The sequence below is a fragment of the Methanopyrus sp. genome (assembly GCF_053997775.1).
In genome coordinates, this window is the sequence record NZ_JBMXXF010000027.1 from 1 (window position 1) to 54,363 (window position 54,363).

50 protein-coding genes, 1 tRNA gene and 1 pseudogene are annotated in these 54,363 nt (G+C 69.3%); 28 read left to right on the top strand and 24 right to left on the bottom strand.

The annotated features are described in order from the left end of the window. The 19 genes from ACXJJV_RS03925 to ACXJJV_RS04015 all read left to right on the top strand — a co-directional run. A partial coding sequence (locus ACXJJV_RS03925; protein ID WP_456466878.1) for a hypothetical protein occupies positions 1 to 490 on the top strand: 490 nt, incomplete at its 5' end. Beyond that, positions 483 to 1,115 carry a hypothetical protein gene (locus ACXJJV_RS03930; protein ID WP_456466879.1) on the top strand — a complete coding sequence of 211 codons (633 nt, stop codon included), beginning with the start codon at positions 483 to 485 and terminating at the stop codon, positions 1,113 to 1,115. The genes ACXJJV_RS03925 and ACXJJV_RS03930, both read left to right, overlap by 8 nt. A 2-nt stretch (positions 1,116 to 1,117) precedes the next feature. Continuing rightward, positions 1,118 to 1,570 carry a hypothetical protein gene (locus tag ACXJJV_RS03935; RefSeq protein ID WP_456466880.1) on the top strand — a complete coding sequence of 151 codons (453 nt, stop codon included), beginning with the start codon at positions 1,118 to 1,120 and terminating at the stop codon, positions 1,568 to 1,570. Between the two features lie 45 nt (positions 1,571 to 1,615). Next, positions 1,616 to 1,693 (top strand) — tRNA-Asp (locus tag ACXJJV_RS03940). 89 nt (positions 1,694 to 1,782) lie between these two features. Next, a complete protein-coding gene (locus ACXJJV_RS03945) occupies positions 1,783 to 2,937 on the top strand; it encodes a DNA double-strand break repair nuclease NurA (protein ID WP_456466881.1) in 1,155 nt (384 codons plus the stop codon). Further along, complete coding sequence (locus ACXJJV_RS03950; RefSeq protein ID WP_456466882.1) at positions 2,934 to 4,511, top strand: ATP-binding protein; 1,578 nt, start codon at positions 2,934 to 2,936, stop codon at positions 4,509 to 4,511. The genes ACXJJV_RS03945 and ACXJJV_RS03950 overlap by 4 nt, the downstream gene beginning before the upstream one ends. Before the next feature lie 3 nt (positions 4,512 to 4,514). Then, positions 4,515 to 5,888 (top strand): metallophosphoesterase family protein, encoded by a 1,374-nt coding sequence (locus tag ACXJJV_RS03955; RefSeq protein ID WP_456466883.1) that lies wholly within the window; start codon positions 4,515 to 4,517, stop codon positions 5,886 to 5,888. 13 nt (positions 5,889 to 5,901) lie between these two features. Beyond that, positions 5,902 to 8,538: an AAA family ATPase gene (locus ACXJJV_RS03960; RefSeq protein WP_456466884.1), complete on the top strand. Its 2,637-nt coding sequence runs from the start codon at positions 5,902 to 5,904 to the stop codon at positions 8,536 to 8,538. A gap of 21 nt (positions 8,539 to 8,559) precedes the next feature. Then, entirely contained in the window at positions 8,560 to 9,141 is a 582-nt protein-coding gene (locus ACXJJV_RS03965) for a 4Fe-4S binding protein (RefSeq protein WP_456466885.1), read from the top strand. Next, entirely contained in the window at positions 9,068 to 9,346 is a 279-nt protein-coding gene (locus ACXJJV_RS03970; RefSeq protein ID WP_456466886.1) for a DNA-directed RNA polymerase subunit H, read from the top strand. Before ACXJJV_RS03965 ends, ACXJJV_RS03970 begins: the two co-directional genes overlap by 74 nt. A 12-nt stretch (positions 9,347 to 9,358) precedes the next feature. Then, the gene (locus tag ACXJJV_RS03975) at positions 9,359 to 10,960 is read left to right on the top strand and encodes a DNA-directed RNA polymerase subunit B'' (protein ID WP_456466887.1); all 1,602 of its coding nucleotides are present in this window, start codon (positions 9,359 to 9,361) and stop codon (positions 10,958 to 10,960) included. Between the two features lie 18 nt (positions 10,961 to 10,978). Next, entirely contained in the window at positions 10,979 to 12,943 is a 1,965-nt protein-coding gene (gene rpoB / locus ACXJJV_RS03980) for a DNA-directed RNA polymerase subunit B (RefSeq protein WP_456466888.1), read from the top strand. 2 nt (positions 12,944 to 12,945) lie between these two features. Next, entirely contained in the window at positions 12,946 to 15,789 is a 2,844-nt protein-coding gene (locus tag ACXJJV_RS03985; protein WP_456466889.1) for a DNA-directed RNA polymerase subunit A', read from the top strand. A gap of 114 nt (positions 15,790 to 15,903) precedes the next feature. Continuing rightward, a complete protein-coding gene (locus ACXJJV_RS03990; RefSeq protein WP_456466920.1) occupies positions 15,904 to 17,103 on the top strand; it encodes a hypothetical protein in 1,200 nt (399 codons plus the stop codon). Between the two features lie 124 nt (positions 17,104 to 17,227). Continuing rightward, positions 17,228 to 17,554: a 50S ribosomal protein L30e gene (locus tag ACXJJV_RS03995; RefSeq protein WP_456466921.1), complete on the top strand. Its 327-nt coding sequence runs from the start codon at positions 17,228 to 17,230 to the stop codon at positions 17,552 to 17,554. Positions 17,555 to 17,574: 20 nt separating this feature from the next. Then, a complete protein-coding gene (locus tag ACXJJV_RS04000) occupies positions 17,575 to 18,003 on the top strand; it encodes a NusA-like transcription termination signal-binding factor (protein WP_456466890.1) in 429 nt (142 codons plus the stop codon). Between the two features lie 29 nt (positions 18,004 to 18,032). After that, entirely contained in the window at positions 18,033 to 18,476 is a 444-nt protein-coding gene (locus tag ACXJJV_RS04005) for a 30S ribosomal protein S12 (RefSeq protein ID WP_456466891.1), read from the top strand. Positions 18,477 to 18,557: 81 nt separating this feature from the next. Beyond that, positions 18,558 to 19,193, top strand: a complete 636-nt coding sequence (locus ACXJJV_RS04010; RefSeq protein WP_456466922.1) for a 30S ribosomal protein S7 — start codon at positions 18,558 to 18,560, stop codon at positions 19,191 to 19,193. Positions 19,194 to 19,292: 99 nt separating this feature from the next. After that, on the top strand, positions 19,293 to 23,030 hold the full coding sequence (locus tag ACXJJV_RS04015) for an elongation factor EF-2 (RefSeq protein WP_456466923.1): 3,738 nt from the start codon (positions 19,293 to 19,295) through the stop codon (positions 23,028 to 23,030). On the opposite strand, the gene trpD is transcribed toward ACXJJV_RS04015, so the two are convergent. Beyond that, entirely contained in the window at positions 23,027 to 24,052 is a 1,026-nt protein-coding gene (gene trpD, locus ACXJJV_RS04020; protein ID WP_456466892.1) for an anthranilate phosphoribosyltransferase, read from the bottom strand. The two genes, ACXJJV_RS04015 and trpD, sit on opposite strands and share 4 nt — an antisense overlap. Before the next feature lie 61 nt (positions 24,053 to 24,113). Between trpD and ACXJJV_RS04025 the strand changes: the two genes are divergently transcribed. After that, a complete protein-coding gene (locus ACXJJV_RS04025) occupies positions 24,114 to 24,278 on the top strand; it encodes a hypothetical protein (protein WP_456466893.1) in 165 nt (54 codons plus the stop codon). A 59-nt stretch (positions 24,279 to 24,337) separates the two neighbouring features. Here the strand turns inward: ACXJJV_RS04025 and truD are convergent, their stop codons facing one another. Genes truD through ACXJJV_RS04050 form a run of 5 tightly spaced genes read right to left on the bottom strand, consistent with a single transcriptional unit; the run spans position 24,338 to position 28,737 of the window. Beyond that, on the bottom strand, positions 24,338 to 25,627 hold the full coding sequence (truD, locus tag ACXJJV_RS04030) for a tRNA pseudouridine(13) synthase TruD (RefSeq protein ID WP_456466894.1): 1,290 nt from the start codon (positions 25,625 to 25,627) through the stop codon (positions 24,338 to 24,340). Positions 25,628 to 25,670: 43 nt separating this feature from the next. Next, a complete protein-coding gene (larB, locus tag ACXJJV_RS04035) occupies positions 25,671 to 26,351 on the bottom strand; it encodes a nickel pincer cofactor biosynthesis protein LarB (protein ID WP_456466895.1) in 681 nt (226 codons plus the stop codon). Beyond that, positions 26,302 to 27,381 carry an RIO1 family regulatory kinase/ATPase domain-containing protein gene (locus ACXJJV_RS04040; RefSeq protein ID WP_456466896.1) on the bottom strand — a complete coding sequence of 360 codons (1,080 nt, stop codon included), beginning with the start codon at positions 27,379 to 27,381 and terminating at the stop codon, positions 26,302 to 26,304. The genes larB and ACXJJV_RS04040 overlap by 50 nt, the downstream gene beginning before the upstream one ends. A 47-nt stretch (positions 27,382 to 27,428) precedes the next feature. Continuing rightward, positions 27,429 to 28,358, bottom strand: coding sequence for an RsmB/NOP family class I SAM-dependent RNA methyltransferase (locus tag ACXJJV_RS04045; RefSeq protein WP_456466897.1), 930 nt, complete (start codon positions 28,356 to 28,358; stop codon positions 27,429 to 27,431). Between the two features lies 1 nt (position 28,359). After that, entirely contained in the window at positions 28,360 to 28,737 is a 378-nt protein-coding gene (locus tag ACXJJV_RS04050; RefSeq protein ID WP_456466898.1) for a hypothetical protein, read from the bottom strand. On the opposite strand from ACXJJV_RS04050, the gene spcS reads away from it, so the two are divergent. Genes spcS through ACXJJV_RS04070 form a run of 4 tightly spaced genes read left to right on the top strand, consistent with a single transcriptional unit; the run spans position 28,736 to position 31,271 of the window. Beyond that, positions 28,736 to 30,031, top strand: a complete 1,296-nt coding sequence (gene spcS, locus ACXJJV_RS04055; RefSeq protein ID WP_456466924.1) for an O-phosphoseryl-tRNA(Sec) selenium transferase — start codon at positions 28,736 to 28,738, stop codon at positions 30,029 to 30,031. The two genes, ACXJJV_RS04050 and spcS, sit on opposite strands and share 2 nt — an antisense overlap. A 4-nt stretch (positions 30,032 to 30,035) precedes the next feature. Further along, positions 30,036 to 30,284, top strand: a complete 249-nt coding sequence (locus ACXJJV_RS04060) for a hypothetical protein (RefSeq protein ID WP_456466899.1) — start codon at positions 30,036 to 30,038, stop codon at positions 30,282 to 30,284. Continuing rightward, positions 30,281 to 30,694: an EamA family transporter gene (locus tag ACXJJV_RS04065; protein ID WP_456466900.1), complete on the top strand. Its 414-nt coding sequence runs from the start codon at positions 30,281 to 30,283 to the stop codon at positions 30,692 to 30,694. The genes ACXJJV_RS04060 and ACXJJV_RS04065 overlap by 4 nt, the downstream gene beginning before the upstream one ends. Positions 30,695 to 30,701: 7 nt before the next feature. Continuing rightward, positions 30,702 to 31,271: a phosphatase PAP2 family protein gene (locus tag ACXJJV_RS04070; RefSeq protein ID WP_456466901.1), complete on the top strand. Its 570-nt coding sequence runs from the start codon at positions 30,702 to 30,704 to the stop codon at positions 31,269 to 31,271. A gap of 50 nt (positions 31,272 to 31,321) precedes the next feature. Here the strand turns inward: ACXJJV_RS04070 and ACXJJV_RS04075 are convergent, their stop codons facing one another. From ACXJJV_RS04075 to ACXJJV_RS04095, 5 genes are all read right to left on the bottom strand, one after another. After that, positions 31,322 to 31,714 carry a hypothetical protein gene (locus ACXJJV_RS04075; RefSeq protein WP_456466902.1) on the bottom strand — a complete coding sequence of 131 codons (393 nt, stop codon included), beginning with the start codon at positions 31,712 to 31,714 and terminating at the stop codon, positions 31,322 to 31,324. Positions 31,715 to 31,779: 65 nt separating this feature from the next. Continuing rightward, entirely contained in the window at positions 31,780 to 32,697 is a 918-nt protein-coding gene (locus ACXJJV_RS04080; RefSeq protein ID WP_456466903.1) for a methionine synthase, read from the bottom strand. Further along, positions 32,694 to 33,212: a DUF2115 family protein gene (locus tag ACXJJV_RS04085; protein WP_456466925.1), complete on the bottom strand. Its 519-nt coding sequence runs from the start codon at positions 33,210 to 33,212 to the stop codon at positions 32,694 to 32,696. Before ACXJJV_RS04085 ends, ACXJJV_RS04080 begins: the two co-directional genes overlap by 4 nt. Positions 33,213 to 33,240: 28 nt before the next feature. Then, the gene (locus tag ACXJJV_RS04090; RefSeq protein ID WP_456466904.1) at positions 33,241 to 34,683 is read right to left on the bottom strand and encodes a methanogenesis marker 14 protein; all 1,443 of its coding nucleotides are present in this window, start codon (positions 34,681 to 34,683) and stop codon (positions 33,241 to 33,243) included. A gap of 21 nt (positions 34,684 to 34,704) precedes the next feature. Then, complete coding sequence (locus ACXJJV_RS04095) at positions 34,705 to 36,774, bottom strand: cobaltochelatase subunit CobN (RefSeq protein WP_456466905.1); 2,070 nt, start codon at positions 36,772 to 36,774, stop codon at positions 34,705 to 34,707. Here ACXJJV_RS04095 and ACXJJV_RS04100 point away from each other — a divergent pair. After that, positions 36,743 to 38,107, top strand: a complete 1,365-nt coding sequence (locus ACXJJV_RS04100; protein WP_498043500.1) for a cobaltochelatase subunit CobN — start codon at positions 36,743 to 36,745, stop codon at positions 38,105 to 38,107. The genes ACXJJV_RS04095 and ACXJJV_RS04100 overlap by 32 nt on opposite strands. Here the strand turns inward: ACXJJV_RS04100 and mtrH are convergent. From mtrH to mcrB, 12 genes and pseudogenes are all read right to left on the bottom strand, one after another. Further along, positions 38,104 to 39,072: a tetrahydromethanopterin S-methyltransferase subunit H gene (gene mtrH, locus ACXJJV_RS04105; protein ID WP_456466907.1), complete on the bottom strand. Its 969-nt coding sequence runs from the start codon at positions 39,070 to 39,072 to the stop codon at positions 38,104 to 38,106. The two genes, ACXJJV_RS04100 and mtrH, sit on opposite strands and share 4 nt — an antisense overlap. A gap of 25 nt (positions 39,073 to 39,097) precedes the next feature. Further along, on the bottom strand, positions 39,098 to 39,319 hold the full coding sequence (gene mtrG, locus ACXJJV_RS04110) for a tetrahydromethanopterin S-methyltransferase subunit MtrG (RefSeq protein WP_456466908.1): 222 nt from the start codon (positions 39,317 to 39,319) through the stop codon (positions 39,098 to 39,100). A 12-nt stretch (positions 39,320 to 39,331) separates the two neighbouring features. Further along, the gene (mtrA, locus tag ACXJJV_RS04115) at positions 39,332 to 40,078 is read right to left on the bottom strand and encodes a tetrahydromethanopterin S-methyltransferase subunit A (RefSeq protein WP_456466909.1); all 747 of its coding nucleotides are present in this window, start codon (positions 40,076 to 40,078) and stop codon (positions 39,332 to 39,334) included. A gap of 13 nt (positions 40,079 to 40,091) precedes the next feature. Next, entirely contained in the window at positions 40,092 to 40,430 is a 339-nt protein-coding gene (gene mtrB / locus ACXJJV_RS04120) for a tetrahydromethanopterin S-methyltransferase subunit MtrB (RefSeq protein WP_456466910.1), read from the bottom strand. A gap of 13 nt (positions 40,431 to 40,443) precedes the next feature. Continuing rightward, positions 40,444 to 41,259 (bottom strand): tetrahydromethanopterin S-methyltransferase subunit MtrC, encoded by an 816-nt coding sequence (mtrC, locus tag ACXJJV_RS04125; RefSeq protein WP_456466911.1) that lies wholly within the window; start codon positions 41,257 to 41,259, stop codon positions 40,444 to 40,446. Between the two features lie 12 nt (positions 41,260 to 41,271). Continuing rightward, the gene (gene mtrD / locus ACXJJV_RS04130) at positions 41,272 to 41,973 is read right to left on the bottom strand and encodes a tetrahydromethanopterin S-methyltransferase subunit D (protein WP_456466926.1); all 702 of its coding nucleotides are present in this window, start codon (positions 41,971 to 41,973) and stop codon (positions 41,272 to 41,274) included. Between the two features lie 85 nt (positions 41,974 to 42,058). After that, positions 42,059 to 42,955: a tetrahydromethanopterin S-methyltransferase subunit E gene (gene mtrE, locus ACXJJV_RS04135; RefSeq protein ID WP_456466912.1), complete on the bottom strand. Its 897-nt coding sequence runs from the start codon at positions 42,953 to 42,955 to the stop codon at positions 42,059 to 42,061. A 121-nt stretch (positions 42,956 to 43,076) separates the two neighbouring features. After that, a complete protein-coding gene (mcrA, locus tag ACXJJV_RS04140) occupies positions 43,077 to 44,738 on the bottom strand; it encodes a coenzyme-B sulfoethylthiotransferase subunit alpha (RefSeq protein ID WP_456466913.1) in 1,662 nt (553 codons plus the stop codon). A gap of 89 nt (positions 44,739 to 44,827) precedes the next feature. Further along, positions 44,828 to 45,601 carry a coenzyme-B sulfoethylthiotransferase subunit gamma gene (mcrG, locus tag ACXJJV_RS04145; RefSeq protein WP_456466927.1) on the bottom strand — a complete coding sequence of 258 codons (774 nt, stop codon included), beginning with the start codon at positions 45,599 to 45,601 and terminating at the stop codon, positions 44,828 to 44,830. A 145-nt stretch (positions 45,602 to 45,746) separates the two neighbouring features. Next, positions 45,747 to 46,346, bottom strand: a pseudogene (mcrC, locus tag ACXJJV_RS04150) (methyl-coenzyme M reductase I operon protein C); the annotation flags it as partial. A 19-nt stretch (positions 46,347 to 46,365) separates the two neighbouring features. Beyond that, on the bottom strand, positions 46,366 to 46,929 hold the full coding sequence (mcrD, locus tag ACXJJV_RS04155) for a methyl-coenzyme M reductase operon protein D (protein WP_456466914.1): 564 nt from the start codon (positions 46,927 to 46,929) through the stop codon (positions 46,366 to 46,368). 62 nt (positions 46,930 to 46,991) lie between these two features. Further along, positions 46,992 to 48,326, bottom strand: coding sequence for a coenzyme-B sulfoethylthiotransferase subunit beta (gene mcrB / locus ACXJJV_RS04160; protein WP_456466915.1), 1,335 nt, complete (start codon positions 48,324 to 48,326; stop codon positions 46,992 to 46,994). A 151-nt stretch (positions 48,327 to 48,477) separates the two neighbouring features. Between mcrB and mmp10 the strand changes: the two genes are divergently transcribed. From mmp10 to hypF, 3 genes are read left to right on the top strand one after another with little or no spacing between them, the layout of a single operon-like run. Then, positions 48,478 to 49,725 (top strand): methyl coenzyme M reductase-arginine methyltransferase Mmp10, encoded by a 1,248-nt coding sequence (mmp10, locus tag ACXJJV_RS04165; protein ID WP_456466916.1) that lies wholly within the window; start codon positions 48,478 to 48,480, stop codon positions 49,723 to 49,725. 2 nt (positions 49,726 to 49,727) lie between these two features. Continuing rightward, positions 49,728 to 50,852 carry a hypothetical protein gene (locus tag ACXJJV_RS04170; protein ID WP_456466917.1) on the top strand — a complete coding sequence of 375 codons (1,125 nt, stop codon included), beginning with the start codon at positions 49,728 to 49,730 and terminating at the stop codon, positions 50,850 to 50,852. After that, positions 50,849 to 53,143 carry a carbamoyltransferase HypF gene (gene hypF, locus ACXJJV_RS04175; protein ID WP_456466918.1) on the top strand — a complete coding sequence of 765 codons (2,295 nt, stop codon included), beginning with the start codon at positions 50,849 to 50,851 and terminating at the stop codon, positions 53,141 to 53,143. The genes ACXJJV_RS04170 and hypF overlap by 4 nt, the downstream gene beginning before the upstream one ends. Here the strand turns inward: hypF and ACXJJV_RS04180 are convergent. Next, a partial coding sequence (locus ACXJJV_RS04180) for a polysaccharide deacetylase family protein (protein WP_456466919.1) occupies positions 53,126 to 54,363 on the bottom strand: 1,238 nt, incomplete at its 5' end. The two genes, hypF and ACXJJV_RS04180, sit on opposite strands and share 18 nt — an antisense overlap.

Consider the following 54,363-nt stretch of genomic DNA (forward strand, 5'->3'; position numbering starts at 1 on the left):
GGGGAGTACCCCCGCGGGCGGGGGCGCGCTGATGCTTATTAATTCTCCTCGGAGGGGCCAGGTGACGGTCGAGTACGGGCTGATCCTGCTGGTGTGCGTGGGCGTGCTCGGGGCGGTCCTCTCCTACGTGTGGTCGGGCCTGGGGGGCGCGGAGCGGGGCGAGGCGGCCCTGGAAGCCAAGTCGATGGCGGAGCAGCTGGCCGACGTGCTGGAGAAGGCGGCCGAGTGCGACGACGGGACGGTCTTCAAGGTGTACGTCCGGGGGCGGCCCGGCTCCGGGGAGCGGGAGTACCGGGTGCGGGTGGAGGGGCCGACGGTGCAGGACGAGTACGAGGTGGTCGTGTTCGGGCACGGGGTGGAGGGACGGGCCAAGTTCTTCTCGGGCTTTGGCGTCACCTTCGACACGGGCGACGTGAGGGTGCCGGGACGGGTGGTGATCGAGGTCCATGAGCGTAACGGCGTCAAGACCGTGGTCGTGCGTAATGCCTGATCGCGGTCAGGTCACGCTGGAGTTCACCCTGTTACTGCTGGTACTCCTGGTGCTGGGCTCGTACTTCTTCAGTTCTATCCTGAGCACCGTGATCACCGTGGCGGACCTGTCGGAGCTGGCCGAGGCGCACCGGATCGCGAGCTACGTGGCGGGGGCCGTGGCGGGCACGATCAACTGGCTGCCCGACTGGCAGGCCACGGCCAACCGGATCCCGCTGCCGGAAAGGATCGGGGATGACGAGTACTACCTGAAGCTGCGGGTGCGGGAGGTGGCGTCCCTCGGGGACGTGACGATCGGTCGGATCGAGGTGATCCTGCAGCTGGGGGGCCGCTGGCGCCGTCGGGTGTCCGTGGTGGTGAGCGTGCCCGTGGTCGTGGGCCGGTACCAGCCGGGCTACCTGCGGCCGGGCGTGGTGATGATCGACCCGGAGGCCTACCTGCGAGGCGTCATCCGGCCGGTGAGCGAGTGGCCGGAGCGCGGGTGGTGGTGCTCGACCTCGGGCCGGCCGTTCACCTTCGCGTTCTACGTGATCCCGCCGCCCGAGCCGCAGCCGTCGCCGCCGTGGTCGGGCCCGCCCGGGTCGTCCGGTGGTGGAGGAGCCCCAGGACCGCCCGGGGGATGGTGACCGTGAGAGGGCAGGTGTCGACCGAGTTCGCGCTCCTCTCGATCGCGGTGGTGGGGATCGTGGGGGCCGTCGCGGCCGGGTACCTGGGTCCGGAGTACGAGTGGTTCTGCGTGCGGAAGGCCGCGGCGGACGCGGTGGCGAAGACGTGCGACGAGGTGACGGCGGGGATCGAGTACCAGGGGCAGGAGGTCTCCGGGGAGCTGCGAGTGGAGAAGGTCAAGGTGAAGGGGGATCGGGTGGTGTTCCGGCTGGAGTACGAGGGGATTAACGAGGGGGCGGTGGTCGAGCTGCTGCGGCGGAACGTGCTGTTCCACGTGTACGTGGCGGTGCACGGGCGGCCTAGGAGCGAGGAGGAAGTGGAGAATCCGGTGAAGGGGTGGTGGGGAACGTACCGGGTCTCGGTCGAGGGCTCCGGTAGGAAGTTGAAGGTGGTGGTGGAGCGGGAGGGTAGGTAGGGGAAAAGTTTATAATCTGGTTTATGGTGGGTGCGGGACGGGCGCGCCCCGGCGGTGTAGCCCGGTCTATCATCCGGGCCTGTCGAGCCCGGGACCCGGGTTCAAATCCCGGCCGGGGCGCCAGCCAGAATCGTTACGAGGATCGTAACGTTTCGGTTCCCGCAAGGCAGTTATCCGCGGGCGCGGGGGCGGGTCGGGGGAGGCGCCCTTCCTTGGATTTGGAGCGGTTCCTGGAGCGCTTTGAGGTGCGACGCGGGCGCGAGTACGGGCGGATACTGGACGACCTGTCCCGCCGCCGCGGCGAGTTGGCGGAGGAGGTGGTTCGGGTCAGCCGGCGGATCTCGCCCGAGCGGAACTCCCGGCTGCGGCGGGTCCTGGAGTACGTGCGCGAGCGGAAGCGGCGGGTTCGTCCGCGGACGCCGGATCTGAGCGCGACGTTCGGGGTGGACGGCGGGGAGGGGATGCGGGAGTACCAGGGCGTGGTCCTGTACGTGACGCGGGCGGCGGCGTGGTCGGAGGAGGACGTGCTCTCCTCCTGGGACTTCGGGACGCTGTCGCGCACGCGGGCGCCGCAGGTGCGGGTGGCGGCGCGGCGGGTGAAGCTGGAGTCGGACGTGGCGACGCGGGCGGCGGAGCGCGGTGAGGTGGTCATGCTGGACGGGCCGCTCGTGCCGCACCACGATCTGAAGGGGGCGAACGAGGACAGTCCGAACCGTCGGGATTACTGGGGGAAGCTGCTGCGCGCGCGGCGGCGGCTGCTGGAGGTGTGCGAGGGGGAGGGGACGGTGGTGCTTGGGGTGGTGGAGGACTGCAAGGCGCGGCACCTGCTGCGGAGCGTGGAGGGGGAGCTGGGGGAGTCGCTGGACTCGTTGAAGACGCTCAACGACCCGGTGGCGCTCTCGCGGCGGTTGAACGGGGAGCCGGTGCTGCGGGTGGGGGAGCGGACGCACGCGTTCCGGGTGCCGGCCCGGGAGTACCCGGTCGTGCGGGAGTTCGAGCGCGCGACGGGGTACGAGGTGCGCACGTTTTACGTGCGGACGACGGAGTACTCGCCCCCGGTTCGGGTGGAGATCCCGGAGTTCGTGGACCCGGACGAGGCGGCCGCGATCGTCCTGGGCACGTCGGTGGAGTACGGGGGGTACGGGATCCCGCTCCCCCTGGTGATGGCGGACGAGTTCGCCAAGGTGACCCGGTCGCTGATCGACTGGCTGGAGGAGGGGATCCTGGAGGAGCTGGCCGCGCGGGGCGAGTTGGACGTGATCTTCACCGTGTTCCGGCGGCTGCGGCGGGAGTCGCGGCCGCGGTCGGTGTCGAGTGAGGAGGCGCGCCGGGAGATCGAGCGCCGGCACGGGGGTCGAGCGGGTTGAGCGGGCGCGAGGTGGTCGGGTACGTGTACGAGAGCCCGTCCGTGCGGGAGTTCACGTTCGTGATCAGCCGGGACGCGGGCGACGTGGGCGTGGGCGACTACGTGGTCGTGCGGGAGCCGGGCTCGGGCGGTCGGGAGCTGCTGGGTCGGGTGGAGGACGTCGCCCGGGACGTGCACGAGGGGATCAAGGGGGAGATCGCGCGGGCCTCGATGGTGAGCGGGCGGCCCGTGCCGAACCTGGACTGGATGGTGGTGGCCCGGGTGGAGGTCGTGGGGGCGCTCGAGGACGGGCGGCTGCGGGACCCCCGGATGCCCGCGCGCCCCACGGACCCGGTGTACAAGCTCCCGGAGCCGGAGCTGGAGGACCTGTTCTCGAGCGGCGAGCTGTACGTGGGCCGGCTGAAGGACTCGCGGGCGCGCATCTTCCTGCGGCTGAACGAGCTGCTCACGCTGCACTGCGCGGTCCTGGGGATGACGGGCAGCGGTAAGAGCTACACGGTGGGCGTCCTGATCGAGGAGGTGGTGGAGCGGGGCGTCCCCGTGGTCGTCATCGACCCGCACGGGGAGTACACGAGCCTGCGCGAGCCGTCCCCGGACCGGGAGCGGCTGGAGCGGTGGGGGCTGGAGCCGAAGGGGCTGGACGACGTCGTCGTCTTCGCCCCGGAGGGCTCGGACGGGGTCCGGGACTACTCGATCACCATCGACACGACGAAGCTCGGCCAGGAGGACTTCGAGGTGCTGGCCCCTGAGCTCGCCAAGCGCCGGGCCGCCCCTAACGTGCTCGGCCAGGTGCTGAAGGAACTGCGGCGTCGGCGGAACGAGGAGGGCAAGAAGTACTCGCTGGAGGACGTGGTCGAGCTCCTGGAGCGGCACGCCGAGCGGGCTCGCGCGGCGGGCGACATGGCCGAGTACCAGGCCGCCCGGGCGGCGATCCGGGATCTGAAGCCGCTGCTCCGCTACGGGATCTTCAAGACCCAGGAGTCGCCCGACCTGAAGCGACACGTCCGACCGGAACGGGTGCTCGTGCTCAACCTCCGCGGCGTCCCGGACCGCGCCCAGCAGATCGTGGTCACGCACTTCCTCCGCCGACTGTTCGACCTCCGCAGCAAGGACCGGATCCCGCCCGTGTTCGTCGTCCTCGAGGAGGCCCACAACTTCGCGCCCGCGGGCGAGGAGCGCACGACCTCCAAGACCTCCCTCTCCGTCATCCGCGACTTCGCCCGCGAGGGCCGGAAGTTCATGGCCGGCCTCTGCGTGGTGAGCCAGCGCCCCGGCCGCGTGGACACGACCGTCCTCTCCCAGTGCAACACCATGATCATCCTCCGCACCGCGAACCCGGACGACCTCGAGAACATCCGCAAGAGCGGCGAGGGCATCACCAAGGAGGCCCTGGAGCGGATCAAGGGCCTCCCCACGGGCACGGCCTTCATCACCGGCAGCGCGATCAACATCCCCGCCTTCGTCGACATCCGCCCCCGCCGCACCAAGCACGGCGGGGAGACCCCGGACGTGCTCGAGGAGCTGAAGCGCTGGCGGGAGGAACACGCCCAGGAGGACCCCACCCTGGGGCTCTAACCCTTGCGACTCGCCCACCTCGCCGACGTGCACCTCGGGCACGCCCTCATGAACCTCAAGGCCCGCGAGGAGGCCGTGATGAAGACCTTCAAGCGGATGATGGCCCGAGTCCGGGAGTGCTCCGTCGACGCGGTCCTCATCGCCGGCGACCTCTTCGACCACGCCCGACCCAAGACCGAGGCGCTCGACCTCGCCGTCCGAGAGCTCTCCCGACTGCGCGAGGACGGGGTCGAGATCCTCGCCGTCTCCGGCAACCACGAGGTCCGCCGCCGGGCCGGGGCCATCTCCCCCCTCCGCGTCCTCGAGCGCGCCGGCCTCCTCAGGCACCTCTACTACTCGCCCGGGGAACGCACCCACGAACACCGGCTCGAGGCCGACGGCACGACCGCGTGCGTGCACGGCCTCCAGTACCTGCCGAAACGGGACTTCATCCGCGAGTCACCGCGCATCCGACGAACCTTCCGACCCGACCCCGAAGCGGACGTGAACCTCGCCCTGATGCACCTCGCCCTCCCCGACACGATCCCGACCGAGTCCGAGGTGATCGAGGAGACGTACCTGCCCGAAGGGTACGACTACTACGCCCTCGGACACGTGCACACCCCGCGCCTGGAACGCACCCTCCACGACCGACCCGCCTGCTACCCCGGCAGCCCCGAGCCCATCACGTTCACCGAAGCAAGCGAGGACCGGCGCGGCTTCTACCTCCTCGAGGCGCACCCCGACGGCGAGGTGGAGCACGAGTTCATCGAGATCGAGTGGAGTCGCGGCCTCACCACCGTCCGCGTCTCCGGAGACGGCTGGAGGGAGCGCCTGGAACGGGAGGTCCGGCGCGCCCGCCGAAGGACCCGCTACGGCGGCCCCGTCGTGAAGGTCGTCGCCGTGGACGTGGGCGCGAGCCCGGACGAGATCGAGCGGATCGCGGAGCGGGCCGGGGCCGAACGGTGCCTGATCGACGTCCGGGAGCGGGAGGAGGGGGACGCGCCCGAGGGCGAGGACCGACCGGAGGACCTCACCGAGGACCGAATCCTCGAGCGGGCCCTGAGCCGGGCCCGCCGGGCCAGACTCCGGGACTCCGACGTCGACGACGACCTGGTGCTGCAGCTCATGCGCCGGATGCTGCGGGCGGTCCGAGAGGGAGAGCGGCTGGACCCCGGCGACCTGATCCGGGAGTTCAAGCGGGAGCTCCTGGAGGAGGACGAGGGTGAGAAGGACGGGGAGGATGACGTAGAGGGGCCCGAGGAGGACGAGGAGGACACCACCGAGGAGGGTCCGGAGCGGGAGCGCTCCGAGCCCGAGGGCGACCGGCGGGACCGAAGGCCCGAACCCCGGCCGGCCCGCCCCGGTGGCCAGTCCTCCCTCGACCAGTTCCTGTGAGGGGAGCCCGGGCTTGATCGAGCGGGTGGAGATCTTCAACCTCCGCTCCCACGAGCGCACGGAGCTGGAGTTCACCGAGGGCGTCAACGTGCTCATCGGCCCGAACGGAGCCGGGAAGACGTCCGTGCTCGAGGCCATCTGCCTGGCCCTCTTCCCGGAGGCCCGCTCCTTCCGCAGCTACGACGAGCTGATCCGGGAGGGGGAGAAGCGGGCGGAGGTGCGGGTCACCTTCCGCGTGGGCGACCGGAGGTACCGGATCGAGCGCCGGTTCATCCGGGGCGCGGGACAGCGAGACCCGAGGCTGCTGGTGGAGGACGAGGACGGCTGGAGGGTGATCGCGAAGGACCGGGCCCGGGACGTCGACCGGAAGCTCGCGGAGATCCTGGGCGGCGTGGACCGGGACGTCTTCCGCGAGGCGGTGTACATACGGCAGGGCGAGATCGCCCGGCTGGTGGAGGAGAGCCCGGAGGAGCGGAAGCGGCTCATCGACCGGACCCTGGGGCTGACCGACTACCGGAAAGCCCGCGAGCAGGCCCACGAGCTGGCCCGACTCGTGGAGGTCAAGCTGGAGCACGCTCGGGACCGCGTGAAGGAGCTGCGAGGGTCCCGGCGGCGGCTTGAGCAGGTCGAGTCCGAGATAGACGATCTGGAGCGGCGGGTCAAGGAGCTCAGACCCCGGGTGGACGAGCTTCGGAGGGAGAAGGAGCGGCTGGAGCGGGCGTACGAGCGGCTGAGCGAGATCGAGCGGGAAATCGAGTCGGTAAAGGGGGAACTGAGGCACTACCGGGAGCGCATTCGCGACCTGGAGGAGCGGCTGAAGGAGCTGAAGGAGAAGCGGCGCCGGATGAGGGAGCTCAAGGGGTCCGTGGAGCGGGAGCGGAAGCTGAGGGAGCGGTTAGAGGGGCTGAGGGAGCGGCTCGACCGGGCCGAGGACCTTCGAGACGAGCTGCAGGAGGTTACCACTCGCATCGAGTCGTTGAAGGGGGACCTGAAGCGGCTGCGGGAGGATCTGGACGGGATCCGTAGGGAGCTGGGCGTCGATCCTCGGCGACTGCTGGAGCTGCGCGACGAGCTGAGGGAGCTCGATCAAGGGCTCCGGGAGCTCGAGCGGGAGGAGGAGCTCCGCGAGCGGCGGGAGGAGTTGGTGGAGGAGTTAAGGAAGTTGGAGGAGAGGATTCGACGGTTGGAGAACAGGCAGGGTGAGTTGCGGGACGCGCTTGAGGAGGTTCGGGAGGAGCGGGCCAGGCTCCGCTCCAAGCGTCGGGAGCTGGAGGAGCGGTTGGAGAAGCTGCGTGAGGCGGAGAGTAGGTGCCCGGTCTGCCTGCGGAGGCTGACGCCCGAGCGGGCGGAGCGGCTGCGTGACGAGGCCGAGGAGGAGCTCCGGCGCGTCGAGAAGGAGCTGGAGCGGTTGAGGGAGCGGGAGCGGGAGCTGAAGGAGGAGCGGGACCGGGTGGAGGCTGAGCTCGAGCGGGCTCGGGATCGGCGGGGGGAGTTGAGGCAGGGGGTTCGCGAGTTGGAGGAGCGGCTGGAGGAGGTGAAGCGGCTCAAGGGGCTGGAGGCCTATTCGCTGCTGGACGGTGACCTGGATCGGATCAGGAAGGCGTGCGAGGTCGTCGGGGCCGTTGAGGGCTGGCTTCGGGAGCTGGATCGGCTCGAGGAGGAGCTGGAGAGGAAGCGTGAGGAGAGGGAGGAGCTGCTTCGCCGCCTGGGCGAGGTGTTGGGTGAGCGCCCGGGGGACGTGGACGAGGCGGGGCGGATGGTCAAGGAGCTGAGGGAGCGGCGCGATCGGTTGGAGGAGGAGCTGAGGAAGGTTCGGGAGGACGTCCGGGAGTACGAGCGGCTGAGGGAGGAGGTGAAGCGGGAGAAGGAGCTCCGGGACAAGCTCCGCGAGCTGCGCGAGAGGCGGTCGGAGTTGGAGGAGAGGTTGAGGGAGCTGGAGGAGGAGCGGGATGAGTTGGTGAGTAAGTGGGGGTCGTTGGAGGATCTCGAGGAGCGGATGGAGCGGGTCAGGGAGGATTACGAGCGGGCTCGGGACGAGCTTCGGCGGTGCGAGGGGCGGCTGGAGGGGCTGCGTAAGGAGCGTGAGGGGTTGGAGAGGGAGGTGAGGAGGCTTCGGAGGGCGGAGCGGGAGTGTCGCGCGCTCGAGTCGTTGAAGGGGGCGTTGGAGCTGGCGAAGGAGGGGTTCAAGTACTCGCGGGACGTGGCGAGGGAGGCGTTGTTGCCGGTGGTGGAGCGGGAGGCGTCCCGGTTGTTGGAGGCGCTGTCGGATCGGTACGGGTCGTTGAGGATTGAGGGTGATGGGGAGCGGATTCGGGCGTTGGCGCCGGGTGGGTACCTGATCGATGCGGATCGGATGAGCGGTGGGGAAAAAGTTATAATTGGGTTGGCGTTGAGGCTGGCGCTCGCCATGGTGGGCTCGAACTTCGCGCCTTTTATAATGCTGGACGAGCCGACGGAGCACCTGGACTCTGAGCACCGGGAGCGGTTGGCGCAGGCGCTCAGGGAGCTGCGGTTGGGGGAGGAGGGGAGGATTCGGCAGGCGATCGTCGTGACGCACGATGAGGAGCTGGAGGAGGCCGCGGACACGCTGTGGCGCATTGAGAACGTGGGCGGGAGGTCGGAGGTGAGCCGGGAGACGCCGGCCCGATAGTGGGTTCCGGGTCGGGGACCTTTGTATCGGGATTTCAGGAGGTTCCGGCCGGCGCTGGAGTTCCGGGCCTGCGTGGCCTGCGGTCGGTGCGCCGAGGTCTGCCCCACTGGTTCGCTGAGGGTGCGGGAGCGGGTCAGGGAGGCCTTCTGCGAGGTCTGCGGGCTCTGCGAGCGGCTCGAGGTGGAGCGGCTGCCCCCGGGGCTCGCGGGCCTGGTGTGTCCGGTGGCTTGGGTGCAGCGTCGGGCGGAGTGGTTGCTCCCGCACCCGTGGGTGCGGGTGGATCGGTGCTCGGGGTGCGGGCTCTGCGCGGAGGCGTGTGAGGAGGGGGTCATCGAGGTTCGGGAGGGGCGGGCGGTGGTCTCGGGTCCGTGCCGGCGGTGCGGCGCGTGCTGGGAGCTCTGCCCCCGGGTGGACTGCCTCCTGCCCCCCGTGGTGGCCGTGCGGGAGGTGTTCCTGTCCTTTCGGGAGGGTGCGTGCGTGGACTGCGGACTGTGCATCGAGGCGTGCCCGATGGGGTGGGGGAAGGGGTATGTCCGAGCGGTTGGATCCGGACGTGGTGCTGAACCACGAGCTCGTTCCGAAGCACGAGGTGATCGAGGATGAGGAGGAGATCGAGCGGATCCTGGAGGAGCTCGGGGTGAGCAAGGACGACCTGCCCCGGATCCACACGAACGATCCGGTGATCGTCGCCCTGAGTGAGAAGCTCGGTCGGAAGATCCGTCCGGGGGCGCTCGTGCGGATCGAGCGGGAGAGTCCTACCGCGGGGAAGGTGGTCGTGTACCGGGTCGTGACGAGCCCGCCCGAGTAGGGGGTGTGGCCCTTGTCGAAGCCGGTTCGGTCCCTGTCGGAGGAGGATTACTACGCCCTGCTCGAGGGGTACCTTCGGCGGAACGATGAGCGGGTGGGCGACGTTAGAACGCATCCGCTCATCGTTCACCACTTCCTGTCTTACCACTGGTTGATCGACGAGGGTCTGCAGCGGTTGGTCGAGAGCCTGGAGCCGATCGAGCCGGACGTGGAGGGCGCGAGCTACCGGATCGAGTTCGAGAAGATCGAGTACGGGGAGCCGTCGTCCATCGAGCCGGACGGGGCGCGGCGGCGGATCTACCCGATGGAGGCGCGGCTGCGGAACATGATGTACTCCGCGCCGATGTACGCGGAGATCGTGATGTACGAGGACGGGGAGGAGGTGGAGCGGGAGACGGTGTACGTGGGCGAGCTCCCGGTGATGGTGCGGTCGAAGCTGTGCAACACGTACGGGATGTCCGAGGAGGAGCTGATCGAGGTGGGGGAGGACCCGAGGGACCCGGGCGGGTACTTCATCATCAACGGGTCGGAGCGCGTGCTGATGTCGCTGGAGGATATCGCGCCGAACCGGCGGGTGAACGAGAAGATCCGGGAGCGGGGCGTGCTGGACGAGATCCGGTCCCGGGTGTACTCGCGGGGTGAGCGGTACCGCGGTCCGGTGGACGTGATCGATCGGAAGGGTCGGCTCGTGGTCGACATGCCGGCCGTGCACCGGCGGTACCCGGTGGTCATCCTGCTGCGGGCGCTGGGGCTGAGCGAGGAGGAGATCCTGGACGGGGTGGGGCGCGAGTTCGCGACGGTGATGGCCGAGCAGCTGCGGATCCTGGTGCGGGAGGAGATCGCGACGCAGGAGGACGCGCTGGAGTACATCGGGCGGCTGGCCGGGGCGGAGGACTCGCGGGAGGACCGGATCCGGCGCGGGAAGGAGGTGCTGGCGAAGTACTTCCTCCCGCACATCGCGGAGGTGGACGACCTGGACGACGAGGAGCGGTTGGAGCGGGTGTTCCGGCGGAAGGCGGAGGAGATCCTGCGGATGGTGCGGGAGGTGCTGGAGCTGAAGTACAAGCGGGTGAAGGTGAAGAGCATCCGGGACCGGGATCACTACGCGAACAAGCGGGTCAAGCTGGCGGGCGACCTGCTGTACGAGGCGTACGAGTACGCGTTCCAGCAGCTGGCGCGGGAGATGCGGTACCAGTTCGAGCGCGCGTACTCCCGGGGCCGGGAGCCGACGATCCGGTACATCGTCCGGCCGGACAAGGTCACGGACCACATCCGGAGCTGCATGGCGACGGGCACGTGGCGGACGGGTCACTACCGGCCGCGCACGGGCGTCTCGCAGATCCTGGAGCGGCACACGTGGATGTCCACGATGTCGCACCTGCGTCGGATCCGGGCCGCCACGGAGCTGGGCGTGGGCAAGTGGTCGATCCCGAAGGAGGCGCGGTACCTGCACCCGACGCACCTGGGCCGGCTGTGCCCGAACGAGACGCCGGAGGGCGCGAACTGCGGTGCGATTAAGAACCTGGCCCTGTACGCGGAGGTCGTGCACGACGACGCGGACGAGGAGGAGGTGCTCGAGGTGCTCGAGGACCTGGGGCTGATCCGGGCCGACTGATCGCGGGGGGCGTGCGAGATGGCCGAGTCGCGCGATCCGGACGCGGAGGCTGGTGACATCGAGAGCCGGGTGGACCGCGCGGTCGAGCGGGCGCTGGCGGGCGCGGAGGAGGAAGAGGAGCTCACCCCGGTGTACGTGAACGGGCGCCTGGTCGGGTACGTGGAGGATCCGGAGGCGTTCGTGGAGGAGGCGCGGCGGCTGCGGCGCGAGGGCGTGCTGGACCGGCGCGTCAACATCGCGTACCACGAGGACCTCAACGAGGTGCACGTGAACTGCGATCGAGGCCGGGTCGTCCGGCCGCTGCTGGTCGTGGAGGACGGGGAGGTCAAGCTCACGGAGGAGCACCTGGAGAAGCTGAGGAAGGGAGAGATCTCGTGGAAGGAGCTGGAGGAGGAGGGCGTCATCGAGTTCCTGGACGCCGAGGAGGAGGAGAACGCGCTCATCGCCGAGTCGCTGGAGGAGTTCTACTCGATGCCGAAGGAGGAGCGGAGGAAGTACACGCACGTGGAGCTGGACCCGGCCGCGATCTTCGGCACGTGCTGCAGCTGCATCCCGTGGCCGGAGTCGAACTCGGCGCCGCGTAACACGATGGGTACGAACATGACCCGGCAGGCCCTGGGCTTCTACGCCGCGAATCACCCGCTCCGCATGGAGTCGCGGGGTCACCTGCTGTTCTACCCGCACCGACCCCTGGTGAAGACGCGGGGCACGGAGGCGTTCGACTACGACGAGCGGCCCGCCGGCCAGAACATGATCGTGGCGGTGCTCACGTACGAGGGATACAACATGGAGGACGCGATCATCATGAACGAGTCCGCGATCGAGCGGGGCCTCGCCCGGTCGTACTTCTTCAAGACGTTCGAGGACGAGCTCCGCACGTACCCGGGCGGGATGAAGGACAAGTTCTGCATCCCGGAGAAGGGCGTGCGCGGGTACCGGTCGAAGGAGGCGTACAAGCACCTGGGCGAGGACGGGCTGGCCGAGGTGGGTGAGAAGGTCGAGGGTAAGGCGGTGATCATCGGCAAGACGAGCCCGCCCCGCTTCCTGGAGGAGATGCGGCCGGAGGAGCTGCCGGCGGAGGAGCGGCGGGAGTCCTCGACGGCGATCCGGCACACGGACTCGGGCGTCGTGGACGCCGTGATCATCACGGAGACGAGCGACGGGCACAAGCTGGTGAAGGTGCGGATCCGGGACGAGCGGGTGCCGGAGCTGGGGGACAAGTTCTCGTCGCGGCACGGTCAGAAGGGCGTCATCGGGATGGTCGTCCCGGAGGAGGACATGCCGTTCACGGAGGACGGGATCACGCCGGACCTGATCCTGAACCCGCACGCGCTGCCCTCGCGAGAGACGGTCGCGCACATCCTGGAGATGCTGGCGGGCAAGGCGGCGGCGCTGGCCGGGAAGCGCATCGACGGCTCGGCGTTCACGTCCCGGCCGAAGGACAAGTACAAGGAGATCAAGCGGATGCTGAGGGAGCTGGGCTTCGAGCCGACGGGCAAGGAGGTCATGTACGACGGGCGCACGGGCCGGAAGCTCGAGGCCGAGATCTTCGTGGGCGTGTGCCTGTACCGGAAGCTGTACCACCTGGTCAAGGACAAGTGCCACGCGCGGTCGCGCGGCCCGGTCCAGGTGCTCACGCGGCAGCCGACGGAGGGTCGGGCGCGGGAGGGCGGCCTGCGGTTCGGCGAGATGGAGCGGGACGACCTGGTGGCCTGGGGCGCGTCCATGTTCCTCAAGGAGCGGCTGCTGGACGAGTCCGACCGGTACGAGGCGTACGTGTGCCCGAACTGCGGCGAGCTGTGCTACGTGCACGCGGCCACGGGCAAGACGATCTGCCCGGTCTGCGGCGAGGTGCGGGCGGACAAGGTGGAGATGTCCTACGCGTTCAAGATCCTCCTGGACGAGCTCAAGTCCTTCGGCATGGACACGATCCTCGAGGTCGGCCCCCTGTCCCGGGAGGAGGAGCGGGAGGAGGGTGAGTAGGCATGGTCGCCGAGGAGCCGCACGTTCAAGATCCACCCAAGTACGTGCGGCGGATCCTGTTCGGCATCCTCCCGCCCGAGAAGATCCGGAAGATGTCCAAGGTGGAGGTGACCACGCCGGAGACGTACGACGAGGACGGGTACCCCATCGAGGGCGGCGTGATGGACACGCGGATGGGCGTGATCGACCCGGGCCTGCGGTGTCGAACGTGCGGCCAGCCGGCGGGCAAGTGCCCCGGGCACTTCGGACACATCGAGCTGGCCCGCCCGGTCCTCCACCCGCGCTTCGCCGAGCGGATCAAGGACGTGCTCCGGGCCACGTGCCCGGAGTGCGGCCGGGTCCGGCTGCCGGAGGACGACATCGAGGAGTACCGGCGCGAGGTGCGCGAGGGCATCCGCCCCATCAAGTCGATCGCGGCGGAGGTGGTCGAGCGGGCGGAGGATCGAGAATCCTGCCCGCACTGCGGCGCCGAGGCGCCGAAGATCACGTACCAGAAGCCGACGACGATCCTGATGGACGACGAGCGGCTGTGGCCGGTGGACGTCCGCTCCTGGCTGGAGAAGATCCCGGACGGGGACGTGGAGATCCTCGGCTTCCACCCGGAGCGGGCCCGACCGGAGTGGGCGGTGCTCACGGTCCTCCCCGTGCCCCCCGTGACCATGCGCCCGTCGATCATCCTGGAGACGGGCGAGCGGGCGGAGGACGACCTCACGCACAAGCTGGTGGACATCGTCAGGGTCAACCTGCGGTTGAAGGAGTCGCTCGAGTCGGGCGCGCCGGAGCCCATCATCGAGGACCAGTGGGACCTGCTGCAGTACCACGTGACCACGTACATCGACAACGAGATCGGCGGCGTGCCCGTCGCCCGGCACCGGACGGGCGGCAAGCCGCTGAAGGGCATCGTGCAGCGGCTGAAGGGGAAGGAGGGACGGTTCCGGCAGAACCTGGCGGGCAAGCGCGTGAACTTCTCGGCGCGCTCCGTGATCACGCCCGACCCGGAGCTGGACCCGTTCACGCTCGGCGTGCCGAAGATGGTGGCCAAGGAGCTCACGGTGCCCGAGCGAGTCACCGAGTGGAACCTGGAGCGGCTGCGTAAGCTGGTGCTGAACGGCCCGGACAAGTACCCCGGCGCGAACTACGTGATCAAGCGGGATGGGAGCCGGATCCGGATCACGGAGGAGAACAAGGAGCAGGTGGCGGAGAACCTCGAGCCGGGCGACATCGTCGAGCGGCACCTCATGGACGGCGACCCGGTCATGTTCAACCGGCAGCCCACGCTGCACGTGCAGTCCGAGCTGGGCTTCCGGACGAAGGTCATGCCGGGCAAGACGTTCCGGCTGCCGGCCGCGTGCTACATGGGCGTGGGCTTCAACGCGGACTTCGACGGGGACGAGATGAACCTGCACGTGCCGCAGTCCGAGGAGGCCCGGGCCGAGGTGCACGAGCTGATGGGCGCGTACGTGTACCACCTGTGGCCGCCGAAGGACGGGCACCAGGACGTGCGCAACAGCCCCATCCACGAGGCGATCGTGGGCCTCCACCTGCTCTCGCGGGCGTGGATCCCGCTGGAGGAGGCGTACCAGCTCCTGGAGGAGGTGAAGAAGGAGGGCGACTGGTTCGACCCGTCCGAGGTGGAGCTCGAGCCGGAGGCGGAGTACTCGCGGGACTTCGAGCGGAAGATCCACCGGCTGGAGTTCGTGTGCGGGCACCCCAGCCCGGGCGAGCCGCTGGTCACGGGTCGACAGCTGCTGAGCGTGTTCCTACCGGAGTGGCTGGACGGGGTGAAGATCCGGAACCAGGTGTGCCCGGAGGACGAGGAGCACGGCACGGTGGTCATCAAGCGGGGGCGGATCGTGCGCGGGTTCCTCGACGAGAAGGTCGTGCACGGGATCATGGGCGAGCTCGTGCACCGGTACGCGGCGCGGAAGGTCTCGAAGGGCGAGGGGTACCCGTGGTTCGAGGCGGCGGAGCTCGCGCTCAAGGTGATGGACAAGGTCGGGCGGCTGGGCCTGCGGTTCGTCACGCGGTACGGGTTCACGCTGGGCATGGACGAGCTGGAGGAGATCTACCGGCGGTTCCGGGAGGAGGCGGAGAAAATCTGCCGGCGGGCGATCAAGCGGGCGCGGAAGCTCATCCGGGAGGGCGAGCGGCGGCTCCGGGAGGTCGAGGAGGAGGACGTGTGCAACCGGAGCCGAGTGGAGCGGGGCGAGATGATCGAGCGGAACATCGAGAGCGAGGTGATGGCCACCCTGGACCGCCCGCGGGCCGAGGTCGAGCGGCTGCTGGAGGAGAACCGGGACCTCTTCAACCCGGCGTACATCATGCCGGAGTCGGGCGCGCGGGGCAGCATCACGAACATCGCGCGCATGGCGCTGATCGGCGGGCAGCAGGCGATCATGGGCGAGCGACCGCACCGGGCCAAGCACAACACGGAGCACATCATGGAGAAGATCGTGAACTACTCATACACGGATCGCGTGACGCCGCACTTCGAGAAGAGCCTGATCCCGGGCATCAAGGAGGGCGGCTTCGTCCGACACGGCTTCTTCGAGGGCCTGGACATGGTCGAGTACTTCCTGCACGCGATGAGCGGTCGGGAGGGCCTGATCGACAAGGGCTTCCGCACGGCGGACTCGGGCTACCTGCACCGGCGGTACGTGACCACGGCGCTGGACCTCATCGTGGACGAGGACGGGCGCGTGCGTGACAGCGCGAACAACATCATCCAGCTGGCGTACGGCGAGGACCGGGTCGACCCGGCGAAGAAGTGGGGCGACGGCATGGACGTGGACCGCGTGCTGGACGTGGTCAAGGAGGTCGTGCTGGAGGAGGAAGAGGAGGAGTAGGGGGCCGCCCCGGTGAGCGGGCTTGAGGACCGGATCGAGGGGCTGCTCCGGGAGGTCTGCGAGGAGGAGGACGTGGAGCTGCCGGTTGCGCTCGAGCGGGAGATCGTGGAGCGGGTGGCCGAGGATGAGGACCTGAAGGAGGCGGACGAGGAGACCCTGCGCCGGGTCCTCCGCGCCCTCGTCCGGAACTACAAGGTCCGGATGATCGAGCCCGGCGACGCCGTGGGCGTGCTCGCCGCCCAGTCCATGTGCGAGCCGGCCACGCAGATGACGATGCGGACCTTCCACCTGGCCGGCGTGGCGGAGATCGACGTCACCACGGGAATCCCCGCCCTGGAGCGCGTCCTCTCCCTCCCCTACCAAGGACCCCCCACCTGGGTGATCTACCTGCGGTTGAAGGAGCCCTACAACCGGGACGAGGAGAAGGCGGAGGCCGTCGCCCGGAAGATCCGGGAGACCCGCTTCGAGGACCTGGTGCGCGAGATCGAGGTGAACCCGGAGGAGCGGGTGATCGAGGCGACCCTCGACCGGGAGGAGATGGAGCGCCTCGGGGTGGACGAGGACGAGCTGACCGAGTTCGTCCGGGAGTTCACCGGAGGGGCCTGCCAGGTGGAGGGGGACACCCTGCGCGTCGTCCTGACGGACGTGGAGTCGATCTCGGAGCTCGCGGAGCTGGCCAACGAGCTCCGGGAGGCGGTGGTCAAGGGGATCGAGGGCGTGCTGCACGCCTCGGTCCAGTACGACGAGGAGGAGGAAGAGTACTACATCCTGGTGCGCGGGAGCCCGGACGGCACCTCCGGCCGGCCGCCGAAGTGGATCTCGCGGCGGGCCCGGAACAGCAAGGTGGCCAAGCGCGCCTACCTCATGCTGAAGCTCATGCAGCTGGACGAGGTGGACGCGACGCGGGTGAACACGAACGACCCGAAGGTCATCGACGTGCTGCTCGGGATCGAGGCGGGCCGGAACGCGGTCATCGAGCAGCTGGAGGACGTGTACGAGAGCCAGGGTATCTCCGTCGACCGGCGGCACTTCATGCTGATCAGCGACATGATGGCCTTCTGGGGTGAGCTGCGGAGCGTGCGGTCGATGGGCGGGTACTCGATCATGGAGCTGAAGGGCAGCCCGCTGACCAAGGCGGCCTTCGAGTACGTGTCCCGGGTCCTGACGGAGACGGCCACGTCGGGCGACGTGGAGGAGCTGCGCGGCATCCTGGAGAACATCATCGTGGGCCGACCGGTCCCCGTGGGCACGGGCACGGTGGAGGTCACGGTCGACTACTCGCGGTTCCGGGAGGCGGAGGAGGAAGAGGAGTAGTATGCGGCCCTCGCGCCCGCGTTTCCGATCCGCGCCCCCGGCGGACCAAAACTTTTTATGCCCGGGCCCGCGCGCACGGGCCGAGACTACTTCTGCACCCTCGGGGTGCTGAGGGTTGGTCGACCTGCAGGAGATCGAGCGGCAGATTCGGATGGCGATCGAGACGGGAGAGGTGGTGCTCGGCTCGAACCAGACCATCAAGCTGCTGAAGCTCGGGAGGCCCCAGCTGGTGATCATGGCCGCGAACTGCCCCGCAGAGATCCGGGAGGACATCGAGTACTACGCGGAGCTGGCGGAGATCCCGGTCTTCGTGTACCCGGGCACGAGCCGGGAGCTGGGCGACGTCTGCGGCCGGCCGCACGTGGTCGCTTCCCTCGCCGTCCTGGACGAGGGCGAGTCCGAGCTGCTGTCCACGATCGAGGAGGCACTGGAGGAGGGCGTCTCCGAGTAGCGGGGAGGGGGTGAGAAACCGTGGCGTACAAGCTGGAAACCGAGCAGATTCGAATGATCGCCCTCTTCGAGAGCCTGACGGGCGCCCACGCCATCGACTGCGTGATCGACGACGAGCACGACCGCGTGATCTTCGTCGTCAAGGAGGGCCAGATCGGCCTGGCGATCGGCCGGCGCGGTCAGAACGTCAAGCGGGTGCAGGAGCAGCTCGGCATGGAGGTGGAGGTGGTCGAGTACTCGGACGACCCGGAGAAGTTCATCAAGAACGCCCTCTTCCCCGCCCGCGTGAAGAGCGTCCGCGTCACCGAGCGCGACAACAAGAAGATCGCGATCGTGGACGTGCCCGAATCCGAACGGGGCCGCGCCATCGGCAAGGGCGGCAGGAACATAAAGAAGGCCCGGATCCTCGCCGAGCGACTGCACGACATCGACGACATCGTGGTCACGTAACGAGACGACGCGCCGCGGGGTGAGCGCCCGTGCCCGGCAAGAAGAGCCCACAGGGTGAGTTCGCGGCGCGCAAGCTCCGGGAGAAGCGGAAGAAGTTCCGGTGGAAGGACGAGCGGTACAAGCGCCGCATGCTGCGACTCGACGAGAAGGCGGACCCGCTGGAGGGCGCGCCCCAGGCCCGAGGCATCGTCCTCGAGAAGGTGGGAGTCGAGGCCAAGCAGCCCAACTCCGCCATCCGAAAGTGCGTCCGCGTCCAGCTGATCAAGAACGGCAAGCAGGTCACCGCCTTCTGCCCGGGAGACGGCGCGATCGACTACATCGACGAGCACGACGAGGTCGTCATCGAGGGCATCGGCGGCCCCAAGGGCCGCGCCAAGGGCGACATCCCGGGCGTGCGATACAAGGTCGTCAAGGTGAACGACGTGGCGCTCTCCGAGCTGCTGAAGGGTAAGATCGAGAAGCCCATGCGCTGAGGGGTGCCACGCATGGCGGAGGAGCCGGAGGCCGAGACCGAGGCCACCGAGGAGGAGGCCACCGAGACCGAGGAACCCGGAATGGAGGCCAGCGCCCGCCGCTGGAAGGTCGTCTACTCCGACCTGGAGGGCAACCCGTACCTGGAGAACCTCAACCGGATGAAGGTCTTCGGCAAGTGGGACCCCACCGAGGTGGAGGTCCGGGACCCGGGCCTCCGGGACTACATCTGCCTCAAGCCCACGTACCTACCGCACACCGGCGGCCGTCACGCCAAGAAGCGGTTCGCGAAGTCCGAGGTCCCCATCGTCGAGCGACTCATGAACAAGCTGATGCGCACGCAGAAGAACACGGGCAAGAAGCACCTGGCGTATAAGATCGTGAAGAAGGCGTTCGACATCATCCACGAGCGCACGGGCGAGAACCCCATCCAGGTCCTCGTCCAGGCCGTGGAGAACGCGGCCCCGCGCGAGGAGACCACGCGCATCATCTACGGAGGTATCACGTACCACGAGGCCGTGGACTGCTCCCCACAGCGCCGCGTCGACCTCGCCCTACGATTCATCGCGGAGGGCACCCAGCAGCGCGCCTTCCGAAACCCCAAGCCCGTGGAGGAGTGCCTGGCCGAGGAGATCATCGCGGCCGCGAAGTACGACACCGACTGCTACTCGATCCAGAAGAAGGAGGAGATCGAGCGCATCGCCGAGGCCTCGCGGTAAGCCACTATTTTTTTATCCATTTCGACTACGGCCGGCCCGAAGCCGGGGGTGTCCCCCGTGGGCCGTAAGGAGAAGATGGCCCAGAAGTGCCGCGAGCTGATGACCGAGCCGGAGAAGATCCGAAACATCGGCATCATCGCGCACATCGACCACGGCAAGTGCGTGGCCCCGGAGACCAAGATCTGCCTGGCGGACGGCCGGTTCGTCCGGGCCGACGAGCTGTTCGAGGAGCTGAAGGAGCGCGGCAGGCTCGTGAAGCGTGACGAGAACGAGGAGGTTTACGAGCTGGAGAAGCCCGTCGAGGTCTCCTCCCTGGACAAGGACTCCGTGGAGATCGTGAAGGGCGAGATCACGCACGTGTGGCGCCTGAAGGCGGACAAGCTCGTGGAGGTCGAGGTGAAGAACGGTAGGAGCATCCGCACGACCCCGGAGCACAAGTTCCTCGTCCTGGATCCCTCGGGCGAGATCGTCGAGAAGAGGGCCGACGAGCTGGAGGTCGGAGATTACATCGTGTGCACCCAGAAGCTGGTCCACGAAGGGATGAGCGAGGAGGAGCTCAAGCGCGAGGTGTTCCGCAGACTCGGAAGGAACTTCTTCGTCCACCTACCGGAAGAGGAGGCGGAGAGCGTTCTCGAGCTGGCCAAGGAGCGCGGCATTAAGGCGCTGTGGGAAGAGCTGGAGGTGGACATCAAAGAGAACTCCTTCTACTACCAGTTGCGGAAGGGTCGGATCCGGGCCGACATCCTCGTCGACCTGGCGGAAGAGTTGAGCATCGATCTAGCGGATCTCTACGACGCTGTCGAGGTCTCCTACCGGTCGAACACCAAGTCGACGAAGCCCATCCGGCTGCCCGAGCCGGAGGACCTGTTTTACCTGGCGGGTCTCATGTTCGGTGACGGGTGCTGGAACCAGCTCACCAACGGATCCGAGGCCATCCTGGAGGAAGTGAAGAGGATCGCGAGGGACATGGGACTAGAGGTCAAGGTCAGGGAGTACGAGGACGCGACCGAGAGGATCGACTTCCCGGAGACCGTTCCGAGGATCCTGGAGGCACTCTTCGACTACCCGAGGAGGAAGAAGGCCCACAGGATCCGGGTCAACGACTTCCTGGCCAGGGCGCCGCTGGACTGCATCGCCGAGTTCATCCGCGGGTACTTCGACGCGGACGGCGCCGTGGAGGAGGGCCGGAGCGCGGTCTCGGTGACCTCCGTGAGCCGGGAGTTCCTGGAGGACCTCCAGCTCCTCCTGCAGAAGTTCGACGTGGCCAGCTACCTCAGGGAGGGAGACGGTGCCTACACCCTGTACGTGTCGGGCGCCCGGTCGCTCGAGAGGTTCCCGGGCTTCCGGGAGCCCGAGAAGGCGAAGAAGCTGAAGAAACTGATGGAGAAGGCGTCGTCCTCGGAGCTCGAGCGGGTGCCGATCAGCGGTGAGGTCCTCCGGGAGGTTCGCGGTGACGTTCCAACCACGAGGATGTTCAACGGTTACTCGAACTACGAGGGCGACCAGGTGGGCCTGACTAAGTCGAGCCTCGAGAAGGTGATCAGCACCCTGGAGGAGGCCGGGGTCGAGGGTGAGGCGCTCGAGAGGCTGAGGGCGCTGGCCAAGGACGACGTCTGTTTCCTGGAGGTGGTGCGCGTCGAGGAGGTCGAGTACGAGGGTTACGTGTACGACTTCACGGTCGAAGAGTATCACAACTTCGCCGCGGACGGGTTCGTGGTGCACAACACGACGCTGTCCGATCAGCTGCTGGCCGGTGCGGGGATGATCTCGGAGGAGCTGGCGGGCGATCAGCTCGTCCTGGACTTCGACGAGATGGAGCAGGAGCGGGGCATCACCATCGACGCGGCGAACGTGAGCATGGTGCACGAGTACGAGGGTGAGGAGTACCTGATCAACCTGATCGACACGCCGGGTCACGTGGATTTCTCGGGCGACGTGACGCGGGCGATGCGGGCCGTGGACGGTGCGATCGTGGTCGTCTGCGCGGTCGAGGGTGTGATGCCGCAGACGGAGACCGTGCTTCGGCAGGCGCTGCGGGAGCGCGTGAAGCCGGTCCTGTACATCAACAAGGTGGACCGGTTGATCACGGAGCTTAAGCTGAGCCCGGAGGAGATGCAGCAGCGGTTCATGGAGATCATCACCGAGGTGAACAAGATGATCGAGCAGATGGCGCCGAAGGAGTTCCGGGACGAGTGGAAGGTGAGCGTGGAGGACGGTTCGGTCGCGTTCGGTAGCGCGTACTACGGTTGGGGGATCAGCTACCCGTTCATGGAGAAGACGGGGATCACGTTCAAGGACATCATCGAGGCGTGTCAGGAGGGTCCGGACGCGCAGAAGGAGCTGGCGCAGGAGGCCCCGGTGTACCAGGTCGTGCTGGACATGGTCGTGAAGCACCTGCCGGACCCGGTCACGGCGCAGGAGTACCGTATCGAGCAGATCTGGCCGGGTGATCCGGAGAGTGAGGACGGGAAGATGCTGCGGAAGTGCGACCCGGACGGGAAGCTGGCGATGGTCGTGACGGACGTGCGCATCGACGAGCACGCGGGTGAGGTGGCGACGGGCCGCGTGTACTCGGGCACGATCCGGGAGGGTCAGGAGGTCTACCTGGCGAGCGCGCAGCGGGAGGACCGGGTGCAGCAGGTGGGCATCTACATGGGTCCGGACCGGATCCGGACGGACGAGGTGCCGGCGGGTAACATCGCGGCGGTGACGGGTCTGCGGGACGTGTGGGCGGGCGAGACGGTCACGGATCCGGAGGACCCGATCGAGCCGTTCGAGGAGCTGAAGCACTTCGCGGAGCCGGTGGTGACGGTCGCGGTGGAGGCCAAGAACACGAAGGATCTGCCCAAGCTGATCGAGATCCTGCACCAGATCGCGAAGGAGGATCCGACGGTCGAGGTGAAGATCGACGAGGAGACGGGGCAGCACCTGGTCTCGGGCATGGGCGAGCTGCACCTGGAGATCATCGCGCACCGGATCAAGGAGCGCGGCGTGGACATCAAGGTGTCCGAGCCGATCGTGGTGTATCGGGAGGGCGTGTTCGGCGTCTGCGATGACGAGGTGGAGGGCAAGTCCCCGAACAAGCACAACCGGTTCTACGTGACGATCGAGCCCGTGGAGGAGGAGATCATCGAGGCCATCGAGGAGGGTCAAATCAACCCGGAGGAGATGAAGCGGAAGGAGCTGGAGGAGGCGCTGATCGAGCACGGGATGGACCGGGACGACGCGAAGGCCGTGGAGGCGGTGAAGGGCACGAACTTCTTCCTGGACAAGACGGTGGGCGTGCAGTACCTGAACGAGGTCATGGAGCTGCTGGTGGAGGGCTTCGAGGAGGCGATGGAGGAGGGTCCGCTGGCCAAGGAGCCGTGCCGCGGCGTGAAGGTCATCCTGACGGACGCGGAGATCCACGAGGACCCGGTGCACCGCGGCCCGGCCCAGGTGATCCCGGCGATCAAGAAGGCGATCTACGGGGGCATGCTCCTGGCGGACACGCACCTGCTGGAGCCCATCCAGTACGTGTACGTGACCGTCCCGCAGGACTACATGGGCGCGGTCACGAAGGAGATCCAGAACCGGCGCGGTACGATCGAGGACATCCAGCAGGAGGGTGACACGGTCATCATCAAGGCCAAGGCGCCGGTCGCCGAGATGTTCGGCTTCGCGAACGACATCCGGTCCGCGACGGAGGGCCGCGCGATCTGGACCACGGAGCACGCCGGGTACGAGCGCGTCCCGGAGGACATGGAGGAGGACATCATCCGGGAGATCCGGGAGCGGAAGGGGCTGAAGCCGGAGCCGCCGAAGCCGGAGGACTACATCGAGGAGTACGGCGGCTAGCCCCGGGACAGCTCCACCACCCGCTCCAGCACGCGCCCCGGCTCCCCCTCCTCGATCGCCTCCAACGCCCGGTCCACGCCCTCCTCGATCGAGTCCACCGCGCCCCCCACGAAGAGCGCCGCCCCCGCGTTGAATGCCGTCATCTGCACCTTCGGGTGATCCTGCGGCAGGTTACCGCTCAGCAATTCCCGCGCCTCCTCCGCCGCCTCCCGCGGGCCCGAACCGGCCACGTCCTCCGGTTCCGCCCGGTCCAGCCCCACGTCCTCCGGGGCGATCGTGTCCGGCCCCTCCACCTCCCCGTCCTCCACGTACACGACCTTGTTCTCGCACGTCACGCTGAGCTCGTCCACCCCGTCCACCCCGTACACCACCACGGCCCGCTCGACGTCGAGCTCCGCTAGGGCGCCCGCCACCAGCCCCAGCAGTCGCTCCGAGTACACCCCCACCACCTGACCCGTGAGCGCCTCCCGGGCCGGGTTGGTCAGCGGTCCGAGCACGTTGAACACCGTCCGCACGCCCAGCTCCCGGCGCACGGGCATGACGTTCCGCATCGCCGGGTGGTACCGCGGGGCGAACATGAACCCGAACCCCGCCTCCTCGATGCACCGCTCCACCACCTCGGGCCCCGCGTCCAGGTTCACGCCCAGCTCCTCCATCAGGTCCGCGCTCCCGCACGAGCTCGTCACGCTCCGATTCCCGTGCTTCGCCACCGGCACGCCGGCGGCCGCGGCCGTGAGCCCCGCCAGCGTGCTGGCGTTGAACGTGTCCAGCCGGTCACCACCGGTCCCCGCCGTGTCCACGAGCGCGTCCACGCTGGGCCGCACGCGGACGGCGTGCTCCATCATCCCCTCCACGAACCCGGCCAGCTCCTCGGGCGCGTACCCCTTGCAGCGCAGCGCGACCAGGATGCCGGCCACCTGCACCTCGGACAGCTCCCCACCCACGATCCGGCTCATCAGCTCCCGCGCCTCCCGCCGGGAGAGGTCCTCCCCGCGGATGAGCCGCTCCAGCACCTCGCTCACGCCCGGGACCCCCGTGCCGCTTTTTACCGGCCGGCGCGCCGGTCGGTCGGGGGTGAGGATCATGGTAAAGAGCTCGCACGTGCCTATAGTCTCACCGAACGACCCGGCGATCGTCTGCCCGAACTGCACGAAGGAGGAGTACAAGAAGGCGGTGAAGAGGCGGCGGAAGCTGGAGTTCGCGGGGCTGTGCGAGGAGTGCGGTAGTGCCGCCTTCTACGAGTACTAGCGCCGCACGCCCCGGCCCAATCGTTACGAGTATCGTAACGAACCTCCCAGGGCGCCCCGCTAGTCGGCGTAGACCCCGCCCGAGCCCATCAGCTCCCGCAGCACCGTGGTCGCGTACCCGCCCCGGGGCAGCGAGAACCGGAACCGGACGACGTCCCCCCGGAGCACCTCGGCCCTCAACCGGTAGACCCGCAGCAGGGCGGGCTTCCGATCGCCCCCGGCGGACAGCTCCGGCATGGACGGGACCCGGAAGTCCTCCGGTGAGATCCCCTCCCGCTCCAGCACCTCCCGCTCGATCTCCCCCGGCTCCCCCTCGCTGAGCCGCGTCCGGTAGCCGGGGAGCGGCACGGTGGGCAGGCCGTCCCGGACGATGTCCCCCTCCACGGGCCGATCCAGCGGCAGGCCGCGGGCGAGCCGCTCCGAGAGGATCAGGTTGTACAGGTAGGACTGGTACGCGTGCACGAACATCCTCCGGATCCACATCGGCAGGCGGCGGAAGGCGTTGATGTAGTCGTCCGGGTGCCGGGCCAGGTGCCGCAGGATCTGGCGCTCGTAGTCCAGGAAGCGGGGGAAGCGCCGGAGCGCCTCCCGGAACTCCCCCCAGTGCTCCCTGAGCCACCGGCGGGCCTCGATCGCCTCCTCGGACTCGCGGGGGTACTCCAGGGTGAGGAAGACCTTCACGGCCCGCTCCCAATCCTCCCGGATCACGTACCGCCCGACGACGTGGGTCACGGGCCTCCGGCTGCCGAACCGCTGCAGGCCGAAGTAGTTGGGCACACCCCCCAGCTCCCGCACGCGCGCGAGGGGCCCGTCCACGCGGCGGGCGTCGGCCCCGCGCACGGTGATCACGAACCGGTTGCCCCAGAGGTCGCCCGGGCGCAGCTTGCGCCGGGCCCCGCCGACGGGGATGATCCGGAGGTCCCGGACCCGAACTCGGAGGAGGGAGTCCGGCGGGACCCCGCGGGCGCTCACGCGCTGGGCGGTCACGGCCCGCTTGTCCTTCATCCCGGCGATCCCGAAGTGGCGGTGGGGCCGGTGGAGGGCCCGGGCGATGCGGCGAACGGCCTTGAGCGTGTCCCAGTCGTACTTCTCCAGGTGGAAGACGGTGTGCGGGCGCCGGACCGTGAGCTGGGGGTGGAGTCGGGGGCGCCTCAGGCGGGCCCCGCAGTCGGGGCAGGTGCGGCCCCGGTGGTACTCCCGGCACTCGGGGCACTCGCCGACGAGGGTGAGGGGCACGTAGGTGTGCTCGGTGGGCTTCTCCATGACCAGGAAGTCCTCGACGCGCTCGCGGCAGGTGCCGCCGACTCCCCGCTTGATGAGGCGGGCCCGGATCCCGACGTACCGCTCCACGTCCTCGATCGTGCGCAGCCGGGCGGCCTCGCGCTCCAGCCCGCTAATCGTTCCCTCCCTCCCGGAGGACCGTGCGCACGATCTTGGCCGCGGCCGCGGCGGCGCCGACCCCGTTCCCGACGTTCACGACCGTGAGGCCGGGGGAGCAGGTCTGGAGCATGCTGAGCAGGGCGGCCTCGCCGGAGCCGCCGGCCCCGTAGCCCGAGGGCGTGGGGAGGCCGATCACGGGGACGTCCACGAGGGCGTTCACCGCGATCGGTAGGTGCCCGTCCATGCCGGCGGCGACGATGACCGCGTGCGGTCGGAACTCCCGGAGCTCGCGCAGGGCGGTGAAGAACCGGTGGGGTCCGGCGAGCCCCACGTCCACCCACTCCCGGGTTTTAACGCCCATCGCCTCCAGGATGAGGGTGGCCTCGCGGAGGTAGGGCAGGTCGGACGTGCCGGCGGCGAGCGCGGCGACGCGGCCGCCCCGGTACGGTGGATCGTAACCGGGGGCGCGCGCGATCAGGAGCCGGGCCCGCCCGTCGTACTCAACCTCGACCTCGTCCGGCAGTTCGAGGCGCTCCCGACGGTCCGGGTCGAGCCGGGACACGATGGCGAGCCCGTCCGCTCGGAGGAGGCGCCGGAGGGCGCGCTCGATCTCCTCGATCGACTTCCCCTCGGCCAGGACGACCTCAGGAAACCCGGTCCTCCTCCACCTCGCGACGTCCGGCCTTACGCTCACGGTCACCCTCCACCCTCTCCACGCTCTCCTCCAATCGCTCCAGGGTCTTCTCGGCCGCCTCCTTATGCTCCTCGTACTCCTCCCGCTTCTCCTCCATCAGCGCCTGCAGGTCGTCCGCGATCTCGTTGTACACCTCCTTGGGATCCGGGGCGTCGATCCGGTACTTGCGCCGGAAGTGCTGGATGACGTTCCGGATGTCCCGGTAGCACAGCTTGGGCGCGGACGGGTGCTCGACGGGCACGGCCTGCGGCCAGTCCACGTAGTACAGCTCCCCGTCCGGCGTGACGAGGATGTTGTGCTCGCTGAGATCCCCGTGCACGTAGTGACCCTCGAGCACCATCTCCTTGTAGTCCTCCAGGATCACCTCGAGCGCGTCCTCCGGGTTCTTCACCTTCACCTTGGCCAGCAGCGGGGCGGGGATGCCCGGCGCGTTGCCCTCGATCATGTCCATGGCGACCGCGTGCCGGTTGATGGAGCGGGGCTCGGGGACGGGGAAGCCCTTGGAGTTGAGGACCTGCAGCACCCTCATCTCCACCTGCGCCTTGGCCCGGGGCACGTCGAGCCGGTGATCCTCCACCTGCAGCTCCTCGCCGCGGACCTTCACCGCGGCGTACGCGAGCGTCTTCTTGATCCGCCGGAACTCGGGCGCGTGGTACCGGTGCAGCTTGATCACGATGAACTCGTCGTCCGGGTCCTTAGCGTTCAGGATCGTCGCCTCCTTGCCCTCGCCGATCACCGTGCCCAGCCGCTCGTACACGTCGTGCTTCTTCATGTCCCAGAGGGCGAGCGTGTCGTAGGCCCGCTCCTTCATCCGGGCCGCGTAGGTCTGGTACAGGTCGATGTACCGGTACTCGATCAGCCCCAACCGGTCCAGCTTCTCCAACCGGGACGCCAGCTCCGCGTAGTCCATCGGCAGGCGCTCCAGTAGCTTGTCCTCCGGGATCCACTCGAACGCCCGGCTGAGCCCCTCCATCGCCCGGAGGATAGCAACGTCCCGCTTGTCGACCGCGTCGCCCCCGTCCTCGACCAAGGCGCTCCCCGCCGTGGGCCGCGCGCCCCCGGTAGTTAAACTTGAGGTCACGGGACGCGCTCGATCACCGCGATGAAGAACCCGTCCGAGCGCAGGCTGGCCGGGTCCACGCGGAAGGCGTTGCGGAGGTCGCGCCGCAGTTCCCTCCCCTCCCACTCGGTCAGGCCGGGGACCGTGTGGGGCCGCAGCCACCGGGGGCGCGCGTCGACGATCCGGAACCGCTCGTCCTCCCCGAGCACCCGGTGAATCACGAGCTCGTTCTCCTCGGGGGACAGGGTGCAGGTGGAGTAGACCAGCCGGCCGCCCGGCGGCAGGAGCCGGACGACCGCCCGCAGCAGCCGCTCCTGCTTCCGCGCGAACCGACGCACCTTCCGCGGCGTCCACGTCTCCCGGGCGTGCGGGTCCCGGTGGAACGTGCCCTCCCCCGTGCACGGGGGATCGAGGAGCACGTACGGGGCGCCCACGCGGAGCCGGGTCACGTCCCCCCGGGCGACGATCACGTTGACCGCGCCCATCCGCTCCACGTTGTGCGCCAGCGACCGTACGCGCCGCGGGTCCACGTCCACGGCGAGGATGACGCCCCGGCCCTCCATCAACTGCGCCAGTTGCGTGGTCTTGCTCCCGGGGGCCGCGCACGCGTCGATCACCGGGCCCGGCGGCTCCGGGGACAGCAGCTCCGGCGGCAGCATCGAGGCCAGATCCTGCACGTAAATCAGCCCGGCCACGTGCTCCAGGGAGGACCCCAGCGGGCCCGGGGCCTCGAGCACTCGGAAGGCGTAGGGGAGCGGCGTCTCCTCCAGCCGCGCGCCCGCGCGCTCGAGGGACTCGACCACCGACTCGACGTCGGCCTTCAGCGTGTTCACGCGCACGTAGGTGGGGGGCCGACCCTCCAGCAGGTACCGGAACGCGTCCTCGGCCCGGTCCCCGAGGACGAGCTCGAGGCGCTCCCGGAACGCCCGCAGGAGCCCGGGCTTCATCCTACCACAGCCGGAGCCGGGCGTACTTCCGGGGAAGCCGGACGCGCAGGATCCCGTCCTCGCCCACCCGACCGGCCCCCATGACGACGCCGCGCACCGAGAGCTTATAGGCGCCCGGGGCGGCGCGGACCCGGGTCCCGCCCCGGATGGCCTCCGCGAGCTCCTCCCGCTCGAGTTCGAGGGTGGGCAGGTCCAGGAACGGGGCGGCGTAGAAGCCGGGCCGGTCCTCGGGGTCGATCCGCACCCCGGCGCTCACGACGCTGACCCCGGCCCCCTCCAGGTCGCGGAGCGCGGCGGCGACCTCCCGGGAGACCGCCCGACGCTCCCCCTCGAGCCTCACGACGGTGGGGGCGTCCCGCTTGCTGGACCCGGAGGACATGGAGGGTCTCATCCCCGAGCACATGCTGGAGCGCGGTCGGGTGGTCCTGGAGGCGTACCGGGAGCCGGTGGAGCGGTTGCTGCGGGAGCGACGGGTGCCGGACGAGGGGTGGCCGGAGGACCTGATTTGGAGCTTTCTGTGGGAGCTCTCGCGCATGGACACGGACAAGGATCCGAGGGCCGCGCGGATCGGGGAGCGGGAGGCCCGGGTGGCGTCCCGGCTCGCGGAGGCGTCGGTCTTCGGGTTCTGCCACGGGGTGGGTCGCAGCGGCACGCTGGTGGACCCGCAGCCGAAGGCCCCGGGCGCCTCGATCATGTACGGGCTGACGAACCGGCTGGTGGAGGACTTCCTGCGCCGGCTGGGCTACAGCATCGAGGGCGCGTTCGTCGTCCCGGGAGCGACGGGACTCTGCCTCACCCTGTGCCTGTCGGCCCTGGCGGAGGGGGAGGAGGTAATCTACCCGTACGCGGCGCACAAGAGCCCGATCAAGGCGGTGCGGCTCGCGGGACTGGGCATGCGGGTGGTGGACACGGAGATCGAGGGCGACGAGATCGTCACCCGGCCCGAGGACGTGGAGGAGGCGCTGGAGCGGTCCGACTCGCCCGCGGCCGTGCTGAGCACGGCGACGTTCTTCCCGCCGCGGCGGAGCGACCCGCTCCCGGAGATCGCGGAGCTGTGCGAGGAGTACGACGTCCCGCACGTCGTGAACGCGGCCTACGGGATCCAGCACGAGTACTACCGGGACCTGATCAACCGGGCCATCAAGCGGGGGCGCGTGGACGCGATCGTGAGCTCCACGGACAAGAACCTGCTGACCCCGGTGGGCGGCGGGATCATCTACTCGCCGGACCGAGGGGTCCTCGAGGAGATCTCCCGGGCGTACCCGGGCCGGGCCAGCGCGGCACCGGTCGCGCACGCGCTCGTCTCCCTGCTGTCCCTCGGCATGAAAGGATACCGGCGCCTGATGGAGAGGCAGAAGGAGTGCAAAGCGCTTTTGGATGAACTGCTGGAGGAGCTCGAGGGCCGGCGGGACGACGTGCGCGTCCTGGACGTGGAGAACCCCATCGCCGCCGCGATCGCCGTGGAGGGTCACGACCCGGTGGACCTCGCCGCCCGGTTGTACGTGCGTCGGGTGACGGGTCCCCGCGGGGTCCGAGCCGACGACCCGTTCGGAACCAGCCGGCTGCGAGGGTACCACTCCGACTACGTGACCATCAACGCGGCGATCGGTGTCCGGAAGGAGGACATCCGGCTGGCGGTTGAGCGGTTGGAGCGCGAGCTGGAGGGTGGTTAGCGCGGTGCAGTTCAACCGGGTGCGCGTCGAGGGCCCGGTCCGGGAGCTCGAGGTGCGGATCGGGAGCGTGGAGGTGGAGCGGAAGTTCGCAATGCTCCTCCGGGAGGGGGACCTGATCCTGGAGGAGTGCGGCCGGGAGTTCGAGCCGCACGAGGAGGTGAAGGTGGTCTCCGGGTACCGGGAGCCCGAGGAGAACGCGCCGACGGAGCGGGTCAGGGTGATCAGGGTGGAAAGGGTGGAGTTCCTGGGATGAAGGCCGAGGCCTACGCCCTCCTGACCGCCGTCGTCTGGGGACTGGCCCCGGTCGTGGAGAAGTACGGGTTGCGCGGGGTGGACCCGTTCACGGCGACGGTCGTGCGCAGCTGCGCGGCGCTCGCGTTCATCCTGACCGTGTACGCGCTCGTCGGGCACGCCCGCGTCAGCGGCACCCGGTACCTCCTGTACATGATCCTGGGAGGGATCCTGGGCGGCGGGGTCGGGATGTACCTATACTACCTGGCGCTCAGCGCCGGGAGCGCCTCCCGGGTCGTGCCCCTGTCCAGCACGTATCCGCTCTTCGCCACCCTGTTCTCGATCCTCGCCCTCGGAGAGCGGCCCAGCGTGACCACGCTGATCGGGTGTGCGCTCATTGTCGTGGGAGCGGTGCTCGTGGGCCGGGAGTGAGGTAAAGGTGAGACGCGAACCGACCGACCGGCTGGCCTACGGCCTGTCCCTGATTCTGAACCCGATCACGACGGAGGGCCTCGTCGCGCTGTGGCTCTGGACCCACGGGGACGCCCTGGGCTCGGTGCTGACGCTCTTCACCGCGGGCTCGATCCTCGCGATCGTGGTCTCCTACATCCGGACCCGAGGAACGGACGTGTTCCTGGAGAGGGTGGAGGACCGGCTGCCCCCGATCGCGGCCGGGTGCGCGTGCAACGGGCTCGGGGCCCTGGCGGCCCGACTCCTGGGCTCACCGCTCGCGTCCGAGATCCTGGCCGCGTACGCGCTCGCGAGCCTGATCGTGTACCTGATCACCCGACACTGGAAAATCAGCCTCCACGCCGCCTCCATGGGAGCGGTGGCCGGACTGCTGTGCTGGGCGGGGGACTGGGCGCCGCTCCTCGCCTGGCTGCCCATCACCGGGGCCGTCTGCTGGGCCAGGTTGCGGATGAACGCGCACACGCCCAGCCAGGTCACCCTCGGGGCGCTGGGCGGCGCCCTCTTCCTGTACGGCTTCCTAACCCTGACCGCCCGATGACGAGCCGTAGAGTGGCGGAGCGCGTGAAGAGGGGCATACGGGCCGAGGGCTCAGGACAGCGCCCGCGCCACCCGGAGCAGCGTCCGGTACCCCAGATCCACCGGATGTCTCCCCTCGAGCTCCTCCCGCAGCTCCTCCGGCAGTTCCCACCTCACCTCGTCCCACTCGTACTCCAGCCGGAACCGGGCCCTGCCCACCTCAACCAGCTCCTCCGGGTCGAGCCCCCGCTCCTCGATCCACCGCGCGATCTTCCGGACCAGCCCCGGGTGGGGGACCCGGCCGAACCCCTCGATTTCGATCGTCGCGAGCGCCTCCACCGGCACGTTAAGCGCCCTCGCGAGCGAGCGCAGTCCCATCCCGTGCGCCTGCACCATCCCCACGATCAGGTACCTACCCTCGCCGCGCTCCAGGACCTCGGCGACCCGATCCTCCAGACCCGACATCTCGCAGCCCTTCATACGAGTCGAGGCGAGGAAATTAAGGGTTGTTATTCTAACCGTGTCGAGTGTTATGAAAACACACGATCCCTGGCCTTGCGGACCACCCGGAGCTTCTCCCGGGCCACCCGGCGGGGCAGCCGGCGCAGGCCGCAGTCCGGGTCCACGAACTCGATCCGCTCCCCCAACTCCTCCCGGGCCCGCTCCAGGAGCCTCACCGCCTCGCGCACCCGCTCCACCCGATCCTCGTCGGAGCGCACCACCCCCACGCCGACGGGACGGGAGCCGGCGGCCACCGCCTCCAGGTTCTCCGGGTGGCCCGCGAACTCGTGGTCCATGACGTCCGCCTTGATCCTCCCCTCCAGCTCCTCGTACACGTCGACGACCCGACCGCAGACGTGGAGCACCCGGGTCCCGCCGCGGAAGGCGCGCAGCACGCGGTTGACGTACCGGGCCACCTTCCCCACCCTGACGGCGCCCGTGGACAGGATGGGCTCGTCCACCTGCAGCACCTCCGCGCCCGCCTCCCTGAGCCGGCGGGCCTCGACCGCCAGGGCGCGGGCCAGGTCCTTCAGCAGGCTGGGGTGGTCGTTGGACGGATACAGGTCGGTTTCCACCCTGAGGGAGTGAGCGAGCGTGACCGGCCCGGTGAGGATGGCCTTCACCTCCGCCCGCCCGTCCGCCGCCCTCACGGCCTCCCGGTAGTCCAGCACCACCGGGGAGGAGCGGGGTGGCTCCACCCGGCCGACCACCGCCGGCTCGCCCTCCGCGGTGAGTCCGGGGATGTACGAGGCGAAGATCTCGATCATGTCGCCCCGCACCTGACCGTCCGAGATCAGCTCCACCCCGGCCTCCAGCTGGTCCCGGACGGCCTCCCGGATGGCGGGGGCGTACGCGGACCGCCTCCTCAGCCGCTCCAGGAGCCGATCCTTGAGCCCCGGGTCGTAGTCGATCGGGTGGCTGCCGACGACCGTGACCGTCGGCCTCATGGTTCCACCTCCGGGTCCTGCTCGGCCGGGCAGATCGAGCAGAACGATCCGGGCTGATCCTCGCGCAGGCGCTTGAGCGGGCAGTAATAGGTGCCGTTCTCCTCCCGCACGCTCCCGAGGCCCGGGAAGGTCGTGCCCGGTGGGTGCACGGGCTCCTCCTCGATGAACACGGCGTAGGCGGCCAGCAGGCCCTCGTACAGCAGGAGCAGCGGGGAGTCGTAGTCCGGGTCCTCGGAGTACTCGCGGACCACGCGGAGGAACTCATCGTACCCCTCGATGGGCTCGTCGGGGAGGTCCTCGGGCCGAAGCTCCCGCGCCCGGCGGAGCCGCTCGACGATCACCCGCTGCAGGGTCTCCAGGATGCTCTCCCGGTAGCGCTTCGGGTGGATGTACCGGGCCTGGCGCCACAGGTCGCGCCGGAGGAGTCCCAGCACCGTGAAGTCGGTCCGCTCGGCGAGCTCCCGGGTCGCGGCCGCCAGGTCCCGGTAGGTGCGCAGTCCCTCGAAGGCGGACAGGACCTCCTCGAAGGAGTCGGGCGGGAGCTCAGGAAGCCTTCTCCTTCCGCTGGTGCTTGATCCGGAGGCCGAGAATGCACCCGCCCCCGCGGTTCCCTCCCAGGGGGTTCTTGGGCGTGCCGAGGCAGTTCATGCACCGGGCCATGGTCGCGGCCCCGCGGGCGAGCCCGTCGTCGACGAAGACCAGGTCCTCCTCCGGGTCCCAGTAGTCCCCGAACTCCTCCTGGACCATCCGGCAGATGAGCTCGGGCTTCTTGCCCGTGATCCCCGCCCGGCCGGTGATGCCGATGGCCGTGTTCTCGTCGATCAGGTCGAGGTCCAGGGCCGTCTCGATGAGGCGCTTGGCCATGATCGTGGCGGTCCAGTCCAGCACCCCGAACAGCAGCTCGTACCCGCCCTCCTCGTAGGCCTCCCGACCGATCTCGGTCAGCCGGGGCAGGTCGCTGCCGTTCTCCCCCACGTCGCACCCGATGAGCTTGAGCCCGGCCTTCTCCGCCCGCTTCGGGTTCACGGGCACCGTCCCGAAGCGCTTCGCGGTGCGCGGGACCTCCCGGATGTCGATGTACTCGTGCGCCTCCTCCGCCAGCTCCCGGGCCTTCTCCCCCGTGTCCGGCTCCACGTCCCTAGGCAGGTCCAGCGCGCAGCCCGTCTCCTCGTCGATCTCCCCGCACCCGCGCGAGATCGCGTCCATGATCGCGCCCGCCAGCCCGCAGAGGTTACCGATCGTGTCCGCGTACGGGAGCTCGTCGTTCGTGATCCGGCCCGCCAGCGTGGTCCCGTAGTCGATCGCCATGCACGGGTTCCGGAAGTCCACCTTGGTGGCCTTCGCCCCCGCCTTGATCCCCGCCATCACCAGCTCGCCCTCCATCTCGTTCGCCACGATCTCCTTGCCCGCCGGCGGCTTCACCCCCGTGACCGCCCCGTCGAAGTAGACCTTGTCGATCAGCGAGTACTCCCGGAACGGCTCCGGGATGTTCTCCTTGCTCATCGCCGCCGTCATCCGGTTGGGCGGCACGCCCGCCTTCAGGCACCCGTCCGCCAGCGCCTTGATCATCTCACCCACCTCCTCGGGCGAGGCGAACCCGGCCGTGACCCCGGTGGACCGAACCACGAAGTGCACGTCCTCGATCCGGATGTTCGCGCTCCTCACCGCGGACTTGAGCGTGTCCGCCACCATCTCCGCCACCGACTCGCGCGTGAGCTGGACCCCCCAGACCGTCTCCCCGAACACCTCCTCCCCCGTCCGCGGCGGGCGCACGTCCCGCGTCATCCGCACCTCCTTGTGGATCAGGTAGGTCATCCCCTCCTCCAGGTCCGTCGCCGTCAGAATGCACTTCGTCGTCGTGTTACCCAGCTCCACCGACGCCACGATGAAGTAGTTCCGACTGACCGCCATCGGACCCGTGACCCGCTCGCTCTCGGCCACCTGCGGCTCCGGACCGCGGCGAAACAGCCGAGAGAATAGCCCCATTGAACGGCCCCGGTGCGGGGCTCACCCGACCGGATTATCCCTTTCGGACCCGAGCTCCTCCTCCACCACCCCTTCACACACCTCCCGGACCACCTCATCGATCGCCCGAACGAGCTCCCGGTTCGTGACCCCCAGCTCCTCGTTCTCCTCCCCGGGGCGCTCGAGCGCCTTCCCCAGGTCCACCCCCAGCTCCCGGGCGATCAGCTCCCGCAGCCGGTTCCGGCAGAGCGCGTACAGGAACTCCGAGAGCAGCCCGGGATCCCGCGGCGGCTCCCCGATCACGTGCAGTCCCCTCTCGATGAACGCGCCCGCCCGCGCCTCCCACTCCTCGAACAACCGCGGGTCCACCTCTCCCGACCGCTCCGCCTCCTCCAGCCGCTCCTCCAGCTCCCTCACCCCCGCCTCCGCCTCCCCCAGCGGCGGCGGGCAGTGATCCACGAGCGTCGAGTACCCGCGCCGCTTCGCCTGCGTGCCCTCGGACGGGTTGCTCACGACGTACCAGTACACGACCGGCAGGTCCCCGACGCAGACCTCCGGCCAGCACGCCTCGGACAGCCCCACCGACTTCCCCGGCAGCCACTCCACCGTCCCGTGCGTCCCCGCGTGCAGGAGCACGTCCGCCCGGAACTCGTCCCGGATCCACCGGTAGAAGGCGTAGTAATGGTGCGTCGGCGGACAGTGCGGATCGTGCAGGATCCTGCAGACCTCCCCGCTGCACTCCGTCCCGGCGCACCCCCGCTTCGGCTGCACCCCGAGGAACACGTTCCCCGTCCGGATCCCCGCGATCACGATGCAGTCGTCCACCACCATCGCGTCCCCGGGCGGCTCACCCCACTCCTCCACCATCCGCTCCCGCAGCTCCTCCGGCAACTCCTCGAACCACTCCAGGTACCGGTCCAGCGGGACCAGATCCACCGCGCCGCCCGCGGCCAGGATGTCCTCCACGGTCGTGCCCTTGAACTCGTTGAACGCCCGCCGCCGGAAGAACTCCCGCTCCAGCTCCCGACCGTCCTCCGGCACCCAGTCCAGCCGGTATCCCTCCTCCCGCAGCCGCCGCAGCAACCGGGCCAGGCTCTCGAACGTGTCCAACCCCATCGCCGACCCGATCCCGGCCTCCCCCTGCGAGCAGATCCCGTTGTTCAGGACGACCGCCACGCGGCGCTCCCCCGGCGGCTTCCGACGCAACCGGGCCCAGCGCAGCGCCCGCCGGGCCGCCAGCCGGCACCGCCCGGGCTCCGGCTCGTAGCCGTCCTCGGCCTTGAACCCGACCGGAATCGGATCGACCCGACCCTGCAGCTCGCCCATCGCGACCCCGTACGCCAGGTCGCCCGGGCCCAGCCCCTGCTCCGACTCGCGCCACTCCCCCCGGGACCGGTACCAGGAGATCACCGCGTTGATCACGGGCACACCGAGCCGGCGGAGCGCCTCGAAGCCCCGCTCGTACCCTCGCCTGAAGGAGGGCTTCTTGACGACCAGCAGCGCGTCCACGACCGGCTCTCCGTCCACCGTGAGGAGCTCGTCCAGCGGGCGCCCGCGGCCCGGCCTGGTGAACACGCCCAGGGCCCGACCGCCCGCGCGCTCGACCTCCCGGATCAGCCGGTCCGGGACGTCGGTGCAGCCCCAGACCCACATCTCCCGGCTCAGGTAGACCCCGACCGTCTCCCGGTCGGAGGGCCCGGGCGGCCCCTCCAGCGGGCCGCGATCCGGGTGGTACAGGCCGTCCCACGGTCGCTCCTCCGGGGGCTCGTACCCCAGGTCCAGCCCGAGCACCTCGCTCGCCAGGTAGCGGAGGGCGTGCTCCAGGTTCCGCTCCCCGCCGTACTCCACGTACTCCCGCACGCGGTCGACGACCCGGTCGGGCACGGTGTTCAGGGACTGAACCCCGGTGGAGCCGTCGACGGGCACGGCCACGATCTCCGCGCTCTCGTCCGGGACGACGGGCCGGGTGACGCGGAGCAGGACGATCAGGTCGTAGTCCCCGGACTCGGGCGCGTCGTCCTGGGTCGCCACCTCGAGGTCGAAGGGGAGTCGCTCGGCCACGCGCCGGGCGGCCCGGAGCATGACGCGGGAGCACACGCAGAGGGCTCGCACGATAACCCCCTCAAGGCTTATTCGGTGTTACCTTAGTAACGTTTCGTGGTACGGCGTGCGGGCGGGGTCCGGTTTGGATCTTAAGGAGCGCGTGCGGGAGGCGGTCCCGGAGGAGGCCCGGGAGTTCGCGCGCTCGGTGCTCCGCCGGCTGCTCGCGTGCGAGCGGGAGCTGGAGGTCACGGTGAGGGCGCTCGAGGGGCGGTTCGTCGAGCCGGGTCCCTCGGGCAACCCCACGCGGGGCGACGTGGACGTCCTGCCCACGGGCAAGAACTTCTACTCGGTGGACCCGCGGAAGGTGCCGACCCGGCGGGCCTGGCGGGTGGGCCGGCGGCTCGCGGAGAGGACGCTGGAGCGGTACCGGGAGGACCGGGGCGGGTACCCGCGCGCGGTGGGGATCGTGCTCTGGGCGTCGGACGTGATGCGGACGGGCGGTGAGGTGCTGGCGCAGGTCCTGTGGTTGCTGGGCGTGCGGCCCCGGTGGGATGGAGCGGGCGTGGTTCGGGGGCTGGAGGTGGTCCCGGTCGAGGAACTGGGCCGACCGAGGGTGGACGTGGTGGTCCGGATCAGCGGGATGTTCCGGGACGCGTTCCCGAACCTGATCGAGCTCCTCGACGAGGCGTTCGAGCTGGTTCGGAACCGGGACGAGTCGGAGGAGGAGAACTTCGTGAGGCGGCACGGGGGCGGTCACCGCGTCTTCGGAGACCCGCCGGGGGCGTACGGGGCGGGCGTGAACTACGCCGTGCACGCGTCCGCGTGGGAGGATCGGTCGGACCTGGCGCGGGTGTACGTGCGGTGGGGTGGGTACGCCTACGGTCGGGACGCGTTCGGCGAGGAGGCCTTCAAGGAGTTCGAGCGGGCGCTGTCCAACGTGCGGGCGGTGTCGGTCGCGCAGTCCTCGCACGAGTGGGATCTCCTCGGTTGCTGCTGCCACTTCGCGTTCCACGGGGGGATGGTCGCGGCGGCGGAGGAGCTCTCGGGGGAGCGGGTGGAGTGTTACCATCACGACGTGACGGACCCGAACCGGGTGCTCACGCGGTCGATCGAGGAGGAGCTGCGGCGGTTGGTGGATCAGAAGCTGGCGAACGAGGAGTGGATCGAGGCGATGCTGAGGCACGGGGCGAAGGGCGCGTCGGAGTGGTTGAAGCGGGTGAAGAACCTGCTGGGGTGGGACGCAACGACGGGTCGGGTGCCGGACGAGTGCTGGGAACGGATCGAGGAGACGCTGCGGCGGTACGAGGGGCGCTTCTCGGACGAGAATCCGTACGTGGTGCGGTACGCGCGGGAGGTGCTGGGGGAGGTGAAGAAAAGGGGACTGTGGGGACGTGGGGACTAGCGGACGATGTTGGCCGGGTGGTCCTCGACCTGCGGCTCGATGCCGATGTCCTCGTTGGCCTCGGCGATCAGCGCGTCGATCATCGCCGCTGCCGCCCAGATGGCCGGCGCGTTCTCGATGGGTCCGAAGAGCAGGTAGTCGGCCCCTAGGATGTTCTCGAGGATGTTGGAGCCCCAGTCCACGGACTCCCACATCATCTTGGCCCAGTCCTCCCTGCCCTCCTCGCGGAGCTTCTTCCTCAGCTCCCGCATCCAGTCCCAGGCGGACGGGATGTTGTGCGGCGCTCCGCCGACGGGCAGGCCTAGCTTGGCCTTGACCGCGATCACGGCCTTCACGGACTGGCCCGCACCCGAGCCGAACGGCGTGGCGGCGGTGTCGATCAGCGGGTTCTCGATGCCGCACTCGTCGGCGATCTCCAGCATGCCCTGCTCGGAGACGCCCTCCTCGCCCTCCGTGAGGATCTTCAGGCGCCCCTCGATGGACGAGTCCATCGGGTTGAAGGCCAGGACGATGGCGGAGTTGCAGTCGGACTCCTTGATCGCCTGGATCTCCTCGTCCTCGGCGGACGCGTTGATCGAGTTGTACACGATCCGCTCGGCCAGGCCGACCTCCTGCGCGTGCTTGACCGCGGCGATCTTCACGTTGGCCTCGGTGGAGTCCACGATGATGGGCGCGTCGGTCACGTCGGCGACCCAGTCCAGGTACCGGATCATGGCCTCCTCCGACTCGGCCATGATGTGCGCCATCATCGGGTTACCGGTCTCGTCGGCCAGCTCCTCCTCCATCTTGATGAGCTCCTCGGCCTTCTCCTCGTCGAACTCGCCCTTCTCCTCGTCCTTCACGATCTTGTGCCCGGCGTAGAACATCGTGCCGGCGAGCACCGTCGGGTACTCTCCGGGCTGACCCCCGATCTTCACCCCGCAGATGTCCACCACCTTCTGCTCCTTACCCGGGAAGTAGAACAACGGACATCACCCCCAAGGTTGCACCCTATCGGAAGGCTGCCCCCAGCAGCAGGTACAGCATGCACAGGTACAGACCGATCACGAGCCCGTACAGTATCCCGATGTCCCGGCCGATGCGCTTGCCGAAGCGCTGGTAGACCTCACCCCACACGAAGTCCAGACGCCGCTCGATCTCGTCCAGGCGCGAGTGGATCTCCCGAATGTCGTCCTCGGGCGCGATCATCTTGGGGACCTCTTCCTCGGCCACGGGTGCTCCCCCCTACGCTCCCAGCAGGACGAGGGGGACGAACAGGAACACCAGCCCGGAGACCAGGCCGAACAGCAGGCCCATGGTGCGTCCGGACAGGTAGCCGGCCATGTAGCGCTGCATCGCGCCCACGCTCTTGACGCCCAGCCGCACGTCGTTCACCCGGTACTCGACCGTGACCGTCTCCGCGGACACCGGCATGCCGGCGACCTCGGCGAGCTCCTCCTCTTCCTCCTCCTCGAGCGAGACCGTCATCGGCCCCTCCTCGTAGGCCCCCGGGTCCTTCTCCACGCACTCCTCGATCGCCTTCACGATCTCGTCAACGTCCTCCACGTCGATCAGGTCCACGAGCTCCACGATCTGGTCCCGGTACCGCTCGATCGCCTCCTCCGGCAGGTTCTCCAAGTACGGGATGGCCCCCTCCGCCCCGATGATCTCACCGGAGTCCGGGTCGACCCCGTTCTCGTACATCGCCTTGAACGACTGGCCCGTGAGGTGCCCCGTCACCTCCGCGCCGCAGAGCACGCAGAACCGGATGTTCGGGTTGGCGATCACGTTGGCGATTACCTTCTCGATACCGATGTTCTCCGTCTTGCACGGGCCGGCGATGGCCACCTTGTCCTCCCCGGCCGCCTTCAGGATGTCCTCCTCGATGTGCGAACCGAGCGTGACCACGTGCACGGGCGCCTCCGGGTCCCCGACGACGTAGTCCCCCTCCACGACGGGCCAGCCTTCCGCCGGCTCCTTCTTCTCGGGCACGGAACCTCACCCCCTAGATGCCCATCATGCGAAGCAGGTGCATCTTGTACACCGCGGCGAGCGTGAACGCCACGAGCGCGACCAGGATCACCCCGATCGCGAAGCCGTGGGTGAAGTTGGTGAGGAAGGCGGCCGTGCCGTGCACGCCCTCTCGACCCGGCAGCGTGCCCCACGTGGTCGTGGACGGGTCCAGCGCGCGCATCATGTCGGTGACGTACTCGTCGAGCCGCTCCACCTCCTCGTACAGGGGCATCACGTCCAGCGTCACCACGTCCTCCCGCCACTCCGCGACCGCGCCCGTGACCGCGTCCATCGCGATCTGGGCGTCCTGATCCACGATCGCGATCGCCACGGGACGCTACCCCCTACTCACCCTTCGGGACGACGCCCGTCCAGACGACGTCCGCCGCGTCCCGCTTCGTGTAACCCCAGAACTTCCAGAACGAGATCAGCCACGCGATCCCGCCGGCGATCAGCACGATCGGGTTCGCGGACGCCAGCCCGGCCACGATCGCGCTGATCGACCCGCACTCCGCGGCCAGGGACAGCGTCCGCTCCTGCGTCTCGCTGGGCCCCAGGCACGCGTTGTACGGGTGCAGCAGCGACAGCGCGCACGCCACCCACAGCACGGCGATGATCCCCGTCCGAATCACCCGGGAGTACACGGCCGACCACGTGAAGTCCCCGGCGACGGCCGCCATCAGGCACATGAGGGCCAGCGTGCCCGCCGCCACGATCTCCGTGCTGCACCGCTCCATCACCGGGATCTTCATCTTGATCACGCGCCGGTCCAGCACGCCCAGCAGCGCGCCGATCGCGGCCCCCAGGATCGTGCCGACCGCCGCCGCGATCGGCGCGTACGTGACGTTGGTCATCGCCACGGCCAGTAGCGCGGCCACCGAGCCGCCGCCCAGTCCCATGTACCCGATGGACGGGACGCCCGTACCCAGACCGTACCCGGCCACGCGGCGCACCGCGTCCGCGCCCCACATGATCACCGGGATCGCCGCGATCGCCGGGATCACCGGGTGCACCCAGGCGAGTGAGATCCCCACGATCCCAGAGACCACGCCCGCGAGGATCAGCTTCCACGGCGGGATCGCGACGGCCACCTCCACCTCCTCTTCCTCCTCCTCACCGCCGGGGGCCACCGCCGACAGGAGCAGGGTTCGGGCGAGCAAGGGGGACTCCCCCTACACGTACGTGCTCATCACGTAGGCGATGATGGACGCGACGATCCCGAACGCGATCGAGCACGCCGCGGCCCGGGGCACCCGCGTGAACTTGGGGTCGTGGTACCCCTCGATCGTGCCGCCGATGTTGTAGGAGGCCAGCACGGCGTTCGCGTAGAAGAACCCCATGGCCAGGACCCCGGCGAGCGCCGCGCTCATGCCGAGCACCTTGTACAGGGCGAAGTACGTCATCGCGCCGCCCGTCCCGCCGAGCAGGCCCCCGAAGATCCCGCTCACGAAGCTGACCGTGGGGATCCCGTGACCCTCCGTACCCGGGGTCACGTAGGGCTCCTGGTCCCAGCCCGTGAGCGGGTCCCGGTCCACCTTGGCCGAGCACGGCGGGCAGCCGACGCCGTACACGTAGATCAGGTTACCCACGAGCATCGTGATCGCCATCATCACCGCCGCGCCGGCGGCCCCGTTCGCCAGGATGACCGCGAAGGGCTTGTCGCTCATGGCGGCGGCCGTGATGAGTCCCGTCAGTCCGGAGCCCGCGGCGAGCTGGGTCGTACCCGTACCCACGCCCGTCGCCGTCGCCATGGCCGCCGGCGCGCCGCCCACGGGCACGTAGTGCACGCCCACGTTCACGAGGATGCTGCCGTAGGTGATCAGGATCAGCGTCGCCCACAGCTTGCTCACCGCGGTCCAGTTGACGGCGGCCATCGCGAAGGCGACGGCGAGGAGGGGGATGGCCAGGCCGAGGCCGCGCGCGTTCAGCTTGGCGCCCTCACCCACGGTCGGGTCCCCCCTACACCGCGTCGCAGATCTCGTCCAGCTCCACGTCCTCGTACGTGCCGTAGTTCTCCCGCGCCCGCTTCTCGATCCGGTTGCTCACGATCAGGCAGCCGAGCGTGACCAGGAGCATCGCGATCACCGCGCCCCACTGGCCGAACAGGCCGGCCCACGTGCTGAAGAACACGACCAGGCCGAAGCAGAGCCCCGTGAGCGGGCACCCGTACTTCGCGCAGAAGTACACGCTGTCCATGGAGTTCCGGATGCCCGTCTCCGCCTTCCGCGTGATGTTACCGTGCGCGGCCACCGGGACACCGCCGCCGAACGGGTAGTGCTGGTACAGTCGCTCGGCACCGTAGTGCACGTCGCCCGTCGAGGAGCCGATCGCGCCCACCGTCACGCCCCAGAGCGCGGCCAGCAGGGGCAGCGGGAACGGGTGCTTAAGGGCGGACCACTGCAGGTACGCGAGGGAGATGATCGCGAAGGTCGCGATCCCTCCGAACCCCGCGATCGGGCCCAGGTGCGACAGGACCACGTCCAGGTAGATCGGGTGCCCGAACTCCGCCGCGCTGGCGATCCTGCCCAGGTGGGCGGTCGTCGCGAAGGCCATGTGGATGAGCGCGTTCACGCCCACGCCGATCGCGGCCGCGGCGAGGAACGGGAGGCCGAACTTCGTCATCATGACCCAGGTGACCGTGCCGGCCACCGCGCCGTACATCATGTAGGAGACCGGCTCGCCGGAGATGGCCTTGTTGAAGTACCGGTGGAAGTTCATCATCTGGGGCGCCAGCTGGACCTGCGAGTTCGGGTTGGACTGCGAGCCCACGTCGGACTCGGCGTCCTCGAACGCGCCCGCGATGGTGGCCAGCGCGCCCATGGCCGCGGTCAGCCCGATCTCCGTGAGGCCGACCAAGGGGATGATCCCCCTGAACGTAGGTTGAACGGGGGTAAACGGAGGTTACGTTACGCCCCACGAAACGATCCGCGGTTCCGGCGTTTAAAAAGGTTGTGTGGGGGTCGGGGGCGTTCCCGGCCTACTCGGCCGGGATGATGATGTCCCGCTCGCCGGCCGGCTCGAACTCCCGCAGCGCGCCCTTGGCGAACTCCTTGCGCGGCTCCGTGAAGTCGAAGACCAGGTCCGGGTCGGCGAACGCCACCTTCACCAGTGGGTTGACGCAGAACGCGTCGCCGCGCGCCGCGTGCGCGGCCTGCACGATGCCCGCGTACTCGCCGAGGTGACCCACGTTCATCGCGTAGTTCGGGTAGTTGGGTCCTCGGAGCTCCAGTGGCAGGCCCTCGTCGCTCCGCACGCTCAGCGAGTTGGCCGCGCCGCACTGGTCCTGCAGGTCGTAGCCGTAGAAGCCCAGTCGACCGTGACCCTCCTTGTGCAGGAGCTGCGACAGGTACCAGCCGTTCACGCCGGCCTGCGAGTGACCGGTCGCGAACGCCACGCTGCAGCCGGACGCGGCCGCGACCACGGCGGCTCGCTGGGAGCCGCCGAAGTGCGTCTCCATCGCGGCCGGGTACCGCTCGTACTGCTCGAGGCCGTACAGGGTCACCTCGGTGGCCACGTCCTTGACGACCTCCATGTCCGGGTCGGCCTCGGCCAGGCCGTACTTGTCCTCGACGTAGTCGAGGCCGTAGTACACGTAGTCGTCCAGGATGTTGTCCGTGTACACCGCGGTCGCGTACTGGGTGAAGCCCACGCCGCCGGACATGTAGGAGCCCAGCCAGATCTGGTCGTACAGCATCGCGCCGGCGCCGATGACCTCCAGCGCGACCTTGGCCGGGTCGTCCGGGTATTTCCGCATCGTCTGGACGCAGTCGGCCAGGATGCCGAACGGGACGCCGCCCGGCTCGTTCTCACCGCGGGCGCGCCGGGCGGGCAGCATCTCACCCATGTTGATGACCTCGGCGTGCTTGCTCGCGTAGGCGAAGTCGGACACGGCCGCCTCTCCGGCCGCGATCTTGTACGCGCAGATGAAGGACATCGCGATCTGCATGGCGGCCCAGCGGTACATGGTCGCGCCGTCGCAGATGTGGCCGACGATGGTCGGCATCCGCAGGACCTGGTACACGCGGTCTCCGATGGCCTTGATCAGCTGCTCGGCCTGCTCCTCCGGGAAGAGCTTCTCGATGTCGATCAGGAAGCGGTCGTCGATCTCGTCGGCCAGCTCCAGGTCGCCGGTGATGATCTTCGCGTAGCAGTCCCAGGTGAGGCCCGGGTGGATCTCCACCATGTGCTCCTGCACGACCGCGCCGCCGGGCAGCGCGTGGTTCAGGGTCTCCATGTACTCGTTGATCGTCTCGGGCGTGACCTCCTTACCCAGTCGGCGCTCCAGCACGCGGTGGGCCGTGTCCATTCCGACGATGACGGTGCGGCGGATGTCGTCCCACATCTGCTGCATGGCGGCGTTGTTCACGAAGTGCAGGTCGTCGCCCTCGACGAACACGTCCGTGCCGGAGACCTGGTACGGCATCAGCTTGCGCTGGCCGAGCGGGACGCCGATGTCCGGGTTGTAGTGCGGGATGCCACGCTCCTCGGCGATCTTGTCCGCCCACTCCTTGAACTCCTTCTTGCGCTCGGACTGCTTCCAGCCGCCGTAGTCGTAGAAGTGGGTGGTGACGTCCTCCGGATCCTCCTCGAACTTCTCCTTCAGGGCCTTCATGAAGAGCTTCTCTTCCTTCTCGGCCATGCGGCCACACCCCATTCGGCGGGTCTCATCCGGATTCTTAAGTGTTTCCAAATATTCGGAGGGGTGGAGCGTGTGAGGGGGGTGTGAGGTTACTTGCCCTCGGCCTCATCCGGCCGGTAGCCGGCGAGGGTGCGGAGCTCGTGGATGCGCTGGACGACCTGGATGAGCTCCTCGTCCTCCCGGTACGGGACGCCGTCGATCCGGTAGATGGTCGTGCGCTCCTTCAGCTCGTCCTCGTCCGCGGGCTTGCCCACGGGGATGGGCTCGTCCAGCTCGACGCCCACCTGGTCCTTGACGTACTCAACCTCGCCCGTCTCCTCGTTCAGGCGGTAGCGCCGGAGCGCGTCGAACATCAGGCCGTTCTCGTCGAGTCGCAGGGAGTGACCGTGCACGGTCGCGCCGCGGACGCCGGTCCGGGCCGGGTCGAAGATCTCGGTCTCGAGCAGCTCCTTGGAGATCTTCTCCAGGTCGCGCTCGCGCACCTCGATGATCTGTCGCCCGGACAGGGTGCCCGTGTCCACGCCGCGGTAGCGCCACATGTACATGCGGGCGCGGATGTACGGGTGGATCGGGGCGAAGTATACGGAGTCGGTGAACTGGATGTACCGGATCCGGTCGCCCGCCTTGGCCCCCTCGGTGGGCTCGACCAGCTCGCGGATCGGGCACTCCGGCTCCTCCATCTCCTCCAGCGGCGGGTGCACGCTCGGGTACTCCTCACCCGGCTCGCGGTGGCCGAGCAGGCGGACGATGTCCTCGTCGGGGATCTCGCGCAGGCGCTTCAGCTCCTGGGTCGGGTCCATGTACTTGCGCCGGTTTTCGGCGATCTTGGTCTCGCCCGGGTAGAACTGGGCCTTCTCGGCCATCTCGTCGCGCACGTTCTCGGCCATCCGGGAGTCCCCCGGTGGGGCGGTCCCCGCCTAATTTTAAAGGGGTTTCGACAAGGGGGGCGGGGTTACGCTGGGGAACGGCGCGTGGTACCGCGGTGTTTAGACCGCCCGGTCGCGGTAATCACGCCCGGGCGCGGCGCAGGGCGCGCCGGACCTTCCCGACGATCTCCTCGATCTTGTAGGCGGGGACGGTCTCGCCGCGGATGACCCCGGTGACGATCTCGTCCACGATCCCTCGGGTCTCGGGCTCGGGCGGGGCGACGAGGCGGGTGCGGCAGCCGACCTTGGCGAAGTCCTCGAAGTCGACGGGCGTCTGGCAGACGATCACGGCGCGGACGTCGCAGTGCTTGAGGATGAGGCGGGCCTTCCAGACGATGTGCTGCTTGACGTTGCCGAGGTGGATGACGGCGACCTCGTGCCGGTTGATGTACTCGGCCTCCCGGGGCTCGATGCCCATGGTGGAGCCCGTCTGGACGGGAGCCTCCTCGGGCACGCCGGAGCCCGCGTTGAGTACGAGGACGCTGGTGTGGATCCCGGCCTCGCGGAGCGCGTAGGTGATCTCGCACACGGGCTTGGTGATGTGCCGGGCGCCGGGGGACATGGCGACGGCGATGACCTCGTTCCGCTCCGCCTCGGCGATGGTGCCCCGCTGGGCGAGGCTGCCGCCCTTGCCCATACCCATGGCCTCGCGGCAGGCGACCACGTAGGTCTCCCGGCCGACGCGCGTGGTGGTGACCCCCTTACTCCTCGTCCTCTTCCTCCCCGCTCCTCCTCGCCTTTAGGATCGACACCCGGTCCGACAGTCGGGCGCGGGGTTCCACGAGGCCCAGGAGTCGGTCGTCCAGCTCCTCCACGCCCTTCTCCCCGAACTTGAGGTAGTCGGTCACCGTGGGGCGGTGTCGGGTGAAGCGCCCGGTCTGGACCTGGAAGTCGCAGGGGAGGATCTCCCGGCAGATCTCCTCGATCTGCGCGGTGATCTCGTCGAGGCGCTCCTCGTCCTCCACCTCGATGATGATCTGCCCGGTCTGCACCTTCATGGGGACCTCTTCGTCCTGGATCCGGATGGGACGTCGCTCGGGGTGCTTGACGGGCTCGCCGCGGGCGGGGCCGAAGGGGACGACCTTGGGGAGGCCGGGCCCGTGGAGGACGATGCGGCCGATGCCGTCGACGCGCTCGACGATCGCGTTGAGCAGCCGCTCCACGGTCTTGGCGCTGAGGAGGCGCTCCGGGAAGATCTGGATCTCGGGCTTGGCGCCCTTGGGCACCCGGCGCTCGAGCAGGCGGGGGCGCTCGCGCTCGGGCACGGGGTCGACCCCCTCGTTACGAGTTTCGTAACGATTGGTCCGGGGCGTGCGGGGCGGGACCCTTAGCGCTTCGCCTCCTCGGCGGCGGCCTCCATGATGTACTTCATCGGCTCGCGGAACTCGTCGATCTCGCCGAACACGTCGCCGATCAGCTTGCTAGTGACCTCCGGGCTGAACATCTGGGTGCCGGCGTCCAGGGCCATCGCCGCGGCCACGGGCGGGATCGCGAAGCCCTTCGAGTGCCGCGTCACGATGTGGTTGCCGTTGAAGATACCCGGGCCGCCGCCCCCGTAGATCGAGTGGCTGAAGAAGCTGAAGCCGACCGCGGTACCCTGGGCGCGGCCGAAGTCGACGCCCGGGAGCCCGGTCTCGTACTCGAGCAGGTCGTTGTAGTACAGGATCGTCGCGCTGACGCCCTGGGCGGCGCGGGCCGCACCCTGGTTGACCATGACCGCGGCGACGAGTCCGGCCGCGGCGTACGCGTTCCAGAGGTCCATGTCGTTGGCCTTGTAGACCTTGAAGCCGGACGGCAGCTCCTCCTTAACCTCGATCACGCCGTCCTCGAGCGCGCGCTCCACGACCTCGCGAACGACGGAGCCGACGGTGCCCTCCTTGCCGTGCTTCTTTACGATCTCGTAGACCATGTTGTCCGCGTTCAGGCCCTGGTACGCGTAGCCCAGCAGGTGCAGGCGCTCGAACGGGCCCAGCGCGTCGCCCATCTCGAACATGGCGGTCTGCTCCAGGGTCGCGGCCAGGCACACGGCCTGCATCGCGTTCTTCCGCGTGGCGGCCACGATGTGGTTGACCATGACGTTCCGCAGCGCGTAGCCAACGCCCTCCTGCTTCATCGAGACGTCCAGCATGGAGGAGACGTTACCGCCGTGGTAGTCGATCGTCTGCGGGTACCGGCCGAAGACGGCCGCCTTGACCATGTTCGCGTCCCACATGTCCACCTCGCACACGTCGATGATCGCGTGCACGACGGCCATGCCGGCCTGCATGGTGCCGGCGTACGGGTCCGCCATCACCTCCACGCGCTCGGTCGGGAGCTGGACCAGGAGTCGCTTGCCGTCGTACATGGGCTCGACGTTCGTGTCGTCGTCCTCGTGGACGCGGATCATCTCCTCGACCTTGTCCGCGATCGCCTCGGCGTTGTCCACCACGTCCACGTCCAGCTCGCGGCCCGGGATCTTCATCATCTTGCCGCCGACCGCGGCGTTCCGGAGCGCGTTCTCGATCCCCTCCAGGTCGACCGCCACGGTGCGCTTGATGTCCCGGACGATGCTCTGGATCGCCTCGTTCCGCATCGGGGAGAGCACCTCGATGGGCACGTCCTCGGCGACGCAGTTACCCCGGTCGTCGTACAGGTCGACCGTGTCCTCGAACCTGCGGGCCATGGGGCGGGACCCCCGGGGTTCGGCGGGTCGGCCCGCGTTTAAAGGGTTTCCATATTTACCGGTCGGCGGTTCCGTGTTATCATGTAGGAGGGTAAACCATGTGACGGCCCGGCCGGGCGCCTCGGTCCGAGGAGCCGCCCGGGGTGGTAGGGTGCCCGTACTGGCGGACGTGGGGGGTCGGCCCGGGGTCGACTGCGGCGGGTTCTGCCGGTACTGCTACTTCCGGGGCGTGGACTGGCGGCGCAAGCGGGCGTTCGGGTGCCGGCACTGCCCGCCGGGGACCGTGGGGTGCGAGTACTGCCGGGATCGCGTGTGGGAGGATCACGGGCCCTTCCGGCCCCCGCAGGCGGTGCTGCAGGCGGTGCACATGACGGTGGCCATGCAGGGCCCGCCGGAGGACGGGCTGGTGGAGGTGAGCGGGGGCGGGGACGTGAGCAACTACCCGTGGTTGCCGGAGCTACTGGGGCTGCTCCGGGACGCGCTGGGGCTGCGGAGGTTCAAGCTGGGGTACACGAGCGGGAAGGGGTTCGAGGACCCGGAGGAGGCGGAGGAGCTGTGCCGGTTGGGCGTGGAGTCGGTCTCGTTCACGCTCTTCGCCGCGGACCCGGGGCTGCGGCGGGAGTGGATGCGGGATTCCTCGCCCGAGGCCTCGTTGCGGGCGTTGGAGGTGTTCGCGGACGAGTGTCGGGAGGTGATGGTGGCGGCCGTGCTGATTCCGGGGGTGAACGACGGGGAGGTCCTGTGGGAGACGTGCGAGTGGTTGGAGGAGCTGGGGATCGACGCGCTCCTGCTGATGCGGCTGGGGACGCGGCGGGAGCACGGGATCATCCTGGGCAACGATCCGGTCCTGGACGTGGAGCCGCACGGGATCGAGGAGTTCCGGCGGATCGTGTCGGAGGTGCACGAGGAGTTCTCCTTCCGGGTGACGGGCACGCCGGTGTGGGACCCGGAGACGGGGGCGCCGTTCGCGCTGCGGTCGCTGGGGGAGGAGTTGGGGGAGTTGCTGCCGGAGGTGGAGGTGCGGTGCTCGCTGATCACGGGTCGGGTGGCGGCGCCGATGCTGGAGGAGGTGTTTCGGTACGTGCGAGGCGGGGAGCGGGTGAGCGTGGTGGCGGTGGAGAAGGACGTCGCGTGCCTGATCACCGAGGAGGATCTGCGGGGGCTGGACGTGAGCGGGCTGGAGCGGACGGTGGTGCTCCCCGGACGGGCGCTGGTTCACGATTCCACGGCGGAGGAACTGTTAAAACGAGACGGTTTCGAGAGGATCGTGCTGCGTGGGCCGGACCGGCTCACGCTGGACGGCGAGGCGAGTTGTGAGGTGACCCGGGAGGAGGTCATCGAGTTCGAGCTGAACGCGTTCGAGGAGCTGATCCGAAGGGTCAACCTGATGGGGGAGTAGCGTTGGATCACGACGCGATAGCCACGCTGATGGAGATGCGCTCGGAGCTGCGGAAGGTGAAGACGCTCTATCAGCGGCTGGCGCGGATCATCCGGGAGGCGCGGATCACGAACGAGTACGAGTACCTCATCTCAACGGCCGCCGCCCTCCTGGTGCACCGGGAGTACGAGAAGGCTCGGGACATCCTGGCCGGGCTGAGTAACCCGAGGGAGGGGGCGATGCTCACGGTCGCGGCCCTGCGGGAGGCGAGCCTGTTCCGGGAGGTGCTCGGCGAGTACACGATGGAGCCTGTTGAGGCCGCGGTCCACGACTCGGGGACGCTGGAGGGCGCGCTGCGGCGGTTGAACAGGCTCCTGGTGAACGACGGGGAGATCCGGCGGCAGCCGGGCCCGGACATGTCCTTCGTCCGAACCTCCGAGGGCTCGATCTCGAACAGCGTGCTCGGGCGGACGATCGGGTACACGCTCAACTCCGCCCCGCGGGACTACGCCGAGTTCGTGGAGTCCTCGGTGCACGGGTTCGCCTACGCGCGGCTCCTCCCCTCGCACCAGTGGCGGGTGCGGCTCTCCCTGGAGCCCTACGTGACCAACCCGCTGTCCCCGCCGTCGCTGATGGAGACGCTGGAGCTGGTGGACGAGCTGCGCGACCCGGAGCTCGTCATGTCCGAGCTGGACGTGTCGGAGAGCACGTTCCTGCGGTACTACAAGACCCTGGTCCGGTACCTCCTCGTCCACCCGGACCCGGAGGTCTGCGAGCCCACGCGGCTCGGCGAGCGGGCGCTGGACGACGAGGAGGTCCTCGCGGAGGTCGTCCTGAAGCGCGGGTTCTGGGCCATCCTCAGCAAGCACCCGCGCGGGGGCTCCGTGGCCGAGAAGCTGGCGAAGCGCAGCGTCGTGAACCGGAAGATGAAGTGGAAGGACGAGGTGGACATCAGCCTGCTCGTGGACGCCGCCTCCGACGCCGAGCGGGCGGAGCGGGAGCTTCCCATCGTCCTCGCCGTCCACGGCGAGAACCTCTCCACCGTGCACCTGGCCGCCCGCACCGGCGTCTCCACCAGCGTCGCCGCCGAGGTCCTCTCCGAGTACTTCGAGGACCAGGACTGGCAGGAAGAGCGGTTCGGAGTATGAGGGCCTGGAGGCTCCTCGTCCGGGGCATCGTGCAGGGCGTGGGCTTCCGCCCCTTCGCGTACCGGCTCTGCACCGAGATGGGGCTGGACGGCTACGTCCGGAACCTCGGCTCCGAGGTCGAGATCGTCGTTCTCGCGGACCGCGAGAAGGTCCGCGAGCTCGTCCGGCGACTCCAGCGCGAGCACCCACCGCTCGCCCGCGTCCGCGAGGTCCGCGTCGAGCCCTGCGACGAGGAGATCGAACCCGGCTCCGGCTTCCGCATCGAACGGAGCGAGGCCCGGGACGAGGTCGAGCTCCAGATCCCACCGGACGCCCCCGTCTGCGAGGACTGCCTCCGGGAGATGTTCGACCCCCGGGACCGGCGGTACCTCTACCCGTTCACCGGCTGCACCAACTGCGGCCCCAGATTCACGATCATCGAGGGCATCCCCTACGACCGCGAGAACACCACCATGGCCGACTTCCCACTGTGCGAGGAGTGCCGCCGCGAGTACGAGGACCCCGAGGACCGGCGGTACCACGCCCAGGTCGCCTGCTGCCCGAGGTGCGGACCGCGCTACCGGCTGCTCGACGCCGAGGGGGAGGTCGTGGAGGACGACGAGCTGACCGCCATCCGCGAGGCCTGCCGGATCATCGAGGAGGGAGGCATCGTCGCGATCAAGGGGATCGGCGGCTTCCACCTGGCGTGCAAGACCACGGAGGACGAGCCGGTGCGCCGCCTCCGAGAGCGGCTGAACCGACCCCAGCAGCCCTTCGCCGTCATGTCCGGCTCCCTCGAGGACGTCCGCACCTTCGCCCGCGTGGACGAGGCGGCCGAGGAGCTGCTCACCGGACCTGTCCGCCCCATCGTCGTGCTCCCGAAGCGCGAGCCCTTCCCGCTCTCCGACCTCGTGGCGCCCGGCCTCCACACCGTCGGCGTCATGCTCCCGTACGCGGGCCTGCACCACATCATGTTCCGCCGGTTCCTCGACGAGCCCGCCATCGTCATGACCTCCGCCAACCCGCCCGGCGAGCCTATGGCCATCCGGAACCGGGACGCCCTCCGGCGGCTGAGCGGCGTCGCCGACTACTTCCTCGTCCACGACCGCCGGATCGCGGCCCGCTGCGACGACTCCGTCGTCCGCCCGGTGGGAGGCAGACCCCGCCCCCTCCGCCGCTCCCGCGGGTACGTACCCGAGCCCATCGAGCTCGACTGGGCCCCGAAGGACCTCACCGTCGTCGCCGTCGGGCCCGAGCTGGACGTGACCGCCTGCCTCCTGCACCGCGGTCGGGCGTACCTCAGCCAGCACATCGGCAACACGAGCCGGGCCCCCACCCTCGACTTCCTCCAACGGGCCGTGGAGCACCTGATGCGGCTCCTGCGACTGGACTGGGAGGACGTGGACGCCGTCGCCTGCGACCTGCACCCCAACTTCCCCACCACCCAGCTCGCCCGGCGCTGGGCCGAGGAGCACGACCTGGAGCTCGTCCGCGTCCAGCACCACCACGCCCACGCCCTCGCCTGCGCCGCCGAGCACGGGCTCAACCCGGCCGAGGAACCCCTCCTCGCCCTGGTAATGGACGGATACGGGTACGGAGAGGACGGAAACGCCTGGGGCGGGGAGCTCCTCCTCCTAGAGGGCGACGACTACGAGCGACTCGCCCACCTCGAGCCCGTCCCCATGCCCGGCGGCGACGCGGCCACCCACCACCCCCTGCGCATGACCGCCGCGCACCTGCACGCCGCCGGCCGGGACCCGGAGGAGATACGGGACCTCCTCGAGCGACACCTCCGCGAGCGCCCGGACGCCCTCAAGCACGGGGAGCGGGAGCTGGAGGTCCTGCTGGCGCAGCTGAAACGACCCCAGCTGTTCACCACGAGCGCCGGCCGCTTCCTCGACGCGGTCAGCGCCGCCCTGGGCGTATGCTACAGGCGCACGTACGAGGGCGAGCCCGCCATGAAGCTCGAGGCCGTCGCGGCCCGCGTGAAGGACGCGCCCAAGCCCGAGTTAGAGCTAAAGCACGACCGTCGGCTCGACGCCTCCGAGACCGTCGCGCGGGCCGCGGAGACCGGGGACCGGGCTTACGCGCTGACCGCCCACCTCGCCCTGGCCCGCGGCTTCGCCCGACTCATCGAGGAACACCGGGAGCGCGAGCCCGTCCTCGCCTCCGGCGGCGTGATGAACAACGAGATCATCACGCTCGAGCTCCGGCGGCGCGTCCCCGGCCTCCGAGAGCACCACGAGGTCCCGGCCGGCGACGGCGGGCTCTCGCTGGGACAGGCCGTCGCCGCACTACTCACCCTCATCTGACCGCTCCCGACGCCGCCGGAAGGGAGCCGGGAGAACCACCACGCCCCGACGACGCCCACCACCCTCGGAGCGGCCCCCGCCGCGCGCCGCCACCAGCCCCGCGAAGGCCTCCTCCACGGCCCCGGACAGCTCCATCGCGTCCGAGAGCATCCGCTGCGCGAACACCAGGGCAGCGTCGAGGTTACCCCACTCCTTGATCGCCGAGTACACGCCCACGTCGTTCCAGACCTCCGAGACCACCCGCTCCACCAGCTCCCGGAGCCTACCGGTGACCCGCCCCGCCCGCGTCAGCGCCAGCAGCTCCCCGTCGATCCCCCACAGGATCCTCATGCACCGCTCCCAGGTTTCCAGCACCCGCAGCCCCTTCTCCGCGTCCTTCCTGCCCTCCGCCACCTCCCTCGTCAGCTCGGCCCGCAGCTGACCGGGATCCAGGAAGCCCTCCGCCTGCAGAATCCTCAGCAGGTCCGGGCGCGGTAGCGAGCGCGCCACGTACTCCTTCACATGATCCACCACCTCCCGAGGGTCCGCCAGCCGGAACCGTACCCGAACGCCGTTGCACTCGAAGTCCAACCCGCCCGATCGAACCCGGTCCAAGAACCCCTCAAACGACCGCAGGAACTCCGACCGCGCCAGCTCCCACGGGTGCACCAGCACCCACACCGTCAGCCGGCCCTCCCGGCACCACCCCTTCTTCACCAGCTCGGCCACCGCCCCCCTCACCCGCTCGCACGCCTCGTCCACCGATGAGCCCTCCCCCCAGAGGTCCGACCACGCCACCGCGGGCAGCCGGTACACGCGCCGCCCGTCCACCTCCCACCAACCCACCACCAGTCGACGCGCCAGGCTCGAGACCGCCGACCACCCGCTCGCGCCGGGACCCAGCTGCAGGGGGTCGTTCCCGTCCACGAGGATCCGGACGCCCGCCATCGCGCACGCCCGCAGCGTGTTCACGTCCAGCACCCAGTACGGGACCGAGAGCACGGGGTCCGAGCGACCGACCTCGCGCTTCAGGAAGTCCAGGCTCACCACCAACTCCCAGTACTGGATCGCGGGCGGCAGCCCACCCATCGCGTGCGAGGCGGAGTGCGAGCCGACGAGCGTGACGACGCCTTGGTTCGCGAACTCTCGGATCACCTGGGTGATGCCGGGGGCCGTCCGCTCGCAGAAGTTGTAGTGGAAGACGGCGACCTTGACCCCGCGCTCCCCGCACCAGCTCAGGA

Excerpts from the sequence above, each read along its gene's own strand:
- ACXJJV_RS03930 (WP_456466879.1), top strand. The coding sequence starts at position 483 with ATGCCTGATCGCGGTCAGGTCACGCTGGAGTTCACCCTGTTACTGCTG.
- ACXJJV_RS03970 (WP_456466886.1), top strand. The coding sequence starts at position 9,068 with ATGTCCGAGCGGTTGGATCCGGACGTGGTGCTGAACCACGAGCTCGTT.
- rpoB (WP_456466888.1), top strand. The coding sequence starts at position 10,979 with ATGGCCGAGTCGCGCGATCCGGACGCGGAGGCTGGTGACATCGAGAGC.
- ACXJJV_RS03985 (WP_456466889.1), top strand. The coding sequence starts at position 12,946 with ATGGTCGCCGAGGAGCCGCACGTTCAAGATCCACCCAAGTACGTGCGG.
- ACXJJV_RS04010 (WP_456466922.1), top strand. The coding sequence starts at position 18,558 with ATGGAGGCCAGCGCCCGCCGCTGGAAGGTCGTCTACTCCGACCTGGAG.
- ACXJJV_RS04015 (WP_456466923.1), top strand. The coding sequence starts at position 19,293 with ATGACCGAGCCGGAGAAGATCCGAAACATCGGCATCATCGCGCACATC.
- ACXJJV_RS04025 (WP_456466893.1), top strand. The coding sequence starts at position 24,114 with ATGGTAAAGAGCTCGCACGTGCCTATAGTCTCACCGAACGACCCGGCG.
- ACXJJV_RS04045 (WP_456466897.1), bottom strand. The coding sequence starts at position 28,358 with ATGAAGCCCGGGCTCCTGCGGGCGTTCCGGGAGCGCCTCGAGCTCGTC.
- spcS (WP_456466924.1), top strand. The coding sequence starts at position 28,736 with ATGGAGGGTCTCATCCCCGAGCACATGCTGGAGCGCGGTCGGGTGGTC.
- ACXJJV_RS04050 (WP_456466898.1), bottom strand. The coding sequence starts at position 28,737 with ATGTCCTCCGGGTCCAGCAAGCGGGACGCCCCCACCGTCGTGAGGCTC.
- ACXJJV_RS04065 (WP_456466900.1), top strand. The coding sequence starts at position 30,281 with ATGAAGGCCGAGGCCTACGCCCTCCTGACCGCCGTCGTCTGGGGACTG.
- ACXJJV_RS04075 (WP_456466902.1), bottom strand. The coding sequence starts at position 31,714 with ATGTCGGGTCTGGAGGATCGGGTCGCCGAGGTCCTGGAGCGCGGCGAG.
- ACXJJV_RS04080 (WP_456466903.1), bottom strand. The coding sequence starts at position 32,697 with ATGAGGCCGACGGTCACGGTCGTCGGCAGCCACCCGATCGACTACGAC.
- ACXJJV_RS04090 (WP_456466904.1), bottom strand. The coding sequence starts at position 34,683 with ATGGGGCTATTCTCTCGGCTGTTTCGCCGCGGTCCGGAGCCGCAGGTG.
- ACXJJV_RS04100 (WP_498043500.1), top strand. The coding sequence starts at position 36,743 with ATGACGCGGGAGCACACGCAGAGGGCTCGCACGATAACCCCCTCAAGG.
- mtrD (WP_456466926.1), bottom strand. The coding sequence starts at position 41,973 with ATGGCCGCCGTCAACTGGACCGCGGTGAGCAAGCTGTGGGCGACGCTG.
- mcrA (WP_456466913.1), bottom strand. The coding sequence starts at position 44,738 with ATGGCCGAGAAGGAAGAGAAGCTCTTCATGAAGGCCCTGAAGGAGAAG.
- mcrG (WP_456466927.1), bottom strand. The coding sequence starts at position 45,601 with ATGGCCGAGAAGGCCCAGTTCTACCCGGGCGAGACCAAGATCGCCGAA.
- mcrB (WP_456466915.1), bottom strand. The coding sequence starts at position 48,326 with ATGGCCCGCAGGTTCGAGGACACGGTCGACCTGTACGACGACCGGGGT.
- hypF (WP_456466918.1), top strand. The coding sequence starts at position 50,849 with ATGAGGGCCTGGAGGCTCCTCGTCCGGGGCATCGTGCAGGGCGTGGGC.